Below are 56,912 nucleotides of genomic sequence, written 5' to 3'. Positions count from 1 at the left end.
TTGATGAAGCCGACGATCTCGGACATGTCGCCGGTCATCGCCTGGGTGAAGCCGCCGACGGTCTGGGTGATCGCGTCGGCGCCGCCATCGACGCCGATATACTTGACCTTGGTGATGTCGGTGAAGCCGCCGGCCTTCAGCACCTGCAGGGGCTTCATGTGGTCGAAGCCGCCCGCCGCCGAACCGCCCGCGAAGGCGACCGAGCCCGGATCGGCCTTGACCGCCTCGACGAGATCGCCGAGCGTCTGGAACGGGCTGTCGGCCGCGACCACGATCACGCCGGGATCGGCGCCGATCGCGCCGACGAAGCGCACCTGATCGGCGGTCGCCCCGCCATAGGCGTTCTGCGCGAGCCGCGTCGTCGTTGCAGAAGATGCGGCGATGATGAGGTCCTCGTCGGTGTTGCGCTCGTTGACCACGGTCGAGAAGGCGAGCCCGCCGCCCGCACCGGCCATGTTGGTAACCTGCACCGGCTGGTCGACTTGACCGATGTCGAACAGGATCTTGCCGACCTGGCGGCAGGTGAAGTCCCAGCCGCCGCCCGGATTGGCCGGCGCGATGCATTCGGTCGCCCAGACCGACGAGGCCGCCATGAGACCGATCGCGGCGCTCGTGCCGAACACCTTCATTGCCCTGAATGTCATGTATTCCTCCCGTGTGTGTTTTCTTTCCGGACACGCACGCCAAAGCGGCGCGGTGCCGATCCCCTTGCAAGACCCACGATTCGCTGAAAAGCTGACAGCAACCTGTCACCAGGGGGTGGGTGCCTTGCGCTTCCTTCTCGTCGAGGACAATCCCGATCTGGCACAGTCGGTTGCCGAGCGGCTCCGGCTTGACGGCCATGCGGTCGATCCCGCCGCCTCGCTCGCCGAGGCGGGCGACTGCCTCGCGGCGGCATCCTACGACCTCATCCTGCTCGACATCTCGCTGCCCGACGGCGACGGCCGCGACTTCCTGCGCCGCGAGCGCCGCTCGGGGCGCGATACGCCGATCATCGTGATGACCGCGCGCGCGGAGGTGTCGGACCGGGTCGACGTGCTCGACCTCGGGGCGGACGACTACGTCACCAAGCCCTTCGATTTCGCCGAGCTTGAGGCCCGCTGCCGAGCCGTGCTGCGGCGGCGCGGCAATGCGCTGCAAACCGTGCAGCACTATGCCGGGCTCACCTTCAACCCGCTCAACGCAAGCCTCGTCGTCAGCGGCGAGATGCGGGAACTTAGGAACCGCGAGCTCCGGCTTCTCGAAATCCTTCTCGCCGCGCCAGAGCGCATATTCTCGAAATCGCAGATCTGCGACCGGCTGTTTTCCTACGCCGAAAGCGTCACCGACAACGCGATCGAGGTCTATGTCGCGCGGTTGAGAAAGAAGCTCGAAGGCTCCGGCGCGCGGATCGAGACGGTGCGCGGCCTCGGCTACCGGTTGACCGCGGAATGAGGCGCGCACCGCTTTCCCTACGCCTCAGGCTTGTCCTGCAGCTTCTGGGCATCGCCGCCGTGCTTGCCATCGTTCTCTATTTCACCGTCCGCACGGTCGCCGACCAGGCAGCCGAGGCGAGCCAGGACGGCGTGCTCGGCGCGGCGACACTGGCCATCGCCGAGAGCCTGCAAGGCGGGGATGACGGGGTCAGCGTCGATCTGCCCTACGAGGCCTTCTCGATCCTCGGCTCGATCTCGGCCGACCGGGTGTTCTACCGGATCGACGCACGCGGGCTCACACTGACCGGGTATGACGACCTGCCGCTACCGCCCGAGGCTGGCGCGGCGGTGGCGCCGGTCTTCTACACCTCGCCCTATCGCGACACCGAGGTCCGCGTCGCCGCGGTCGCCCGCATGGTGCTGGTGGCGCGCAAGCCGGTGCCGGTGCTCGTCATGGTCGCCCAGACCCGGCAGGGGCAGGAGGCGATCGCCCAGCGCGTCGCCCAGCGCGCCGCCGCGATCGGGCTCGGATCCTTCGTACTGGCGGCAGCTCTGTCGCTGCTCACAGCGGGCAGCGTGCTCGGCCCGATCAACCGGCTTGCCGCCGCAGTGGCGCGGCGGGGCCCGCAGGACCTGCGCGCCGTCGATCATCCGACACCGGTGGAGCTCAGGCCGCTCATCACCGCGCTGAACGGCTTCATCGCCCGGCTGCGCGGCGCGCTTGCCCGGACCGAGACCTTCATCGCCGAGGCGGCCCACCATATCCGCACGCCCTTGGCCACGGTCCGCGCCCGGGCCGAGATCGCCCTGCGCCAGAGCCAGTCGGAGGAGATGCGCGAGTCGCTCCGCGCGGTGATCCGCGCGGTCGAGGAAAGCAGCCGTTCAGCGGGCCAACTTCTCGACCATGCCACCGTCGTCGCCCGCTCCGACCGGCTCGCGGACGAAAGCGTGGATCTCGCGAAGCTCCTCGCCGCCCAGGCCGATGCGTTCCTGCCCACGGCCGACCTCAAAGACCTGACTCTGCGCGTCACCGCCGAACCGGCGCGTGTGCAGGGCGACCGCGCCCTGATCGAGGCGGCGCTTCGCAATCTCATCGACAACGCGATCAAGTATTCGCCCCCGGAAACCATGATCGATCTGGCGCTCCGCCCGGGCGATCCGGTGCTGATCGAGGTCGCCGACCGGGGCCGCGGACTGTCGGGCCAGAAACCGGGGCGGCTCACCAAGCGCTTCGCGCGAGGAGAGAACGCGCGCGACGTGATCGGATCTGGCCTCGGCCTGACCATCGTCGCCGAGGTCGCCGCAGCCCATGGCGGGCGTTTTGACCTCACCGAACGCGAAGGAGGCGGCACATGCGCGCGGCTCTACTTGCCCTCGGCCTGATCCTCGGCATCGCCGGCTCGGCCGCCGGATTCACCGTCGAGGAAGAGGTACGCTTTCCCGCGCCCGGCACCGAACGACGCGAGCTGGCAATCCTGTCGACCACCGACACGGGCGTTCTGAAACCGGTGATCGCGGCGTTCCAGAAGCGTTTTCCGGATGTCGAAGTCCACTACACGGTCGCCAATTCGCAGGAGGTCTTCGCCGCGATCCATGACGAGAGCGCGGCCTTCGACCTCGTCATCTCCTCGGCAATGGATCTGCAGATGAAACTTGCCAATGACGGCTTCGCTGCTCCCTACCGCTCTGCCGCCACCGATGCGTTGCCGGGCTGGGCGCACTGGCAGGACCGGCTCTTTGCCTTCGCACAGGAAAACGTCGTGCTGATCGCCTCGCGCCGGGCGATCGGCGGCCTTTCCCTGCCGCAGACTCGGCGCGACCTGATCGACATGCTGCGCGACGATCCCGAGCGGTTCCGCGGCCGGATCGGAACCTACGATCCCGAACTCTCCGGTGCGGGCTACCTTTTCGCCACGCAGGACGCGCGGCAGTCCGACAGTTTCTGGCGCCTCGCCGAGGTGATGGGCGGCCTCGCGCCACGGCTTTACACCTCGTCGAACGCGATGATCACGGACCTGGAACAGGGCCGGCTCGCGCTCGCCTACAATGTGCTCGGCAGTTATGCCGGGCCGCGGCTCGCCAGCGACGACGACGCGGCGGTGGTCGAGCTGGAGGACTACACGCTGACGCTCCTGCGCACCGGGCTCATCCCGGTCGGCGCGCCCGATCCCGCGCTGGGCGGCGGGTTTCTCGATTTCCTTCTCGGCGCCGAGGGCCGGCGGCTCGTCGGCGAGGAGGCCGGCCTGCCGCCGATCGACGAGGTCGCGCTGTCGCGTGGCCCGCATCTCCGGCCGATGCGCCTCGACCCCGGCCTTCTGGTCTTCCTCGACGCGATCAAGCGGCAGGCGTTCCTGGACGAATGGGCTGCGGCGCTTCAGCAGAACTGACCGCGCACAGTGGCAGCGGATGCGCCAAAAGACGCGCGCGTTGTCGGACTGCGCTGGAAATCGCCGATGATTGCTGCAAGGAATGTGCAGGTAAGGCTTTCGGGTGTGGGGAAACGGGTGAGGCGACAGGCAGGGCGGCTCTTGCGGAATGGCCGATGGGCGATCGGCGGGCTGGCACTTCTGACTGCCTCCCTTCCGGCGCACGCGCTTGACCGCGTGGTATTTGCCGCGCCGGGCGCCGACGAGAGCCTGACCGACGCGCTCCGCGCGGCATCGCTTGTCTTGCAGGCCGAGCGCGAAAAGCAGGGCGACGCCCAGGCGCTCTTCGCCGCCGCGCGCGCCGATTACGGTCGGCTGCTCGGCACGCTCTACGCCGAGGGACGCTATTCCGGCGTGATCCGGATCGCCGTCGACGGCCAGGAGGCCGCCAGGATCGCGCCGCTCGACGCGCCCGAGACGATCCGCGAGATCCGCATCACCGTGGAACCCGGCCCGCAGTTCCGCTTTGCCAAGGCGCGGATGCGCCCCTATGCGCCGGGCACCAAGCTTCCGCCCGATTATCGTGACGGAGAGCCCGCCCGCTCCACCGCCATCGTCGCCGCCGCAGAGGCCGGCGTCGAAGGCTGGCGCAACGTCGGCCACGCCAAGGCCGGGGTCGCGGACCAGACCGTCATCGCCGACCACCGCGAAGCGTCGGTCGACTCCGAGATCCTGCTTGCCCCCGGACCGCGCGTCCGTTTCGGCAAGATGACGATATCGGGCTACGAGCGGATGAATCCCCGCCGGATCGAAAGGATCGCCGGCTTCCCGACCGGCGAGGTCTACGACCCCGCAGAGATGAACACCGTCGCGACGCGGCTGCGCCGGACTGGTGTCTTCCGCACCGTCGCCCTGACCGAAGCCGAAACGCTTGGCCCCGGAGACACGCTCGACGCGGCGCTGGTCGTCGCCGAGGCGCCGTTGCGCCGTTTCGGCTTCGGTGCCGAAGCCTCCACGAGCGACGGCCTCAATCTCTCTGGCTACTGGCTGCACCGCAACCTTTTCGGCGGCGGCGAGCGGCTGCGCCTCGAAGGCGCAGTCGATCAGATCGGCGGCCAGGACGTCAGCCCCGGCTACAATCTCGGCGTCCGCATCGACCGGCCCGCGACCCCGGTGACAGATGCCACCGCGTTCTTCGAAGCACGCGCGGAACGCACCGAGCTTCTCGACCTCGACGTCGATACTCTTGAAGTGACCTTCGGCCTGACGCGCGTGCTGAGCGACAGGCTGAGCGCCGAGGCCGGGCTGTCCTATATCGCCTCGCGCGTGACCGATCCCTTCGGCAACAAGTTGGATTTCAGCGCGTTCGCTCTGCCGCTCTCACTCACCTGGGACAATCGCGACGAACCGCTCGACCCGCGCAAGGGCTACTTTTTCGATGCGGATCTCGCCCCGTTCTACGGCATGGGCAGCACCGGCTCGGGCGCCTATTTCCTGGGTGACGCGCGCACCTATCGCGGTTTCGGCGCCAAGGACCGGGTCGTGCTTGCCGGCCGGGTTCAGCTCGGCACCGTGGTTGGTTCAGCGCTCGCCGAGACGCCTCCTGGCTACCTGTTCTTCTCTGGCGGCGGCGGCACCGTACGCGGCCAGCCCTACCAGTCGCTCGGCGTGTCGGTACCGACCTCGCCCACCACGACGATCGAGACCGGCGGCTTGAGCTTCGCCGGCCTCTCGGGAGAGGTGCGCGCCGGCATCACCGAGAAGATCGGCGGCGTGGCCTTCTACGATGCCGGCTACATCAGCGACGACGGGCTTTTTGGCGGCACCGGCAACTGGCATGCCGGCGCCGGTCTCGGCGTGCGCTACGACACCGGCATCGGGCCGATCCGGTTCGATGTCGGCCTGCCGGTCTCGGGCGGCACGGGTGGCGGTGTTCAGCTTTACGTCGGCATCGGGCAGGCCTTCTGATGCGGCGGCTTCTTCTTTCCCTTCTGGTCGCGCTCCTGCCTCTGGTCGCCCCGGCACAGGAGGAAGAGAGCCCCGAGCGCGACCGCGACTTCCTGACCGGCTTTCTTGAGGACAACCTCTCCGGCCTCGGCCGCACCGTGCGGATCGACGGTTTCGCCGGCGCGCTGTCCTCGCGCGCGACGTTCGAGCAGATGACGATCGCCGATGCCGATGGCGTGTGGCTGACGATCCGTGGCGGCGCGATCGGCTGGAAACGGTCCGCCCTCCTGCGGGGCCGGGTCGAGATCAGCGAGATGACCGCCGAGGTGATCGAGCTGCCGCGTCGGCCCTCGTCGGGCAAGAGCCGGACCGAGGCCTCGGGCTTCGCGCTGCCGGAACTGCCGGTCAGCGTGTCGATCGGCAAGCTCCACGCCGACCGCGTGGTGCTCGGCGAGGCGCTGTTCGGCGCCGCCGCCGAAGTCTCGCTCGACGGGACGATGCAGCTTGCTGGCGGCGAAGGCTCGGCTGATCTGAACGTCACCCGGATCGACGGGCGCGAGGGCAGGGTCTCGCTGACCGGCAGCTATGCCAACGAGACCCGCAAGGCGACGCTCGACCTGCTCGTCGCCGAGGCCGCGGACGGGATCGCCGCCAACCTGATCGGGCTCCCGGGCAAGCCCTCGATCGAGCTTGCGATCGCCGGCGATGGCATCATCGACGATTTCCGCACCGACATCACGCTCTCGACCGACGGTGCGCCGCGCCTCAAGGGCCAGGTGGAGCTGCTTGCCGTGGCCACGGAAGACGGCGTTGCCGAGCGGCGGTTCCGGGCCGCACTCGGCGGCGACATCGCGCCGCTGCTCCTGCCGGAATACCAGGACTTCTTCGGCCCCGATGTCACACTCGAAGCCGAGGGAAGGCGCGCACCCTCCGGCCAGCTTGACCTGACGCGGCTGGTGATCGGTTCACGCGGTGTCGATGTCAGCGGCCGGCTCTCGCTCGCCCCCTCGGGTCTGCCGTTGCAGATGGCGCTGACCACCCGGATCGGCCTTACCGACGGCAGCGAGGTGCTGCTGCCGCTGCCGGGCCAGAAGACATATCTGCGCGCCGCCGAACTCAGCCTGCGCTACAGCGCGGAAAGGGGCGACGGCTGGAAACTCACTGGCGACCTTCATGGTCTTCGCCGCGCCGACCTGACCATTGCCGCGGTCTCGCTCGACGGATCGGGGCGGATCGGCCGGCCCGGTTCGGACGGTGTCGGCGTGACCCGCGTCGGCGGTCATGTCGGGTTCGCGGCCAACGGGATCGAACCCACCGATCCGGCACTCGCCAGTGCCGTCGGACCGGATCTTGCCGGCAAGATCATGTTTCACTGGCAGGGGGGTGAGCCTCTCTCCATCCCGTCCTTCGACGTGGAGGGGCAGGGCTACGGCGCCAGCGGCGGCTTCAACATCGAGACCACCGACAAGGGCCTCACGCTCGGCGGTCGGGTCACCGCCGAGGTCGCCGACATGGGCCGGTTCTCCGGCCTCGCGGGGCGTCAGCTCGGCGGGGCGGCGAACCTCGAGGTCTCGGGTTCCACCGGTCTTCTTTCCGGGGTCTTCGACCTCGAAGGCCGGATCGAGGGGCGCGATCTCAGCGCCGGCCAGGCCGAGCTCGACCGGCTGCTCGAAGGCCTCGCCACGGTCACCGCCTCGGTCAGCCGCGGCACCGAGGGGATCGAGATACGCAGCCTCGACCTGTCCGCCACCACGCTGATCGCCTCGGCCTCGGGCCATCTGGGCAGCGAGGCGAGCGACGTGACCGCGACACTCGATTTCGCCGATCTTGGCGCACTCGGGGCGAAGTATCGCGGCGCGATGAAAGCGGACGCCCGGCTCATCGGGACCGGCAAGCGCCGCCAGATCACGCTCGACGCCTCGGCCAGCGGCCTCGGTATCGGCGAGCCCACTGCCGACCGCCTTCTTGCGGGCGCCTCGACACTCAGCCTGTCGATCGCCGAGGAGGAGGGCCGGGTCGAAATCGATACGTTCGAACTCGACAACCCGCAGCTCCGGCTGGAGGCGACGGGCAGCATCGAGGATGACGTTCGGCGAGTCGACATCGCGGCGCGGCTCAACGACATGGCGCTTCTGGCGCCCGGCTTCCCCGGCCCCCTGACCCTCGAGGGCCGCGTCACCGAATCCGCCGACGGATACGATGTCGACCTTTCCGGCAACGGTCCTGGCGCCACGTCGGCCGATATCGCCGGGCGCATCGCGCGGGACCTCAGCACCGCCGACGTCGGCATTCGGGGCGGTACGCAATCGGCGATCCTCAACCCGCTTCTCGCGCCGCGCAACATCGACGGGCCAGTCAGCTTCGACCTGCGCCTGAGCGGCCCGGTCCGCCTTGAATCCCTCCAGGGCCGGATCGCCCTGTCCGGCGCCCGGCTCGTGGCCCCGACCTTCGGGTTCGAGATGGAAGGGCTCGACGTCGCCGCCGATCTTGCCGGAGGCCGCGCCAACCTTTCGGGCGGCGCCAATGTCCGCGGCGGCGGGCGGATCGAAGTCTCGGGCCCGGTGGCGCTGACGCCGCCCTTCCAGGGCGATCTCACGCTCCGGCTCGCCGGCGTCCGGCTTCGCGATCCCGATCTCTACGAGACCTTCATCGACGGCACTGTCTCGATCGCCGGCCCGTTCCTCGGCGGCGCCACGATCGCCGGGGCGATCAACCTGGACCGCACCGAGGTCCGCATCCCTTCGACCGGTTTCGGCAGCCGACCCACCCTTACCGGGCTGCGCCATGTCAACGATCCCGCCGCGGTGCGCGACACCCGGAAAATGGCTGGTCCGTCCAGCGAGCGCCGCGAAGGCGGGCCGGTCTACAATGTCGATCTCACGGTTTCGGCCCCGGGCCGGATCTTCGTGCGCGGCCGCGGACTCGATGCCGAGTTGGGCGGCACGCTGCGGCTGACCGGAACCACCGCCAATATCGTGCCGTCGGGGCGATTCGATCTCATCCGCGGCCGGCTCGACATTCTCGGCAAGCGGTTCAGCATCGACGAGGGACTGGTGGAGCTGCAGGGCGCGCTGACCCCCTATGTCCGCTTCGCGGCGTCGAGCGAAAGCGACGGCATCACCGCGACGATCGTGATCGAAGGAGAGGCCTCCGAACCAGAGATCCACTTCCTCTCCTCGCCCGAGCTGCCCGAGGAAGAGGTCGTGGCGCAGCTTCTGTTCGGGCGCGGCCTCGACAATCTCTCGCCCTTCCAGGCGGCGCAGCTCGCTTCGGCGATCGCCACGCTGGCGGGGGGTGGCGGCGAAGGCCTGGTGTCTCGGCTGCGCGGCGGCATCGGGCTCGACGATCTCGACGTGACGGCGGCGGAAGACGGCACCGGTGCGCTTCGCGCTGGGAAATACGTCTCCGAGCGGCTCTACACCGATGTCGAGATCGGCTCGGGTGGCAAGAGCGAGATCAACCTCAACTTCGAGATCCGGAAAGGCCTGAAGGCGCGCGGTTCTGTCGATTCCAAGGGCGGAACCGGCATCGGCGTCTTCTGGGAGCGCGATTACTGAAGGCGTCTCAGCCGGTCGTGTTCCTCGTTCACCGCCGCGCCGAGAAGCACGATGAAGGCCGAGATATAGAGCCACATCAGAAGCGCGATCGCCGCTCCGATCGAACCGTAGATCCGGTTATAGGCGCCGAAATTCTCCAGGTAGACCGAGAAGGCCATCGACGCCGCGGCCCAGAGGATCGCGGCGAGCAACCCGCCAGGCGTGATCCACGAATGCGGTGCCGTGTCCATCGTCGGCCCCCAGCGGTAGAAGAGGCCGAGCACGATGAGGACGACGAGGAACATCGCCGTCCAGGGCAGGTAGCGCAGGATGAACCCCTCGACCGGACCGAGTTCGAGGAAATTGAGGATCACCGGCACCATCACGACGGTCGCGAGCGCGGTGAGAAAGACCGCGATCAGGGCGAACGTCATACCGATGGAGACCAGCCAGCGCATGAGGCCTGGCCGGTGCCGGCGGACATGGATCGCGTTGAGCCCGGAGATGAGCGCCGCCACGCCGTTGTGGATCGAATAAAAGGCGATGGCGAGCGAGATGGCCGTGGTCCAGCCAAGCGTCTTCGGCGTGGCGAGAAGCAAGGAATTGAGCTGCGCCTCGATCAGCCCATAGGCGGCGGCCGGGATCAGGTGGCTCACCGAACCGAGGTATTCGCGCATCACCGCCGGGTCGGAAAAGAAGCCCCAGATCGCGATCGTGGCAGCCATGCCGGGGAAGAGCGCGAACATCATGTAGAAGGCGACGCCGGCCGCGATCAGCCCAAGATGGCGATCATCCATCGCGTTCCAGACCGCGAGGATCAGCTGCATGATGTAGACCGTGGTGGTGGCCATCGTCGTCCCCGTTCCGCCGCACCGGTATGTTCGCCCGTCCCGAGCCCGTCGGCAACCCGCAGGCCGGATCGCCGCTGGCGGCCGTATCGCCAGCGCGCGCCCTCCGGTATCACTGGCAACGGGAGGATTCGCCATGCGCCTTGCCGCTGTACTCGCCCTCGCCGCGACGGCCGTGCGTGCCGAGATGCCGGCGCCGGTGTCAGATGCCGATTTCCTGTTGGTGCCGGAGGCGGAATCCCGGCTCGGCCAGTTGCTCTTCTATGATCCGATCCTGTCGGGCAACCGCAACATCTCCTGCGCGACCTGCCACCATCCGCGGTTCGCGACCTCCGACGGGCTCTCGCTCGGACTTGGCGAGGGCGGGATCGGCCTCGGCCCCGATCGCCGCGCCGATCCTGAGAATCCGCCGGAACAACGGATTCCCCGGAATGCGCCGGCGCTCTTCAATCTTGGCGCGCGCGAGTTCACCGTGCTCTTTCACGACGGCCGGATCGAGGCCGATCCGTCGCGACCCTCCGGGTTCAGGACCCCGCTGGAGGAGGAGATGGTCGCGGGCTTCGCCTCGGTTCTGTCGGCACAGACGATGTTCCCGGTGTTGTCCGCCGACGAGATGGCGGGGCATTATCAAGAGAACGACGTCTCGACCGCGGTGCGCGAGGGCCTGATCACCGGGGAAGGCGGTGCCTGGGACATCCTGTCGAAGCGCGTCGCGGCAATTCCCGCCTATCGCGAGATGTTCGCCGCTGCCTATCCGGAGATCGCGGCGGGTCGAGAGATCGCCTTCACCGATATCTCCAATGCCATCGCAGGCTTCATCGCCGTCGAATGGCGGGCCGACGATTCCGCCTTTGACAGGATGCTGCGCGGAGGGGTGCCGCTTGCCGAACGCGCGGCCGAGGGCATGGCGCTGTTTTACGGAGACGCGGGGTGTTCCGAGTGCCATTCCGGACCGTTCCAGACCGACCACGGCTTTCACGCGATGGGAGAGCCGCAACTCGGTCCCGGCAAGGCCGAACGGTTCGAGCGCCATTCCCGCGATACCGGCCGGATGCGGGTGACGAACCGTTCCGAAGACGCCTATGCGTTCCGCACGCCGTCCCTGCGCAATGTCACCGCGACCGGGCCCTGGGGCCATGCCGGGGCGTGGTCAGACCTTGCGGCCTTCCTTGCGCATCATGCCGATCCCGCCGTGGGGCTCGGTGACTACGATCGCAGTCAGGCGGTTCTGCCCGGTCTCGACGCGACGAAGCCCGACTGGGCCGTGCTCGGCTCGGCCGACGAGGTGGCTGAGATCGAAGCCGCGGTGCAGCCGGGCCGGACGCTTTCGTCCGAGGAGATTGCTGCGATTCTCACCTTTCTCGACACCCTCAGTGATCCCGCCGCGATCAAGGGCCGGCTCGGCGTACCGGGGACGGTTCCAAGCGGTTTGCCGGTGGAGCGCTAGAGCCCGAGCTTAAGACCGCGTCCGTCGGGCGCGACCCGGGTGACCCGGTCGAGAGGGATCGAAGCCCACTCCGACTGGGTCCCGTTCGGCCAGATGATGCGAAGCTCTGCAGTGGTCGCGTCGCCGAGCCCGAAATGCACCGGCCCGGCCTGTCCACCGGCGTGACCGCCGCCGACCGTCACCTCGCGCGCCTGTTCCCCGTCACCGGTCCGGACCTCCAGCCACGCCCCGACCGCTCGGGTGTTCTGGGCAAAAACAGGCTCTACTCCGGCCCAATGCCCGGTGATTTCGGTGGCGTTTTGCCAGATCTCCATCGGCGCGCGGCGGTTGACGACGACGATGTCGAGCCGCCCGTCGCCATTGAGATCGGCGAGCGCCGCGCCGCGCGAGCGCTCGGTCGTGGCGATCCCCGCCGCCTCCGCGGCTTCGGTGAAATGTCCGTCCGGCCCCTGCATCAGGAGGTTGTTCGGATCGTTGATCGCATTCGACGGCATCTGGTCGACATTGCCCTTCGCGATGAAGAGATCCGCGCGCCCGTCGTTGTCGATATCGCCGAACTCGGCATGCCAGCCGGTCGAGGGCCTGCCGTCGTCGCCGAGAAACGGGACATGGGCATAGGTGCCGATCTCATAGGGCGCGTCGGTGAACCCCGTGCCGGTGTTGATCTGCAGGAGCTGGTCGCCCATCGAGGTCAACATCACTTCCGGCAGCCCGTCGCCGGTCACGTCGCCGCTGGCGATTCCCATGCCCCAGAGCGAGACCTTCGGCCAATCCTCCTGCCGCTCGACGAGCGGGTTGAGCCGGAACATCTGCTCGTAGCCGCCGCGTACATAATAGTGGCGGTCGTTGGAGATCCTCAGTTCGGGCACACCGATCCGCCGCCAGTCGCTGATCAGCATCGACAGCGCGCAGAAACCGGGCGCGATCACCTCGGGCAGGCCGTAGTGGTGGCCGTTGGGCCGGTAGAGGTCGGATGTATTGCAGGCTCCGAACGGCCCCTCGGGATTGGCCCGGTCCACATAATGGCCGAAGGCGAGGGTCGGCAAATCCTGCCCCGGCTCCCAGGTCGCAGAGAACGCGGTGGTCCAGGCGTCACGCGGCGCAAGGCCCCAGTCGGCGGTCGCATCGGTAAAGCGGCAATCCGGCGCGCCGCGCAAAAGCTGGTCAGTCCCGACCCGCAGCACGGCGAGGTCGAGCCAGCCGTCGCCGTCGATATCTAGGGGATAGGCGCCTGTTACTCCGGTCATCTCAGCCAGCGCGCCCTTGGAAAAGGTGATCGGCTGCCCTGGACCGGGCGTACTGTTGACGAAGAGCCGCGCCGGGTTCGCCCCCCCGGCGGCGAAGAGATCGGGCCGTGCGTCGGCGTTGCAGTCGAGGACCGCGACCCCGCCGCCGACGAAATGCTCCCAGCCGCCGTCATAGACATGCGGCGCGGGCAAGCCCGGGGCGCGGTCGACGAAAACAGGCTCTGCACCGGCCGGAAAGGCGAAAACCAGCGCGGTCAGCAGCGCCCTCATTGCGCCGCGATCTCGCGGCCCGGCGCCAGCAATCCCTCGGTCACCGCCGAGAGCGCGAGCGCCGCCGCGCCATGTGCCCAGAGGAGATCGCCCCAGGCATGGATCTCGATCTTCGGGACGGGACGGCCGGTGTTGAGCGCCAGCGCCTGGATCTCGGCCAGAGTCTCGTTGGCGTAGAGGTAGTCGTAGCGCATCCGCTCACCCGACAGGATGATCAGCTCGGGATCGAAGAGGTTCACGACATTGGCGAGCCCGAGCGCGAGAAACCGGCCGGCACGGTGGAAGATCGAGCGCGCCGCAGCGTTGCCCGCCTTGGCATGGTCATAGAGGCTTTCGAGCAGCATGTTCGTCGACTGCGTCTCGCGGCTGGTCCAGTTCAGCGCGGTCGTCGCCTCGCGGGCGAGCGCGTAGTCGGCGACATAGGCCTCGAGGCACCCGCGCTGGCCGCAGCGGCAGAGCGCGCCGTCGAGCTGCACCTTGGTATGGCCAAGCTCCATCCCGAGCCCGCGGGCGCCGCGATAGATCCGGTGGTTGAGCACGAAGCCCATGCCGACGCCATGCTCGATCGTCACCACCGCGAAATCCGAGAGCCGCCGCCCGGCGCCGAACCAGAGCTCGGCGAGCGTCACGAGGTTGGCGTCGTTGTCGACCCGGACCGGCAGGCCGAGCCGCGCCTCGACCGCGCGGGCAAGCGGCACATGCCGCGCGACGAGGATCGGCGACCAATGCGCCACCCCGTCTGCGGCATCGACGAAACCCGGCACGCCGAGGCCGACGGCGCTCAATGCATCGCGGGTGATTCCGGCCTTGGCGCAGATCCGCGCGAGCAAATCGTCGATCGTTTCGACCAGCGCTGGCAATTCCATCACTTGCGACTGCCGCGGAGCCGCGAGGTCGGCAATGAGGTTGCCGGCGAAGTCGACGATCACGGCGGTGTTCTCGCGCTCCGCGAGCTTGATCCCCGCCACGAGATGCGCCGACGCGCGCACGCCCAGCGCCACGGCAGGCCGGCCGCGACCAGATTCGCCGTCGCGCGGGGCCTGGATCTCCTCGACGAGCCCCATCTCGATCAGCTCGGAGGTGAGCGTGGTGACCGTCGCGGGGCTGATCGCCAGCTCCTTGGCGACCTGAACCCGGGGGATCGAGCCCGCGGCGCGCACCCGTTCGAAGATCTGCTGGCGCAGCGGCCGCGAGGATTCCGACAGCGCCGGGATATGCGGGCCGCAGCCGAGCGAATCAGGCCCCATGCGCTGGCTGTTCCGGGTGTCGCCCTCGGTCATTAATTAGCACGCCTAACTAAAAATAGCCAAACCAGCGGCCCTTCAGCCAGATTCTTGGCGATTTCGGGATGGATTTGGCAGTTTTGTTTCACATATGTACTTTGTCGAACTTATTTTAATTTGACAAGCGAATTTATTCGCGGCAGCCTTGAGGAAGTTCGGCGCAACCGCCGATCCGGGCGTGAGGCCCGTCCAAGGGAGGAGACAATGACGAAAACCTTTCTCGCGGCCGTCGTCCTGACGGCCGGCTTTGCCACATCCGGCTGGGCGCAGACCGTCGGTGTGAGCTGGTCGAATTTCCAGGAGGAGCGCTGGAAGACCGACGAGGCGGCGATGAAGGCCGCGCTCGACGCGGCCGGAGCCACCTATGTCTCGGCCGATGCGCAATCGTCCTCGGCCAAGCAGCTTTCGGACATCGAGGCGCTGATCGCGCAGGGCGTCGACGCTCTGATCATCCTCGGCCAGGACACCCAGGCCGTGGTGCCCGCAGTGCAGGCCGCGGCCGACGAGGGCATCCCGGTCGTCGCCTATGACCGGCTGATCGAGGATCCGCGCGCCTTCTACCTGACCTTCGACAATATCGAGGTCGGGCGGATGCAGGCACGCGCGGTCTTCGAGAAGATGCCGAAGGGCCGCTATGTGATGATCAAGGGCTCGCCCACCGATCCCAATGCCGACTTCCTGAGGGGCGGCCAGCAGGAGGTGCTGCAGGCAGCGATCGACAGCGGCGACATCACCATCGTCGGCGAGGCCTATACCGACGGCTGGCTTCCGGCGAACGCCCAGAAGAACATGGAGCAGATCCTCACCGAGACCTCGAACGGCGTCGACGCAGTCGTCGCCTCGAACGACGGCACGGCGGGCGGCGTCGTGTCGGCGCTGACCGCGCAGGGCATGGCCGGAATCCCGGTCTCGGGCCAGGACGGCGATCATGCGGCGCTGAACCGGGTCGCGGCCGGGACCCAGACCGTGTCTGTCTGGAAAGACGCGCGCGAACTTGGCAAGGCGGCGGGCGAGATCGCCGTCGCGCTCGCCGGCGGCACCGCGATGGAGGCGATCCCGAATGCGGTCAAGTTCACCACGCCCGGCGGCAACGAGATGAATGCCGTCTTCCTCGCGCCGATCCCGGTGACGCAGGAGAATCTTTCGGTCGTGGTCGATGCCGGATGGATCAGCAAGGACGCGCTCTGTCAGGGCGTGAGCACTGGTCCGGCGCCCTGCAACTGATCCCCTGACGCGAAGGCGCGCTCCGGCCGATGGCCGGGGCCCGCCCCTCGGGTCCATCTTCAGAAGGAACGGACATGTCCGACGTGGCCAAGCACGCCCCCCATGAAATCCGCCAGCGCAGCCTTCTCGAGACGCTGGAGATCGACACCAGACTTCTCGGCATGATCGGCGCCTTCGTGGTGATCTGCCTCGGCTTCCAGGGCTGGACCGGGTTCCGGCTGCAGCCGGAGTTCACCGCGAACCCCTTCGCCTGGCTCTCGGACGGCGCGTTCCTGTCGGCGCGCAACATCTTCAACCTGACGATCCAGACGGTCTCGGTCGCGATCATGGCGACCGGTATGGTCTTCGTCATCGTCACACGCCACATCGACCTTTCCGTTGGTGCGCTTCTCGCGCTCTGTTCGGCGGTGATGGGGCTGATGCAGGTCTGGCTGGTGCCGACCGTGATGGGGCTCGGCTTCGGCCATCCGATGGTGGCGCCGATGGCAATGGTCGCCGGGCTCGCCACCGGCACGCTGGTCGGCGCCTTCAACGGCTGGCTCATCGGCTACCAGCGCATCCCGGCCTTCATCGTGACGCTCGGCGGCCTTCTGATCTGGCGCAATGTCGGCTGGTACATGACCTCCGGCCAGACGCTCGGGCCGCTCGACAAGAATTTCCTGCTGTTCGGCGGCTCCGAGGGCACGCTCGGCGCGACCGCCTCCTGGATCGTTGCCGCGATCGCCGCGGCGCTCGCGATCTGGGCGCAGTTCCAGGGCCGCAAGGCCAAGCTGGCGCATGACTTCCGCGTCAAGCCGATCTGGGCCGAGGTGATGATGTCGGCGATCTATGCCGGCGCGATCTTCGGCTTCGTCGCGATCCTGAACTCCTACGAGGTCCCGGCCGGCCGTCTGCGCCGCATCTTCGCGGCCCGCGGCGAAACCATGCCGGAAGGTTACAGCGAGGTCTTCGGCCTTCCGATCTCGGTCCTGATCCTGATCCTTCTCGCCATCGCGATGACCATGATCGCGCGGCGCACCCGGTTCGGGCGCTACATCTTCGCCACCGGCGGCAATCCCGACGCGGCGGAGCTTTCGGGCATCAACACCCGGCTCCTGACGGTCAAGGTCTTCGCGCTCATGGGCTTTCTCTGCGCGCTCTCGGCGATCGTCGCCCAAGCGCGTTTGCAGAACCACACCAACGACATCGGCACGCTCGACGAGCTCCGCGTCATCGCCGCTGCGGTGATCGGTGGCACAGCGCTTTCGGGTGGAATAGGCACGATCTACGGCGCCATTCTCGGTGCGCTGATCATGCAGTCGCTGCAATCGGGCATGGCGATGGTGGGCGTCGACTCGCCGTTCCAGAACATCGTCGTCGGCCTTGTCCTCGTAATCGCTGTCTGGATCGACATCCAGTACCGCAAGCGTACGGGAGCCCTGAAATGACCCAGGATCGCGGAACCCCCCTCGTCGAGCTGCGCGACATCTCGATCGCCTTTGGCGGCATCAAGGCCGTGGATCACGTCACAGTCGATCTCTATCCCGGCGAGGTCGTCGGCCTGCTCGGCCACAATGGCGCTGGCAAGTCGACGCTGATCAAATGCCTCTCCGGCGCCTACCAGGCGGATTCGGGCGAGATCTTCATCAATGGCCAGAAGGCCAGCATTCAGAACCCGCGCGACGCCCGCGCCTACAATATCGAGACTATCTACCAGACGCTCGCGCTCGCCGACAATCTCGACGCCGCCTCGAACCTCTTCCTCGGACGCGAGCTGGTGACGCCGATGGGCTTCGTGGACGAGGCGCGGATGGAGGCCGAGACGCGCAAGATCATGGCCCGGCTCAACCCGAACTTCCGCAAGTTCAACGTGCCGGTCTCCGCGCTCTCGGGCGGTCAGCGGCAGTCGGTCGCGATCGCCCGCGCGGTCTATTTCAACGCCCGGATCCTGATCATGGACGAGCCGACGGCTGCGCTCGGGCCGCACGAGACGCAGATGGTCGCCGAGCTGATCGAGGAGCTGAAGCGCCAGGGGCTCGGAATCTTCCTGATCGAGCACGACATCCACAATGTGATGAAGCTCTGCGACCGGGCGAGCGTGATGAAGAACGGTCAGCTCGTCGGCACGGTGAACGTGGACGAGGTCACCGACGACGACATCCTCGGCATGATCATCCTCGGCAAGAAGCCCGAAAAGGCGGCGTGATGTACCTCGGGCTCGATCTTGGCACGTCGGGCCTGAAGGGCGTTCTGATCGACGCCGACCAGCGCATCGTGGCCGAGGCGACGGCGCCGCTCACCGTGTCGCGACCGAGGGACGGCTGGTCCGAGCAATCGCCCGCCGATTGGATCGCCGCCGCCGAGGCGGTGCTGCGCGCGCTGCCCGAGGCGGCGCGCGCGGCGACCGAGGCGATCGGGCTTTCCGGGCAGATGCACGGCGCAGTCCTTCTCGACCGGTCCGACAATGTGCTGAGGCCCTGCATCCTCTGGAACGATACCCGCGCCCACCGGGAGGCCGCCGAGCTCGACGCCGACCCGGCGTTCCGGCGGATCAGCGGCAACATCGTCTTTCCCGGCTTCACGGCGCCCAAGCTTCTCTGGCTCCGCCGCCACGAACCGGCACTTTTTACGCAGGTGGCGCGGGTGCTCCTGCCCAAGGACTACCTCCGGCTCTGGCTGACCGGAGAGCATGTCGCGGAGATGTCGGACGCCTCGGGCACGAGCTGGCTCGACACCGGGGCGCGCGACTGGTCGGAGGCGCTTCTGGCCGCAACCGGGCTTGACCGCACCGCAATGCCGCGGCTCGTCGAGGGCGTCGCAGTGTCCGGCCGACTTCGGCCGGAACTGGCACGCCGGTTCGGGCTGAGGCCTGGCGCAGTCGTGGCCGGCGGGGCGGGTGACAACGCGGCGGCGGCAATCGGGCTTGGAGTGGTGAAGGCGGGGCAAGGGTTCGTCTCGCTCGGCACATCGGGCGTGCTTTTCGCCGCGAATGACCGCTATAGACCCGATCCCGCGACGGCGGTCCACAGCTTCTGCCACGCGCTCCCGGGCAAGTGGCACCAAATGGGGGTGATCCTTGCCGCCACCGATGCGCTGAACTGGTTTGCGCGGCTCGCCGGAAGCGAGCCTGCCGCTTTGGCCGAGGCGCTCGGCACGCTGAAGGCGCCCGGCAAGACCCGGTTCCTTCCCTTTCTCGGCGGCGAACGGACGCCCCTGAACGACGCCGCGATCCGCGGCGCCTTCATCGGCCTCGACCACGCCACCGATCGCGAGGCCGCGACGCGCGCGGTGCTCGAGGGCGTGACCTTCGCAATCCGGGACTGCCGCGATGCGCTCTACGCGACCGGCTCGAGGATCGACCGGCTGCTTGCGACTGGCGGCGGCGCGAAATCGGATTATTGGCTCGCGGCGCTGGCCACGGCGCTCGGCACACCTGTCGCCCGGCCCGCCGCGGGGGATTATGGCGCCGCCTTCGGGGCTGCCCGGCTCGCGTTCATGGCCGCGACCGGCGCCGGGGCGGAAATCGCGACGCCACCCACCATCGCCCGAACCTTCGAACCCGTCGCGGCGCTCACCGAGGCCTTCGACGCGGGCCATGCCCGCTATCGGGCCGCCGCAACCGCCATCAGGGGGCTGACATGACCCATTTCTTCGACCGAATCCCGAAGATCCGCTACGAGGGGCCCGACTGCACCAGCGATTACGCCTACCGCCATTACGATCCCGACGCGGTCGTGCTCGGCAAGCGGCTCGAGGACCAGCTGCGGTTCGCGGTGGCCTGGTGGCACAGTTTCGCCTGGCCCGGCGGCGACCCGTTCGGCGGCGCGACCTTCGAGCGGCCGTGGTTCGGCGACACGATGGCCCACGCCAAGCTGAAGGCAGATGCCGCGTTCGAGATGTTCGACCTGCTCGGCGTGCCGTTCTTCTGCTTCCACGATGCCGACGTGCGGCCCGAAGGCGCGAGCTTTGCCGAAAGCGTGCGCAATCTTGAGGAGATCGTCGATTACATCGGTCAGAAGATGGCGGGCCAGCGCACGCGGCTCCTCTGGGGCACCGCGAACCTCTTCTCGCACCGCCGCTTCATGGCCGGAGCCGCGACCAACCCGGATCCCAATGTCTTCGCCTATGCCGCGGCGACGGTGAAGTCCTGCATGGACGCGACTCACCGCCTCGGTGGCGAGAACTACGTCCTATGGGGCGGGCGCGAGGGTTACGAGACGCTGCTCAACACCGACCTGACGCGCGAGGCCGAACAGGCCGGGCGGTTCCTGCAGATGGTCGTCGATTACAAGCACAAGATCGGGTTCAAGGGCACGATCCTCGTCGAGCCGAAACCACAGGAGCCGTCGAAGCACCAGTACGACTATGACGTCGCGTCAGTCTACGGCTTCCTCAAGCGGTTCGGGCTCGAGGGCGAGGTCAAGGTCAACATCGAGCAGGGCCACGCGATCCTCGCCGGTCATTCCTTCGAGCACGAGATCGCGCTCGCCGCCTCGCTCGGCCTGTTCGGCTCGATCGACATGAACCGCAACGATTACCAATCGGGCTGGGACACCGACCAGTTCCCGGACTCCGTCCCCGAAATGGCCCGCGCCTATTACGAGATCCTGCGCGCGGACGGTTTCACCACCGGCGGCACCAATTTCGACGCAAAACTTCGGCGCCAGTCGCTCGACCCCGAGGACCTTATTCTCGCCCATGTCGGCGCGATGGATGTCTGCGCGCGGGCGTTCAAGGCGGCGGCGGCGCTGTACGAGGACGGCGCGCTCGAGGCGGCGCGAGCGGCGCGCTATGCGGGATGGAACGATCCTGCGAACCGGACAATGCTGCAAGGTGCGACACTTGAGGAGATTTCGGACCGGGTCCTTCGCGATGGGATCGACCCGAAACCGCGCTCGGGACGGCAGGAGCGGCTGGAAAACCTCTGGAACCGATTCGTGTGAGTCCGCGGCGCTGATCCGGTGCCTCGTTGGCCACAATGGAAGGGATGCGTTTCGGGCCCTGTCGACTCAAACGATTGTCCGCGACCATAACGTATTGATAAAGCGTAATTAAACGTCGAGACGCCATACTGCGTAAGCGACTTCAACCGCGGTCGGCGAAGCTTCGTTCACTCCCGATTAAGCTTAACTGATCCGTAACAACTCAGCCCTTAGCTTTGCGGCATGTCCGGATGCAGAGCCCGACCGGACCCATTGACGAGGGAGTTCTCCGGGATGGCCGCCCCGTATTTCGAGTTCCACAACGTAGCCCCCTTCGATACGCCGCGCTTCTATTCCGCGATTGGAAAGCGCGTGCTGGATGTCGCGCTGGTTGTCCTGGCGCTGCCGCTCGTGCTGCCGCTGGTGGCGTCGGTCCTCTGCCTCACCGCGCTGTCCGGCGGTCGTCCGCTCTACTCGCAAAAACGGATCGGTCGCGACGGATTGCCGTTTCGCTGCTGGAAGGTCCGGACCATGATCCCTGACGCCGAGAGCGTGTTGGCCCGGATACTTCAGGCCGACCCCACCCTTGCAGCGGAATGGGGCCGCACCCAGAAACTGTCCCGGGACCCAAGGATCACGCGGCTCGGCGCGGTGCTGCGCCGGACCAGCCTCGATGAGCTGCCGCAACTTTGGAACGTGCTCACCGGCTCCATGAGTCTTGTCGGTCCCCGTCCGTTCCTGCCGGAGCAGCGGGCGCTCTATCTCGACGGCCGCCAGGATGCGGCCTATTACCGGATGCGGCCGGGGATAACCGGCCTTTGGCAGATCGGGTGCCGAAATCGCGGCTCGTTCTCGGAGCGCGCAAACTACGACACCGCCTATGGGCATTCTGTCAGCCTCGGCACCGATCTTTCGGTACTCGCGCGGACCTTCGGTGCAGTGATGCGCGCGACGGGTGTCTAGCCGAACCGTGCCCAGATCGCGGTGGCGCCCAGCCCCTCGACAAAGACGCGATGCGCTTCGGCCTCTTCGGCGGTGAGCCGCGGGGCAAGCGGCGCGGGCCGCGCCGTCGGGCGCCAGGTCCCGGCGGTGGCGGCGTTGCCGGGTGTGGTGGTTGCAGCCGTCAGCCCAAAATCGGGCTGCCGCCCGCCGATGAGTTCCAGATAGACCTCGGCGAGAAGCTCGCTGTCGAGTAGCGCCCCGTGCTTCTCGCGCGCCGAGTTGTCGATGCCGAAGCGCCGGCAGAGCGCGTCGAGCGAGGCGGGTGAACCAGGGAACTTGCGCCGCGCCATCGCGACGGTGTCGAGCGCGCGGTCCATCGGCAGGAGCGGAAGGCTCGCCCAGCCAAGCTCGGCATTGAGGAACTTCATGTCGAAGGCGGCGTTGTGGATCACCAGCCGCGAATCCGTCCCGACGAAGTCGAGAAATGCTCCGGCGATCTCGGTGAACCGCGGCTTGTCGCGCAGGAAATCATCTCCGAGGCCGTGGACCTCGAAGGCTGCGGTCGGCATCGCGCGTTCGGGGTTGATGTACTGGTGATAGGTCCGCCCGGTCGGAACATGGTTGAATAGTTCGACCGCGCCAATCTCGACGATGCGGTCGCCTTCGGCGGGTTCGAAGCCGGTGGTTTCGGTGTCGAGGACGATTTCACGCATGGCTGTTCCGAAGCTCCGCGATCAGGTTTTGCACAGCCGCGCGGGTTTGATCAAGGCTGCGGGTCTCGATCACATGGGTGGCTCGGGCGCGTTTCTCGGCATCCGGCATCTGCCGCGCGAGGATTGCCGCAAGCTGCGCCTCGGTCATTCCAGGCCGGGCGAGGACGCGCGCGCGCTGGGTCTCGACCGGTGCGGTGACGACAAGCGTGGCGTCGAGCCAGGTCTCGGCGCCGGTCTCGAAGAGGAGCGGGATGTCCAGCACCACGAGGGTCGCGCCGTCGGCCTTGGCCCCGGCGATGAAGGCGGCACGGTCGGCGGCCACGAACGGGTGGACGGCGGCCTCGATCTGCGCGAGCGCGGCGGGGTCGCTGGCGATCCATGCCTTGAGCCCTGTGCGATCGACCGCACCATCGACCACCGCCTCGGGGCAAAGCGTGGCGATCGCCGGAACGGCGGCGCCACCCTTCGCATAGAGACGATGAACCGCGGCGTCGGCGTCCCAGACCGGAACGCCTTCAGCTGCAAACATGGCCGCCGTGGTGGACTTGCCCATGCCGATCGAGCCGGTGAGACCCAGAAGATAAGGCCGCGTCATGCGCCCAGAACCACGTCCCGCGTCGCCTGGTCAACCTCGGGGCGTGCACCGAACCAACGCTCGAACGCCGGCGCCGCCTGGTGAAGGAGCATGCCGAGCCCGTCCACGGTCACGCAGCCAAGCGCCTCGGCCTCTTCGAGCAGCCTCGTGCGCAAGGGCGTATAGACGAGATCCGTCACCACCGAGGATTTCGAAAGCGCGTCGAGCGGCACGCGGAAATCCGGCTTGCCGACCATGCCGAGCGAGGAGGTGTTCACGACGGTGACGGCATCTTCCAGCATCGAACCCGCGTGGACCCAGTCGTGCACGATGACCTTGGCGCCGAACTCCTGCCGGAGCGCCTCGGCACGGGCACGAGTGCGGTTTGAAAGACGGATCTCCGGCACGCCAACCTCGATCAGCGAGGCGATGACCGCGCGGGCGGCACCGCCCGCGCCGAAGACGGCGGCGGCTCCCGATTGCGGCGCCCAGGTCGGGGCGTTCTGCCTCAGATTGGCGATGAAGCCATAACCGTCGGTATTGTCCGCATGAATCCGTCCGTCCTTGCGGAAGATCAGCGTGTTCGCCGCGCCGATCAGGGCGGCGCGATCGGTCACGACATCGGCGAGCGCGAGCACCGTCTCCTTGTGCGGGATCGTGACGTTGACGCCGACGAACCCAGCTTTCGGAAGCGTGGCGATCACCTCGCGCAGATCCGACTGCGCCACATCCATCGGGATGTAATACCCGCGGATGCCATAGGTCTTCAGCCAGTGGCCATGAAGCTGCGGCGACTTCGAATGCGCGATCGGCGAACCGATGACGCCGGCGAGCGGAATGCGGGGATGGTCGGTCATGTGGCGATGTCGCCCCGAATGCCGAGCCAGGTCAAGAGTTCGATGAGCGGCAGGCCGAGAACGGTAAAATAGTCGCCTTCGATGCGGGAAAAAAGGCGCACTCCCTCTTCTTCGAGCTTGTAGCAGCCGACGCTGTGGCGAACGCTGTCCCAGTTTCGGTGGAGATAGGCGTCGAGATAGGCGTCAGAGATGTCGCGCATGGTCAAACGTACAGTGCCGACATGACGCCAGAGCGGAGTTCCGGCCTGACAGACGACCGCTGCGGAATAGAGACGGTGAGTCCGTCCCGCGAGCGCGCGCAGATGGTCGCGCGCCTCGTCGATGTCGGCGGGTTTGGCGAAGATCCGCCCCTCGCAGTCGAGGATCTGGTCGCAGCCGATCACCAATGCGGTGGGGTCCTTCTCGGAGATCTTCCTCGCCTTCATCTCGGCCAGCGCGTCGGCGAGATCGCGACCTCCGGCGCCGTCGGCCTCGAGCGCGGCGCGGATCGCGTCCTCGTCGACGCGGGCGGGGCGGATATCGGGGGCGAGGCCGGCTGCGGCGAGCAATCCGGCCCGGATCTCCGAGCCGGAGGCGAGGACGATTTTCGGGCGACCGGTTTCAGGCATTGGGGACCGTTCTGTGGACAAGGCCAAGGGGAGGGCAGGTATCAATCCGGGGATAAATCGGGTTCCGGACGTTGCTGGCGGAACCGGAGTGGTTATGTCAAGCGCGATGACGGATTATCCACCTGTGCGCCGCACTTACTCAGATCTGGGGAAAACTCTGCCGTGGCGGCACTTCGGGCAACAAAAGTTATCCCCAGGTCAACCGGAAAAGGGGTATAGTTAACGCTTAGAATACAAAGGAGAAAAATTCGAGAATTCGTGCTGATGCGAAAGTTATGCACGGAGCTTTCCTCAGGGTTGTCGGCTTGTGGGTGTCCACTGTATTCCGGGTGTAATCCCTGTCATCCACAGGCCCAAGATCTACTACATCTCTTTTCTTTCCATATTCATTGATTAGGAAGAAACGCGAACGGACGTGAGGGAGCGGGCAGGTGACGGACTTTCTGGTGGCGATCTATCCATGGACCAAGGTGTTCCATGTAATCTCTGTGATCGCCTGGATGGCGGGGCTGTTCTACCTGCCGCGGCTTTTCGTCTATCACGCCGAGTCCGTGGAATCCGGTGGCGAGACCGACCGCCTGTTTCAGGTGATGGAGCGCAAAGTTCTGCGGCTGATCATGAACCCCGCGATGACGGCGACCTGGGTGTTCGGGCTTTGCCTGGTGTTCACGCCGGGGATCGTCGACTGGAGTGCGATCTGGCCCTGGACCAAGGCTGGTGCGGTGATGGTGATGACATGGTTCCATCACTGGCTGGGGTATCGGCGCAAGGATTTCGTTGCCGGGCGGAACAGCCGGACGGGTCGCACCTACCGGCTGATGAATGAGATTCCGACGGTGCTGCTGGTCATCATCGTGGTCTCGGTCATCGTTCGGTTCTGAGCGGAGATTGACTCCGGGGCGTATGCGCGTGTAAGGATCGGCCAAGCCCCGCCGTCCGGCGTGCGGTATTTCCCCTGATGACCCTTCGCGCCGCCCCGAGGGCCGTGCCTGATACGATCGGTTCCCAATGACCCAAGAGCGACTGAACCTTGCCGAACTGAAGGCAAAGAGCCCGGCTGACCTGCTGGCCATGGCCGAGGACCTCGAGGTCGAGAACGCCTCGACGATGCGCAAGGGCGAGATGATGTTCTCGATCCTGAAGGAGCATGCCGAGGAAGGCTGGGAGATCGGCGGAGACGGCGTGCTGGAGGTGCTTCAGGACGGGTTCGGCTTCCTGCGTTCGCCCGAGGCTAACTACCTGCCGGGTCCGGATGACATCTATGTCAGCCCCGACATGCTGCGCCAGTACTCGCTGCGCACCGGCGACACCGTCGAAGGGGTGATCCGCGCGCCCGGCGAGAACGAGCGTTACTTCGCGCTGACCAAGGTGACGTCGATCAACTTCGAGAACCCGGAGAAGGCGCGGCACAAGGTCGCGTTCGACAACCTGACGCCGCTCTATCCCGACGAGCGGCTCAAGATGGAAATCGAGGATCCGACCATCAAGGATCGGTCGGCGCGGATCATCGACCTGGTCGCGCCGATCGGGAAGGGGCAACGCGCGCTGATCGTGGCGCCGCCGAGGACCGGCAAGACCGTGCTTCTGCAGAACATCGCGCATTCGATCGAGACCAACCACCCGGAATGCTATCTGATCGTGCTTCTGATCGACGAGCGTCCGGAAGAAGTGACGGACATGCAGCGCAGCGTGAAGGGCGAGGTTATCTCCTCGACCTTCGACGAACCGGCGACGCGCCACGTCGCGGTGAGCGACATGGTGATCGAGAAGGCGAAGCGGCTCGTGGAGCACAAGCGCGATGTGGTGATCCTGCTCGACTCGATCACCCGCCTCGGGCGGGCGTTCAACACCGTCGTGCCGTCCTCGGGCAAGGTGCTGACCGGCGGCGTCGACGCGAACGCGCTGCAGCGGCCGAAGCGGTTCTTCGGGGCGGCGCGCAACATCGAGGAGGGCGGTTCGCTGACGATCATTGCGACCGCGCTGATCGATACCGGAAGCCGGATGGACGAGGTGATCTTCGAAGAATTCAAGGGTACCGGCAACTCGGAGATCGTGCTCGACCGCAAGGTCGCGGACAAGCGGGTCTATCCGGCCATGGATATCCTCAAGTCCGGAACCCGGAAGGAAGATCTCTTGGTGGACAAGAACGATCTGCAGAAAACGTACGTCCTGCGCCGCATCCTCAACCCGATGGGAACGACGGACGCGATCGAGTTCCTGATCTCCAAGCTCAAGCAAACCAAGACGAACTCCGAGTTCTTCGACTCGATGAACGCCTAATTTATTTAGGTAAAACAATAGGTTATGACCATGGACACGATCTACGCCCTGGCTTCGGCGCGGGGCAAGGCGGGTATTGCGGTCATCCGGATTTCAGGTCCGGACGCCTGGCCCGCGGTCAGGTTTCTCGCCGGGAGTTTGCCGCCGCCGCGACGGGCCGGTCTTCGGAAGCTGAGGCTCGACGGAGAGGTGATCGACGAAGCAATGATCGTGACCTATGCGGCGGGGGCGAGTTTCACCGGGGAAGAGACGGCAGAGCTGCAGGTGCATGGCGCGACCGCAACCGTCGCGGCGGTGCTGAAGGCGTTATCGGAGCGGCCGGGTCTGCGCCCCGCGGACGCAGGAGAGTTCACGCGGCGGGCGCTGGAGAATGGTCGGCTCGACCTTGCGCAGGTCGAGGGACTTGCAGATCTCATCGAGGCGGAAACCGAGGCGCAACGCAAACAGGCGCTGCGGGTGCTGTCAGGGGCGGTCGGGGCGCGCGCCGAAGGGTGGCGCCGCGATCTGATTCGCGCGGCGGCGCTCTTGGAGGCGACGATCGATTTTGCGGACGAGGATGTGCCGGTGGATGTAACACCGGAGGTTCTGGCGCTTATCGACGCGGTCGCCGAGGAACTGCGGCGTGAGATGAGGGGTTTCGGGGCGGCGGAGCGGGTCCGGGAAGGTTTCGAGGTCGCCATCGTCGGCCGTCCGAATGCCGGGAAATCGACGCTGCTCAATGCACTGGCCGGGCGCGACGCAGCAATCACGTCCGAAGTTGCCGGTACGACGCGGGACGTGATTGAAGTGCGTATGGATCTCGACGGTCTGGCGGTGACGTTGCTCGATACTGCAGGGTTGCGAGAGACGGACGACCATGTGGAAAGCATCGGTGTAGAGCGCGCTCTGGCGCGGGCGCGGCTCGCCGATCTTCGGGTGTTTCTGGTCGAAGGTGAAGCTGTGCCGATGATCGAGCCGCTGCCCGAGGATATCGTTGTCAGCGCGAAGGCGGATCTCAGCGCGGGTGGCGGGTCAAGAATGGGTGTCTCGGGAATGACGGGGCAGGGCGTGTCGGAGCTGATTGCGGCGATTTCGGAGCGACTCGGGAAGCGCGCCGGTTCCGCGGGGCTTATCACGCGCGAGCGGCATCGATTGGCAATCGAGCGCGCCGTGGGGTCTATGGAATCGGCGCGTGATGAGGTAAGAAACGGACCGGATCGGGCGGAGCTGGCTGCCGAAAATCTCCGGCATGCCGTGAGGGCGCTCGATTCTCTGGTCGGGCGTGTTGATGTTGAGGATCTTCTCGATGAAATCTTCTCGAGTTTCTGCATCGGCAAGTGAGGAGTGTTTCACGTGAAACATTTTGACGTCGTGGTGGTCGGTGGCGGGCATGCAGGGGTCGAGGCGGCTCATGCAGCGGCGCGGCTCGGTGCTTCGACGGCACTTGTGACGCTGCGCCGAGATGGTATTGGCGTGATGTCTTGCAATCCGGCGATCGGAGGGCTTGGTAAGGGCCATCTCGTCCGCGAGGTCGATGCGCTCGATGGCGTGATGGGGCGGGTGGCGGATAAAGCCGGCATCCAGTTCCGGCTCCTTAATCGGCGCAAGGGGCCAGCGGTCCAGGGACCGCGTGCTCAAGCGGATCGAAAACTCTACCGGCAGGCTATGATTTCGGAGATGGAAGCGCGGCCCGACCTCGTCCTGATAGAGGGCGAAGTCATTGATTTCCGAATTCATGATCAGGGAGTTGCCGGTGTCGTTCTCGCTGATGGCGCGGTCATTGAAGCCCATGCCGTTGTCCTGACCTCTGGCACGTTCCTTCGCGGAGTGATCCATATCGGCGATCAGCGCCAGCCGGGAGGCCGAATCGGCGACAGGCCCTCAGTCCGGTTGGCCGAACGAATTGATGGATTTGGACTTCCGCTTGGCCGGCTCAAGACGGGAACGCCGCCGCGGCTTGATGGACGCACGATCAACTGGGATGGCTTGGAGCTTCAGGACGGCGACGCGGAGCCAGTGCTGTTTTCCTTCCTCAATCGGCGCCCGTTCGCGCGCCAGATCAGTTGTGCAATAACTCATACGAACGAGCGCACCCATGCGTTGATTCGGGACAACCTTTCGCGCTCTGCCATGTATGGCGGCCATATTGAGGGCGTGGGTCCGCGCTACTGCCCCTCGATCGAGGACAAAGTCGTTCGATTTGCCGACAAAACGTCGCACCAGGTATTTCTTGAGCCGGAAGGGTTGGACGATCCGACAGTCTATCCCAATGGTATTTCAACATCGTTGCCGCTGGATGTGCAGGAGTCCTACGTTCGCTCGATCGCCGGGCTTGAAGCCGTGGAGATACTGCAGCCCGGTTACGCGATCGAATATGACTACGTGGATCCCCGCGCGCTGGCGCCGACTCTGGCGGTGAAGCAGGTACCGGGTCTATATCTTGCGGGCCAAATAAACGGAACTACAGGATATGAGGAGGCCGCGGCGCAGGGCCTCGTCGCGGGGCTTAACGCTGGACTCGCTGCGCTGGGCCGGCCACCGGTGACCTTCAGCCGCACGAAGAGCTATATCGGCGTGATGATCGACGATCTGGTAACGCGTGGCGTGACAGAGCCGTACCGTATGTTCACGTCGCGCGCGGAATTCCGGTTGTCGCTGCGCGCCGATAATGCGGACCAGCGACTCACGGGATTCGGTATCGAACTCGGATGTGTCGAAGAAGATCGGCGACAGCGCTTCCTCGGAAAGATGGAACGACTCACCGCGGGCCGGTCGGCGCTGGAGGCGGTTCAAATCACGCCGCGCGAAGCGGCGGAGCGGGGTATCAGCATCAGCCAGGATGGACAGCGCCGTTCGGCTTTTGCACTGCTGTCCTTTCCGGATGTGGATTTTTCGACACTGGAGCGAATCGATCCGGCGCTTGCGGATATCGATCTCGAAATCCAGGAGCAACTCGCACGCGACGCGCTTTACGCCAATTATATCGACCGGCAAAGATCCGATGTTGCAGCGATGCAGCGAGATGAACATCATGAAATCCCAGCAGATTTCGATTATCCGGCGCTGCGCGGATTGTCCTACGAACTGCGCGAGAAGCTATTGCGCGCGCAGCCGAGAACTCTAGGACATGCGAGCCGTATCGATGGCATTACGCCGGCGGCGTTGACGGTCATCTTGGCGGCGCTGCGGCGCGCTGATAAGCAGCGCACGGCGGGGTAGGCGTGGGCGAGATCTTTGACTTCGGGCGGAATGTTTCACGTGAAACATCTAATCGGTTTGAAAACTACGTTTCCATACTCCGGAAATGGAATCCGGCGATCAATCTCGTCGCGCGCTCGACGATCGATGACGTAAGACGCCGGCATCTTGCCGACTCGGTGCAGATCTTCGACTTGGCTCCTCCAGTAGCCCGGACTTGGACCGACCTTGGGAGCGGTGGCGGCTTTCCGGGGCTCGTTGCCGCGATTCTGGCGGCGGACGAGCGCCCGGACCTGAGAGTAACGCTTGTGGAAAGCGATCAGCGGAAGGCCGCGTTCCTTGACACGGTAAGCCGCGAACTCGGCCTCACGACCGAGGTTCGGGCCGAGCGAATCGAAGCGCTCGAGCCGATCAAGGCCGAGGTCGTTTCGGCGCGAGCACTTGCGCCTCTTGCGACGCTTGTGCGCTTTGCTGATCGGCACCTCGCAACCGGCGGTGTCGCCTTGTTCCCTAAAGGCGCGAATCACCAGGTCGAGATCGATCAAGCGCTTGAAGATTGGAAGTTTTCCTATCAAAAGACACCGAGCAGGACGGATCCCGACGCCGTCATCCTGACCATCGGAGGTATCACGCGTGTCTGATCCGACTCGTCCGCCGGGCCCGCGAATCATCGCAGTCGCCAACCAGAAGGGCGGGGTGGGCAAAACCACGACCGCGATCAATCTTTCCGCGGCGCTCGCCGAAGAGGGTTTGAGCGTGCTCCTCGTCGACATCGATCCTCAGGGCAACGCGTCAACCGGCCTCGGCATTGAGCCCGCGCAGCGGGAAAGGACCACCTACGATCTCCTGATCGAAGACGCATCACTGATGGACGTGATTCGCCCGACGAAAGTCGAGGGGCTCTGGCTCTGTCCCGCAACGACCGATCTCTCGTCGGCCGACATTGAGCTTGTCGCGAACGAAAAGCGCAGTTTTCTTTTGCACGACGCGCTGCGACAGCCGGCGATCGACAGTTTTGACTTTGACTACATCCTGATCGATTGTCCGCCTTCGCTCAGCCTGCTCACCGTCAACGCGATGGTCGCCGCACATTCGGTCCTGGTGCCGCTGCAGGCCGAATTCTATGCGCTCGAGGGCCTTTCGCAGCTGATGCTGTCGATCCGGCAAGTCCGGCAAACCGCCAATGCGGATCTGCGGATCGAGGGCATCGTCCTCACGATGTATGATAGCCGGAACAATCTCTCACAACAGGTAGAGGCTGATGCCCGCGACAACCTCGGCGCGCTGGTGTATGAGACGGTCGTGCCACGCAATGTCCGGCTGAGCGAGGCACCGTCCTACGCGGTGCCGGTTCTCGTTTACGACACGATGTCGAAGGGAAGTCTTGCCTATCGCGCGCTTGCGCAGGAAATGCTGGCGCGGCACGGGAAGAGCTAGGAAAGGGCAACACATGTCAGACAGAAAGAGCGAACGGCGCGGTCTCGGCCGCGGTCTTTCGGCCCTTATGGCGGACGTCAATCTTGACCGGGCGGAGGACTCGCTTGGTGACCGCCCTCGGCGGTCAGACGCGCGCGTGCCGGTTGAGAAGCTCGAGCCCAATCCCGACCAGCCCCGCCGGGATTTTCCGCGCGAGCAGCTTGAGGAGCTTGCCGCATCGATCCGCGCGAAGGGCATTATTCAGCCACTAATTGTCAGGCAAAATCCAAGAAAATCAGATAGTTACGAGATTGTAGCCGGCGAGCGACGCTGGCGCGCCGCGCAGATGGCGCAACTTCACGACGTTCCGGTCGTCGTTCGGGAATTCACCGATACCGAGGTGCTTGAAGTCGCGATCATCGAAAACATCCAGCGCGCCGACCTGAACCCGGTCGAAGAGGCGATGGGTTACCGCCAGCTCATGGACCGGTTCGGTCACACCCAGGAGAAGCTCGCGGAAGGCCTCTCGAAGAGCCGCAGCCACATCGCCAATCTCCTGCGGCTGCTGACCCTGCCCGACGAGGTCCAGACCTGGCTGCGTGAAGGTCAGCTGACCGCCGGGCATGCCCGCGCGCTCGTCACCACGGACAATCCCGTCGCCCTGGCACGGCAGGTCATCGCAAAGGGTCTTTCGGTACGCGAAACCGAGCGGCTGGCCAAGGCTCCGGCCAAAACAACCGCACCGCGACAGGCGGCGCGCCCGGAGAAGGACGCCGATACCCGCGTTCTCGAACAGGATCTCTCGGCCAATCTGAAGATGAAGGTAGTGATCGACCACAAGGGCCATGACGGCGGCAATCTGATGATCACTTACCGAACGCTCGACGAGCTTGACGAGCTCTGCCAGATCCTGAGTTCGACTCGCTAGGCCTCAGGCCGCGTCCAAAGAAACAGCAGCACGCCACAGAGAACGACGGCCTGCACGGCCAGCAGCCCGAGGGGCAGGCGGAATGCCGCGGCGAGGCACAGCGCAGCTGCAATCGACGCGCTCGCTATCCACTTTACGCGCCGCGAGACCGCGCCACGCTCCTGCCAGTCCCGGATTGGCGGTCCGAACTGATGATGCGCCACAAGCCAGCCATGCATCCGCTCCGACCCCCTTGCGAAACAGAAAGCCGCGAGCAGCAGAAAAGGGACCGTCGGCACGAGCGGGAGCACGATTCCGGCCGCGGCCAATGCCAGGGCTGCGCCGCCCGCGAGCAGCCAGATCGGGCGGATCATGGCATCAACTCGCGAATTACGGCGTTTAATACGGCACGACCTGCTGCCGTCGCGGCAATTCGCGTGCTATCGCGGCGTAGCATCCCGAGCTCTTCAAGTCGGTCCACGGCGATCTCATCCAACCCGACTCCAGCAAGCTGCGCATACCGGTTCATATCCATGCCCTCGGCCAGCCTCAGCGCCATCATCAGGTATTCGCCGGCCTGATCGGCCTCCGAAATAGCTTCGCGCGGAGACTCTCCGTGGCCTGTCGCCTCGACCTGCTGTAGCCATCTGGAAGGAGCGAGCGGCGTTTCCGTCGCAAACCTCTGTCCTTTGAGCGTCAGCCGGCCGTGTGCTCCCGGCCCGATCCCGGCGTAATCGCCATAGCGCCAGTAGATCAGGTTGTGCCGGCTCTCCGCCCCATCTCGCGCGTGGTTCGACACCTCGTAGGCGGGCATACCGGAGGGTCCTAGAATATCTTGTGTTTTCAGATACATATCTGCCGACAGATCGTCCTCGGGCAATCCCTTCAAACCACCCGCCGTGTGGCGGGCGCCGAAGGCCGTCCCGTCCTCGATCGTCAGTTGATAGAGCGACAGGTGATCCACCGCCATCGCCATCGCTTCGCCAAGTTCCGTCTCCCAAGCGCGCAGATTTTGATCCTGACGCGCGTAGATGAGATCGAAGCTCACCCGCGCGAAAACATCGCGCGCCACATCGAACGCCGCACGCGCCTCCGTGACCGAATGCAGCCGCCCGAGTCGCTTCAGATCAACGTCGTTCAACGCCTGAATACCCATCGAGATCCGGTTGACCCCGGCCTCGGCATAGCCGCGGAACCGCCCGGCCTCGACGCTGCCGGGATTGGCCTCGAGCGTCACTTCGAGATCGTTCGCCATCCTCCAGGTCGCACGCACCTTGTCGAGGATCGCCGCCACCAGTTCGGGCGCCATCAGCGACGGCGTGCCGCCGCCGAAGAATACGGTGTTGAGGATACGACCCTCGGTTTCGCGTCCGACCCGCTCGATCTCCGAGAGATAGGCCCGCTTCCAGCGCTCCTGATCGATCTCGGCCGCGACGTGGGAGTTGAAATCGCAATAGGGGCATTTAGACGCGCAGAACGGCCAGTGCAAATAAAGCCCAAAACCACCGTGCTGCCAGTCTTCCATCAATGCCACTCCGGTCCGACCCGTCTTCACCCCTTGAAGGCGGTGACCTCGATCTCGACCTTCATTTCTGGCCGGATCAGCCCCGCGACCACCATGGTCGCCGCCGGCCGGATCTCGCCGAACGCCTCTCCGAGCGCCGGCACCAGGTCCTCGACCAGCGCGGCATCGGTCACCGTATACTGCACTCGCACCACATCCTCGAGGGTGAATCCAGCCTCACCCAGGACATCGCGGATCGTCGAGAAGCAGTTCCGTGCCTGATCTGCGATTTGCTCCGGCATCGTCATCGTGGCGTAATCATAGCCGGTCACGCCCGAGACAAAACACCAGCCACCCTTCACGACTGCCCGGCTATAACCCATCGTCGCTTCGAACGGCGATCCGGTCGATATCCGCTTCATGCGTCGCTTCCCTCGAAACAGGCAACCAGCTTTCCGAACGCATCAGCGCGGTGACTGATCCGGTTCTTCTTGGCCGGATCCATCTCCGCGAAAGTCATGTCGTAGCCATCCGGCTGGAACATCGGATCGTAGCCGTGTCCTTGGGCCCCGCGCATTGGCCAGACGACCTGGCCCTCTACCTTGCCTTCGAACACCTCGTCGTGACCGTCCGGCCAGGCCAAAACCATCGCCGCCCGGAACCGCGCACGGCGGGGGTAGGGGGCGCCCGCGCGCTCCAGCTCATCCCAGGTCCGGGTCATGGCCTGCACGAAATCCCGCCCCGAAGGCGTCATCGCCCAATCGGCGGTATAGACGCCCGGCGCGCCGCCAAGACCGTCGACCTCGATGCCGCTGTCATCGGCGAGCGCGGGGAGCCCTGTCGTCATTGCGGCGGCATGGGCCTTGATGCGGGCATTGCCGACAAAGGTCGTCTCGGTTTCCTCGGGCTCCGGCAGCCCCATCTCGCCGCCGCTGACGCAGGCGATGCCGTAGGGTTCCAGAAGTGCCGCGATCTCGGCCAGCTTGCCCTTGTTGTGGGTCGCCACCAGCAGCCGCTTGCCCGAGAACTTCCGCATCAGATCGCTGCCTTCTGCGCCTCGACCAGTCGTGCGATCCCGGCCTCGGCGAGATCGAGAAGCCGGCCCATCTCGTCGCGCGAGAAGGTCGCGCCCTCGGCCGACATCTGCACCTCGATCAGACGCCCGCGTCCGGTGAGGATGAAATTGCCGTCGGTTCCCGCCTCGCTGTCCTCGGCGTAATCGAGATCGGCGATCGGCTGGCCGGCATAGATACCGCAAGAAACCGCGGCCACATGATCGACGATCGGATCCGAGGTCACGACCCCGGCCTTGAGGAGCTTGTTGACCGCCAGCCTGAGCGCCACCCAACCGCCGGTGATCGCCGCGCAGCGGGTGCCTCCGTCGGCCTGGATCACGTCGCAATCCACGACGATCTGGCGCTCACCAAGCGCCACCCGGTCCACGCCGGCTCGCAGCGCACGACCGATAAGCCTTTGAATTTCTTGAGTTCTTCCCGATTGCTTGCCGGCGGCCGCCTCACGACGATTGCGGGTGTTGGTGGCGCGGGGCAGCATGCCGTATTCGGCCGTGACCCAGCCGAGCCCGGTGCCCTTCAGGAACGAGGGCGCCTTGTCCTCGATCGTCGCGGTGCAGAGCACATGGGTGTCGCCGCAACGGATCAGGCAGGATCCCTCGGCGTGTTTGGTGACACCCGTTTCGATCGAGATCGCCCGCATCTCGTCGAGTTTCCGGCCAGAGGGTCGCATGGATCGTCCTTTCCTCGCTCTTTCGGCCAGATACAGGCCGCTTGGCCGCGGATGCAACCCCGATTGACGGTTGGGGCCTTGGCTCTTTAACTGTCCCGCACCCATATGGGGAAGGCGATGAGTGACCGAGCAAAGATCCTGGCCGAGATGAACGACCGTTCGCGGGAGGTGTTCCGGCGCGTGGTCGAAGGGTATCTCGACAGCGGTGATCCGGTCGGCTCGCGCACATTGACCCGCGCGATGAGCGAGAAGGTCTCGGCCGCGACGATCCGCAACGTGATGCAGGATCTCGAATATCTCGGCCTTCTCGACAGCCCCCACACCTCGGCCGGCCGGATCCCGACCCAGCTCGGTCTCAGGATGTTCGTCGACGGGTTGATGGAGGTCTCGACGCTCTCGCTCCAGGACCGCGAAGCGATCGATGCGACGACGGGCGGCAAGGAGCCGGGGGTCGCTTCGCTTCTCGACCGCGTCGGCCAGGCTCTGTCCGGAATTACTCACGGCGCGAGCCTCGTGTTGACGCCGAAGCACGAAGCCCCGATCCGCCACATAGAATTCGTGAGCCTCGGTCCCGAACGCGCGCTCGTGGTGCTTGTCTTCGCCGACGGCCAGGTCGAGAACCGTGTCTTTACTCCGCCTCTCGGCCAGACGCCGTCCTCGATGCGCGAGGCAGCCAACTTCCTCAACGTGCTGGCCGAGGGCCGGACACTTTCCGAACTTCGCGTCCATATGCGGACCGAGATTGCCCGGCGCCGTCAGGAGCTCGACGCCGCCGCGCACGCACTCGTGGAAAGCGGGCTTGCGGTCTGGGAGAATCCGGGCGAGGCGACGGAGCGGCTCATCGTCCGGGGTCGGGCGAACCTGATCGACCAGGCCGACGAGGCCGATCTTGACCGGATCCGCACGCTCTTCGACGATCTGGAACGCAAGCGCGACATCGCGGAATTTCTCGAACTTGCCGAGGCCGGTGAAGGTGTGCGCATTTTTATCGGCTCCGAGAACAAGCTTTTCTCACTTTCGGGTTCCTCTCTGGTGGTCTCTCCCTATATGAACGCTGACCGTAAGATCATCGGTGCCGTGGGTGTGATCGGTCCGACGCGGCTGAACTATGGCCGCATCGTGCCGATCGTCGACTACACGGCGCAACTCGTCGGACGGCTCTTGTCCGGGGAGCGCAAGGGATAAGACCATGAGTGACATGAAGAAAGACGAGATTGCCGAGGATCAGGCGCTGATCGGCGACGAGGGACTCGAGATCGACGTGATGGCCGGAGAGCTTGAGGCGCTTCGGGCCGAACGTGACGAGATGCGCGACCGATTCATGCGTGCGCTCGCGGACGCCGAGAACATCCGCAAGCGCGGCGAGCGCGACCGTCGCGAAGCCGAGCAATATGGCGGCTCCAAGCTCGCCCGCGATCTCCTGCCGGTCTACGACAACCTCAAGCGCGCGCTCGATGCGGCCAGCGAGGAAAGCCGCGTTGCCGCCAAGGGCCTCATCGAGGGCGTCGAGCTGACCATGCGCGAGTTGATCAGCGTCCTCGGTAAGCATGGCGTCCAGCCGGTCGTGCCGGCGGTCGGCGAGAGCTTCGACCCGCAACTGCATCAGGCGATGTTCGAGGCGCCGGTGCCCGGCACCAAGGCGGGGGACATCATCCAGGTGATGACCGAGGGCTTCATGCTCCACGAACGGCTGCTGCGCCCGGCGCAGGTCGGCGTCAGCTCGATGCCGAAGTCCTGAGTTCCGGCGTCGAGGGCGGGGGTTTCACACCCCCGCACCCCCGTGGGGTATTTCCGCAATGAAGAAGGGATGAGGTCGCGTCTCAGTCGCCGGTCAGGGCCTTGAGCTCGTAGAGCGCGGCCAGGGCTTCGAGTGGGGTCATCTCGTCGGGATGAAGGGCGGACAGCCGGTCTTCCAGCTGCGACTCCTGTTTGACCGGCCGCGCCGTGGCGGCGGGCGCGGCACTGAAGAGCGGCAGGTCGTCGATCAGCGTGTGCTTGCGGGTTCCGCCCTCGCGTTCGCCTTTCTCCAGCGCGTCCAGCACGATCTTTGCCCGTTCGACAACGGCCGTCGGCAATCCCGCGAGGCGAGCGACCTGCACGCCGTAGCTGCGATCAGCCGCGCCCTTTCGGACCTCGTGCAGGAAGATCACCTCGCCTTCCCATTCCTTGACCGCGACAGTGGCGTTCTCGACCCCGTCGAGCTTGTGCGCGAGCGCGGTCATCTCGTGGTAATGGGTGGCGAAGAGCGCCCTTGTACGGTTCACGTCATGCAGGTGTTCGAGCGTCGCCCAGGCGATCGAAAGGCCGTCATAGGTCGCGGTGCCGCGGCCGATCTCGTCGAGGATGACGAGCGCCCGGTCGTCGGCCTGGTTGAGGATCGCCGCCGTCTCGACCATCTCGACCATGAAGGTGGAGCGACCGCGGGCGAGGTCGTCGGCCGCGCCGACCCGGCTGAAGAGCTGGCTGACGAGGCCGATGTGGGCGCGGCGCGCCGGGACGAAGCTGCCGGCCTGCGCGAGGAGCGCGAGGAGCGCGTTCTGGCGCAGGAAGGTCGACTTGCCGGCCATGTTCGGGCCGGTCAGGAGCCAGATCGCCGGAGTCTCGCCGCTGGTCAGCAGGCAGTCATTGGCGATGAAGGGCTCGCCTGTGCGTTTCAGCGCGCGTTCCACGACGGGATGCCGCCCGCCCTCGATCTCGAAGGCGCGGCTGTCGTCGACCGTGGGTTCGCACCAGTCCTCGCCGCGAGCGATATCGGCGAAGGCGGCGGTGAGGTCGATCTCCGAGAGCGCACGGGCCGCTTGCGAGATGAGGACGGAGGTGTCGAGAACCATCGCTTTCAGGCCGTCATAGAGCCTTTTTTCGATCTCGAGCGCGAGGTTTCCGGCGTTGAGGATCCGGGTCTCCATCTCCGACAGCGGGACCGTGGTGAAGCGCACCTGGTTGGCCGTGGTCTGGCGATGGATGAAGGTCTCGTTCAGCGGCGCCGAGAGCATCTTCTCGGCATGGGTCGCGGTCGTCTCGATGAAATAGCCAAGCACGTTGTTGTGCTTGATCTTGAGGCTCTGGATACCCGTCTCGGTGATATAGTCGGCCTGCATCCGAGCGATCACGCCGCGACCCTCGTCGCGCAGTTGCCGCGCCTCGTCGAGTTCCGGATTGTGGCCGGCCGCGATGAAGCCGCCGTCGCGGGCCAGAAGCGGCGGCTCCGCCACCAGGGCTGCATCGAGATAGGCAACGAGATCGCCGAAACCGACGAGATCCTTGGCGGCGCCGGCGAGCCGGGCCGGTATGTCTCCGTCAAGCCGCCGGGCGATGGAGCCGGCCTCGGCGAGCCCGGCGCGGATCGCGGCGAGATCGCGCGGTCCGCCCCGGTCGAGGGCGAGCCGCGACAGTGCCCGGTCGATGTCGGGCGCCTTCCTGAGATCGGCGCGCAGCGCCTCGGCGAGCCGGGCTTCGCCCGCGAGGAACCGCACCGCTTCGAGCCGCGCGCGGATCTCGGCGAGGTCGCGCGAGGGGGCGGAGAGCCGCCGTTCGAGAAGCCGCGCTCCGCCTGCGGTCACGGTGCGGTCGATCGCGGCGATCAGCGAGCCGTCGCGACCGCCCGAGAGCGACTGGGTGATCTCCAGATTGCGTCGCGTCGCGGCGTCGATCTGCACCGAGCCGCCCGGCATTTCCTTCACCGGCGGGCGCAGGAGCGGCAGCTTGCCGCGCTGGGTGAGGTCGAGATAGTCGACGATCGCGCCCATCGCCGAAGCCTCGGCCCGGTCGAAACTGCCGAAGGCGTCGAGCGTGGCGACGTCGAAAAGCTCGCAAAGGCGTTTCTCGGCCCCGGTACTGTCAAAGGACCCGCGCGAGAGCGGCGTCATCGCGGCCCCGGAATCAGACACTAATCCAGCCAGGTCGGCCTCTTTCGTCTCGCTGACGACGACCTCGCGCGGGCCAAGTCGCGCGAGTTCCGGCGAGAGCCGGGAGATCGGGCAGGGGATCACGCGGAACTCGCCGGTGGAGATATCGACCCAGGCGAGGGCGGCCGTGTCGCGCACCTCGGCCCAGGCGGCGAGGAAGTTGTGGCGCCGTGCCTCCAGAAGCGACTCCTCGGTCAGCGTTCCGGGCGTCACCAGTCGCACCACGTCGCGCGCCACGACCGATTTCGAGCCGCGTTTCTTCGCCTCGGCCGGGTCCTCCATCTGCTCGGCGATGGCGACGCGGAAGCCCTTGCGGATGAGCGTCAGAAGATAACCCTCGGCGGAATGCACCGGGACGCCGCACATCGGAATGTCCTGGCCGAGATGCTGGCCGCGCTTGGTCAGCGCGATGTCGAGCGCCGAAGCCGCCGCCTCGGCATCATCGAAGAACATCTCGTAGAAATCGCCCATCCGGTAGAAAAGGAGCGCGTCCGGATAACGCCCCTTGATCTCCAGAAACTGCGCCATCATCGGCGTCACGTTGCCGTCCTGAGCGTTCACGCGCACCCCCTCGATCCTCGCTGCGACCCTACAAAACCGCGCTCCCGGGGAAAAGCCGCTAATCGGTGCATTGTGACCCGAGGGAAGCGGCGCTATGACGGCGGAAACGATCAAGGAAACGTCGCTTATGGCCCCGAAGAACCGCGTCACGCCCGAAGAGGCGCTTGCCTACCACCTGAACCCCACGCCCGGGAAGTACGAGATCAACGCGTCGAAGCCGATGGCGACGCAGCGCGATCTTTCGCTCGCCTATTCGCCGGGTGTCGCGGTGCCGGTCGAGGCGATCGCGGCCGATCCGGGGACGGCCTATGACTACACGGTGAAGGGCAACATGGTCGCGGTCGTGTCTAACGGCACCGCGATCCTCGGGCTCGGCAATCTCGGAGCCCTGGCCTCGAAGCCGGTGATGGAAGGCAAGGCGGTCCTCTTCAAGCGCTTCGCCGACGTGAATGCGATCGACATCGAGCTCGATACCGAGGATGCCGACGAGATCATCAAGGCCGTCAGCCTGATGGGCCCGACCTTCGGCGGCATCAACCTTGAGGACATCAAGGCGCCGGAATGCTTCATCATCGAGAGCCGGCTGAAGGAGATCATGGACATTCCGGTGTTCCATGACGACCAGCACGGCACCGCCGTCATCTGTGCCGCCGGGCTCATCAACGCGCTGGAACTGTCGGGCAAGCGGCTCGAAGATTGCCGGATCGTGCTGAACGGCGCCGGGGCGGCGGGCATCGCGTGTCTTGAACTGATCAAGACGATGGGTGCGCGGCCGGAAAACTGCATCATGTGCGACACCAAGGGGGTCATCTACCAGGGCCGCCAGGAAGGCATGAACCAGTGGAAATCGGCCCATGCGATCAAGACCGACGCGCGGACGCTCGAGGACGCGATGCGCGGCGCCGACGTCTTCCTCGGCGTGTCGGCCAAGGGCGCGGTGACGCAGGAGATGGTCGCCTCGATGGCGCCGAACCCGGTCATCTTCGCGATGGCCAACCCCGATCCCGAGATCACGCCGGAAGAGGCGCATGAGGTGCGCGAGGACGCGATCGTCGCCACCGGCCGGTCGGACTACCCGAACCAGGTCAACAACGTCCTCGGCTTTCCCTATCTCTTCCGCGGTGCCCTCGACATCCACGCCCGCGCGATCAATGACGAGATGAAGATCGCCTGCGCCGAGGCGCTGGCGAAACTGGCCCGCCAGCCGGTGCCGGAAGAGGTGGCGATGGCCTATGGCCGCAAGCTCTCCTTCGGACGCGACTACATCATCCCGACGCCGTTCGATCCGCGCCTGATCCACGTCATCCCGCCGGCGGTCGCCAGGGCCGGGATGCATACCGGCGTCGCCCGCCGTCCGATCATCGACATGGAGGCCTACGAGCTCCACCTCAAGAGCCGCATGGACCCGACGGCGTCGATCCTGCAGGGCATCCACGCCCGCGCCCGCGCCGCCCAGGCGCGGATGATCTTCGCCGAGGGCGACGACCCACGCGTGCTGCGCGCGGCGGTGGCCTATCAGCGCGCCGGGCTCGGCAAGGCGCTGGTGGTCGGTCGCGAGCACGATGTGGCCGAGAAGCTGACCATCGAAGGCCTTGTCGACGCGGTCGGCGAGATCGAGGTGGTGAACGCCGCCAACACCAAGCATCTCGATACTTACAAGGAGTTCCTCTACGAGCGCCTGCAACGCAAGGGCTTTGACTGGCACGACGTCCATCGTCTAGCCGCCCGCGACCGGCACGTCTTCTCGGCACTGATGCTGGCGCATGGTCACGGCGATGGACTCGTTTCCGGGGCCACGCGCAAATCGGCCCATGTGCTCGGCCTCATCAACCACGTCTTCGACGTGAAGGCCGAGGATGGCGCCGTCGGCATCACCGCGATCGTCCATCGTGGCCGGATCATCTTTCTCGGCGACACGCTGGTGCATGAATGGCCCGACGAGAACGACCTCGCCGACATCGCCGAGCGCGGCGCGCTCGTCGCGCGTGGCCTCGGGATCGAGCCGCGCGTCGCGTTCCTGTCGTTCTCGACCTTCGGCTACCCGGTCTCGGAGCGCGCAACCAAGATGCACCAAGCGCCGCGCGTGCTCGACAAGCGCGGAGTCGACTTCGAATACGAGGGCGAGATGACGGTGGATGTCGCTCTCAACCCCGAACAGATGGCACATTACCCGTTCTGCCGGCTCTCGGGCCCAGCCAACGTGCTCGTCGTACCGGCGCGGCATTCGGCCTCGATCTCGGTGAAGCTGTTGCAGGAGATGGCGGGCGCGACCGTGATCGGCCCGATCCTCACAGGTGTCGACAAGCCGATCCAGATCTGTTCGATGGGCTCCACGGTCAACGATATCCTCAACATGGCGGTGATCGCCGCCTGCCGGCTGGGACAGGGATGACGATCTACAATCTCGGCTCGATCAATATCGACCACTTCTACCGGGTGCCGCATCTGCCGGCGCCCGGAGAGACGCTGGCGGCCGAGAGCTACACGGTGGGACTTGGCGGCAAGGGCGCGAACCAGTCCGCCGCCGCCGCCAAGGCCGGGGCGAGGGTCGTCCATATCGGCGCGGTAGGATCCGATGGTACCTGGGCGGTCGACCGGCTCGCCGGATGGGGGGTCGATACCCGGCACATCGCCCGGCTCGACACGCCTTCGGGCCATGCGATCATCAATGTCGATGCGGGCGGCGAGAACGCTATCGTGCTCTTTCCCGGTGCCAACTGGGCGCTGCCGTTCTCCTTGATCGACGCCGCGCTTGCCGGTGCCGGGCCAAGCGACACGCTGCTCTTGCAAAACGAGACGGCGCATCAGGCCGAAGCGGCCGCACTGGCGCGCGAGCTTGGCATGCGGGTGATCTATTCCGCCGCCCCCTTCGACATCGGCGCGGTGCAGGCCGTGCTGGAAAACGTCACCGTTCTGGCCCTGAATGCCGTCGAGGCGGACCAGCTCGCTGCCGCGATGGGGATCGGGCTCGACCTGATCGACGTGCCGGAACTTCTGGTAACGCGCGGCGCCGAAGGCGCCGAATGGCGCTCGCGGGAGGGCGACCGCGCCGTTGCCGCGCCCGTGAAGGTCCACGCGGTCGACACGACCGGCGCAGGCGACACGTTCGCGGGCTATTTCGCGGCCGCCCGCGATGCCGGCCGCCCGCCGGCCGCGGCGCTGTCGCTTGCCGGCGCGGCGGCGAGCCTCAAGGTCACGCGCCACGGCACCGCCGACGCGATCCCGACGCTCGACGAGGTTGAGGCCTTCCGGGCCTAGTGGGCGAAGGGCGCCGCGCTGCCCCAAAGCGCCTGTATCCGCGCGTCACGGCCGCAGGCCTTGCGGTAGAACTTGTAGGCCTCCGCCTGCCGCTTCGGGCCGCGCCGGGTGAGGACCAGGTCGGTGCCCTTGTAGTAATTCTGGTGGTAGGCCTCGGCCTTGTAGAACGGCTTCGCCTTCAGGATCGGCGTCACGATCTTCTGGCCAAGCGCCAGTTCCGCCGCGGCCTTCGCGGCTTCGGCAGCGTTGCGCTGACCCTGGTCTTTCACGAAGACCGCAGTGCGATAGCTTTCGCCCCGGTCGCAGAACTGGCCACCGGCATCGGTCGGGTCGACCGAGCGGAAGAACATCTCGAGGATCTTCGGATAGCCGATCTTATCCGGGTCGTAGCGGATCTCGACCGCCTCGTAATGGCCGGTGCCGCCGCGGCTGACCTGCTTGTAGGTAGGATTGGCAGTCTTGCCGCCGGTATAGCCCGAGACGACCTCCTTCACCCCTGGCACACTTTCGAAATCCGCCTCCACGCACCAGAAGCAACCGCCCGCGACGATCGCGGTTTCGGTCGCGGCCAGGGCCGGGCTGGCGAGAAAAGTCAGGGCAAGGGCAAGTCTCAGCATGGCGTCCTCCGGTTTGCCGAAGCATGGCGGAACTCGGACCCACGGCAAGTCATCTTCCCGTGAAGCGTCGTGAGCAACCGCCGGTCAGGCGCGATTTCAGCCGGAATAGAGACTGTTTAACCCAGAAGCTTCGCAAGCCCCATCGCCACGCCGAGGTCGCCCGAGACCTTCAGCTTGCCGAGCACCACCCCGGTCATCGGGTTGAGCTTGCCGGTCAGGAGCTTCACGAGATTGTCCTCGGAGATCGTCAGCGTGCAGTCGGTCTCGCGGTCCGACGTCGAGGCGGTGCCGTCGGCCAGCACGATCACCCCGGCCTCGCCGCAGTCGAACTTGAGCGACCCGGAGAAGTTCCGGGTCTCGAGCGTCCTGGCAATGTCGGCGGCGATGGCGTCTAGCGGCATGAGATCCTCCCGGTTGTCCGGAAGGATCTAGGATCGGCGGCCTTCGAGGCGCAACCGGAGCGTTACGTCACGAAGGCCTCAGCCCTTCACCCGCTCATTGCGCGTGGCGATCAGCTTCAGGCGCAGCGCGTTGAGGCGGATGAAGCCCTCGGCATCCTTCTGGTCGTAGGCGCCGGCATCTTCCTCAAAGGTGACGTGCTTCTCGCTGTAAAGCGAGTGATCCGACCAGCGCGCGACGGTCCGGGCCGAGCCCTTGTAGAGCTTCACGCGGACGGTGCCGGAGACATGCTCCTGGCTTTTGTCGATCAGCGCCTGCAGCATCTCGCGCTCGGGCGAGAACCAGAAGCCGTTGTAAATGAGCTCGGCATAGCGCGGCATGATCGAGTCCTTGAGATGCCCGGCGCCCGCATCCAGCGTGATCTGCTCGATGCCGCGGTGGGCTTCCAGAAGCACCGTGCCGCCCGGCGTCTCGTAGACTCCGCGCGACTTCATGCCAACGAAGCGGTTCTCCACGAGGTCGAGCCGGCCGACGCCATGCTTGCCCCCAAGCTCATTGAGCTTCGTCAGGATCGAAGCCGGGCTCATCGCCTCGCCGTTGATCGCGACGGCGTCGCCCTTCTCGAAGGTGATCTCCACCATTTCGGGCGTGTCGGGCGCTTCCTCGGGGTGCACGGTGCGCTGGTAGACGTAGTCCGGCGCCTCGTCGCCGGGGTTCTCCAGCACCTTGCCCTCGGAGGAGGTGTGAAGGAGGTTCGCATCGACCGAGAACGGCGCCTCGCCGCGCTTGTCCTTGGCGATCGGGATCTGGTTCGCCTCGGCGAACTCCAGAAGCCGGGTGCGCGAGGTCAGGTCCCATTCGCGCCACGGCGCGATGACCTTGATGTGGGGATTGAGCGCGTAGGCCGAAAGCTCGAACCGCACCTGGTCGTTGCCCTTGCCGGTCGCGCCATGCGCCACCGCGTCGGCGCCGGTCTCGGCGGCGATCTCCACCAGCCGCTTGGAGATCAGCGGCCGGGCGATCGAGGTGCCGAGGAGGTAAAGCCCCTCGTAAAGCGCGTTCGCGCGGAACATCGGGAAGACGAAGTCGCGCACGAACTCCTCGCGCACATCCTCGATGTAGATGTTCTCCGGCTTGATCCCCAGAAGCTCGGCCTTCCGGCGCGCCGGGTCCAGCTCCTCGCCCTGGCCGAGATCGGCGGTGAAGGTCACGACCTCGCAGCCATATTCGGTCTGCAGCCATTTCAGGATGATCGAGGTGTCGAGACCGCCGGAATAGGCAAGGACGACTTTCTTGGGCGCGGACATGGGGCACTCCGTCGGCGAGGGGGCAATCGCGCCCGCGATTAGCGGAGTTTCGACGCAAGGGCAAGCAACGGGTGCCCAAGCGGGCATCGCTTCCTTGACAGTCGCGCCCGTTCGTGGCCGAAGAGCCGGATCACGAGCGGAGGCACGGTCATGGACGGTTTTGCAAAGGCGGCACGGCAGGCGACCGAGGCGCTGCGGAGCCTGTTCCCGCCAACGCCGCTGCAGCGCAACGACCACCTCTCGGCCCGGTACGGTGCCGAGATCTGGCTCAAGCGCGAGGATCTGACTCCGGTGCGCAGCTACAAGCTGCGCGGCGCCTTCACCGCGATGCGCAAGACGCTGGCCGCCGACCCCGCGCACGGCCATTTCGTCTGTGCCAGTGCTGGCAACCACGCCCAAGGCGTCGCCTATGCCTGCCGCCATTTCGGGGTCCGCGGCACGATCTTCATGCCGGTCACGACGCCGCAGCAGAAAATCGACAAGACCAAGGTTTTCGGGCAGGATAGTGTCGAAATCAAACTGGTCGGCGACTATTTTGACCAGACGCTCGCGGCTGCGCAGCGTTACTGCGTCGAGGCCGAAGCACACTTCCTCTCGCCGTTCGACGACCCCGACGTGATCGAGGGACAGGCCAGCGTGGCGGTCGAGATCCTTGATCAGTTGGGCGAGGCGCCCGATCTGGTGATCCTGCCGGTCGGCGGCGGTGGCCTCGCCTCGGGCGTGACCGGATATCTTGCCGAAGTCGCTCCGCAGACCGACTATCGCTTCGTCGAACCCGCCGGCGGCGCGAGCCTTGCCGCCGCCGTTGCGGCCGGGGAGCCGGTGACGCTGAAGCGACTCAACAGTTTCGTCGACGGCGCCGCGGTGGCCCGGATCGGCGCCGAGCCGTTCGAGCGCCTGAGCTGGGCGCGGGCCGAGCAGATCCTCGCCGCGCCGGAGGACCGGATCTGCGTGACGATGCTGGAGATGCTGAACGCCGAGGGCATCGTGCTGGAGCCCGCGGGCGCGCTGTCGGTCGACGTGCTTCCGGTTCTGGCCGAGACGATCCGCGGCAAGCGGGTGGTCTGCGTCACCTCCGGCGGCAATTTCGATTTCGAACGCCTGCCGGAGGTCAAGGAACGCGCCCAGCGGTATTCCGGGCTGAAGAAGTACTTCATCCTGCGCATGCCGCAGCGTCCCGGCGCGCTGCGCGAGTTTCTCAGCATGCTCGGCCCGGATGACGACATTGCCCGGTTCGAGTACTTGAAGAAGTCTGCCCGCAACTTCGGTTCGGTCCTGATCGGTATCGAAACCAAGAGCGCCGACAATTTCGTCGCGCTGCGCGCGAAGTTCGACGACGCGGCCTTTACTTACCGGGATATCACCGAGGACGAGGCGCTGGCCGAGTTCCTGATCTGAGCATTGCGTTCAAGCTGCGGACGCGCCGGTGCCTGCGCCGGCGGCGAGTCCGGCCATGAACTCGGTCTTGGACGCAAAATAACTTGCGACGATGCGGCCGATGTCGATCTCGCCCGCACGGCCGGTCGCGGCGCGGCGCTCGCCGTCCTGGCACAGCGCGCCGAACTCGGCAAAGCCGAGGTTCCAGGCGCCGCCTTTCATGAAATGCAGATCGGCCTCGAAGCGCGCCGGCTCCGGGGTAGAGCCGAGCCGCCTCACGATCCCCTCGACCTCGTCCAGAAACAGTTCCACGATCTCGTCAAGGCCGTCGGCGCCGACCTCGGCCCGTAAATCGTCCACCCGCGTCCAATTTATCATCGAGCCCATCCCGGCGAAAAATACCTTGTGCCGGAACTCTATGCGCGGAGTCTTGCGGGCAGGTTAACCGGTGGCAGACCCCGACCGCGGGACCCTGTTCAGGCGATCTTAACCTGGCCGGCGCTAGCGTTCCGCGACGACCGGAACGTCCGGGCGAAGGATCATGTGAGTGCAAGCAAGTCCGACCATAGAAACCGGCTCGGCGGGTGCCGCGGCCGCGGTGCGCCGCGTGATGGTGGTCGACGACAGCCGAATGCAGCGGCGGATCCTCAGTTCCCAGCTGGCGCGCTCGGGATACGAAGTGCTCGAGGCCGGAAGTGCTGAGGAGGCGCTGGATATCTCGGCGGCCACCGCACCCGACCTCGTGATCTCGGACTGGATGATGCCGGGCATGACCGGGATCGAGTTCTGCCAGGCCCTCCGCGACCGTCTGCAGAGTGGCTACACCTACTTCATCCTCCTGACCTCCAAGACGGAATCGGCCGAGATTGCCCGCGGTCTGGAAAGCGGTGCCGATGATTTCCTCACCAAGCCGGTCAGCGGGGATGAGCTGCGGGCCCGAATCGCTGCGGGGGAACGCATTCTCAGGATGGAGCGCGAGCTCACCGAGAAGAACCGCCTGCTGTCCTCCACCCTGGATGAGCTTCAGGCGATCTACGATTCAGTTGACCGCGACCTCGTGGAGGCGAGAAAGCTGCAGCAAAGCCTGGTCCGCGAGCGGCACCGCAGTTTCGGCAATGCCGAGGTCAGCCTGCTTCTTCGTCCCTCCGGCCATGTCGGCGGCGACCTCGTCGGGTTCTTCCCGATCAACGCCCGCCGGGTCGGATTGTTCTCGATTGACGTTTCCGGTCACGGCATCACCTCCGCGCTGATGACCGCGCGCTTGGCGGGCTACCTGTCGGGCAATTCTCCCGAGCAGAACGTGGCGCTGGTCTTGACCGAGTTCGGGATCTACGACGCGCGCGATCCGGCGGACCTCGCCGAGCAGCTGAATCGTCTCGTGTTCCGCGAGTTGCAGACCGAGAACTACTTCACCTTGGCCTATGCCGATGTCGATCTCGTGACCGGCCGGGTGGTCATGGTGCAGGCCGGCCATCCCTATCCGGCGATCCTGCGTGCCGACGGGCGGGTGGAATACCTCGGGCAGGGTGGGCTGCCGATCGGCCTTATCGAGGAGGCCGGGTACGAGCCGTTCGAGGCGCAGCTTTTGGCTGGCGACCGGCTGTTCCTGATGTCCGACGGGATCACTGAGGCCGAGAATCAGGCGGGTGTGCAGCTTGGCGAAGATGAGCTCGCCCAGCTGATGACCCTGCGGTCAGGAGTGTCGGGTGCCGCATTCCTCGACGCCCTGATGCAGGATCTGGCCAGTTTCGCGGGCGCGGAATTCGGAGACGATATCTCGGGCGTCTTCTTCGAGTTCCACGGTGCGAAGGCGAACCGGGACTAGAGCGTGCGCAACACCCGCGCGAGGAAATGCCGGTCGCCGCTGTTGCCGAGGATCGGCACCGCTGCTTCGGCGGGCATCCAGATCGCGCTGTGGCCGGGCTCGGTCGGCGGTCCGTGGCGGCGCGCGGGGCGGGCGAGGTAGATCGTGCAGAGCTTCTCGGCCCATTTGTCGTATTCGGGCATGTAGACGAAGCGCCGGAACGCGCCGATGCGGCGCGGCGCGGTGATCGACCAGCCGGTTTCTTCGCGCACCTCGCGGTGCAGCGCCCAGAGCGGCGACTCGCCCGGGTCGATGCCGCCTCCCGGGAGCTGGAACTCCGGATCGGGTTCAGCCTGGTGGGTGAGCAGGACATCCCGGCCGCGCAGGAGGACGGCATAGACGCCGTGCCGCAGCCCGTAACGCTGGCCGCGCACCAGCGGCTCCCCGAATCGCCTTATCATGCTCCGCCCTTGGCCCCGAGGTTGTCGTCCCCATATAGTCGCGGTATGGCAGGGCGCAGGCCACAAGGAAACCCCATGACCAACCTGACCAAGATCGCCTGGGACGATACCGTTCTGCCGTTCCAGCTCGACCGGTCCGATATTCGCGGGCGTGTGGCGCGTCTCGACGGCGTACTCGACCGGATCCTCACCCAGCACCGTTATCCGCCGGCGGTGGAAGCCTTGGTGGCGGAGGCGGCGCTGCTGACCGCGCTGATCGGCCAGACGATCAAGCTGCGCTGGAAGCTCTCGCTGCAGATCCGCGGCGACGGGCCGGTGCGGATCATCGCCACCGATTACTACGCGCCTTCGGCCGACGGCGCCTCCGCGCGGATCCGCGCCTGGGCGTCCTATGACGCGGAGCGGGTGCATCCCGCGGCACCTGGCTTTGCCCAGATCGGCGAGGGCTATTTCGCGATTCTGCTCGACCAGGGTGCCGGCAACGTCCCCTATCAGGGCATCACACCCCTGTCGGGCGGCTCGCTTTCGGCCTGCGCAGAGACGTATTTCGCCCAGTCGGAGCAGCTTCCGACACGCTTTGCGCTGTCCTTCGGACGTTCGACCCTGCCGGGCGAGTCCGAACACTGGCGCGCCGGCGGGGTGATGCTGCAGCACATGCCGAAGGCCTCGGCGCCAATCACCAGCGACGGCGGTAGCGGCGAGGGCGGACTGCTCGCGGCCGAGGACATTCTCGACGGCGAGGAGGGCGAGAACTGGTCCCGCGCCAACCTCCTGCTCGACACCGTCGAGGAGCTGGAACTGATCGGTCCGCAACTCGCGCCGACCGATCTCCTGGTGCGGCTCTTCCACGAGGAAGTGCCGCGGGTCTTCGATGCGCAGTCGGTACAGTTCGGCTGTTCCTGCTCTTCGGACAAGGTACGCGACAGCCTGTCGATCTATTCGGCCAAGGATATCGGTCACATGACCACCGACGACGGCATCGTCACCGCCGATTGCCAGTTCTGCGGCGCGCATTACGAGTTCGATCCCGCGACGCTCGGTTTCGAGGCGACCAGGGCGCCCGATGACGGTGAGTGACCCGCTGTCCGCGGTGCTGCGGGCGCTGGAACGGCCGGGCCGCGACACGTCGGATTACGATCTCAACCCCGGCACGGTGCTGCCCGAAGGCCGCGTGCTCCGGCCGGCGGCGGTGCTGGTGCCGTTCCTCTGCGGCCCGGCGGGGATCGAGGTGGTGCTGACCAAACGCTCGTCGCGGCTGAAACATCATCCTGGCCAGATCGCCTTTCCCGGCGGCAAGGTCGATGCGACCGATGCCGGCCCGGTCGAGGCAGCCCTGCGCGAGGCGCGCGAGGAGATCGGCCTTCCGCAGGGCGCGGTCGAGATCCTGGGCACCTGGGCGGCGCATGAGACCGTGACCGGTTTCTCCGTGACCCCGGTTTTCGGCCGGATCAGACACGCTTTCGAACCCGTGCCGGAGGCCGGAGAAGTCGACGAGGTGTTCTCGGTGCCGCTCGCCCATGCCGCGGACCCGGCGCGGTTCCGGATCGAGGGCCGGCGCTGGCGCGGCGAAATGCGGCGCTACTACGTCGCGCCCTACGGCCCCTATTACATCTGGGGCGCGACCGCGCGGATCCTCCGGGCGCTGGCGGACCGGATGGCGGCATGAGGATCAGCGGCGAATGGCTTGCGGAGGAGGGGGTGCAGCGGGTGCTGCATCTTCTGACCGATGCCGGCCATCAGGCCTATCTCGTCGGCGGCTGCGTCCGCAACGCGCTCTTTGGCCGCCCTGTTGCCGATATCGATATTGCGACCGATGCAGAGCCGTCCCGCGTGGTGGAGCTTGGCCGCAAGGCGCGGCTCAAGGTGGTGCCGACCGGGATCGAGCACGGCACGGTGACGGTCATCGTTGCGGGCGAGCCGCACGAGGTCACCACTTTCCGCCGCGATGTCGAGACCGATGGCCGGCGCGCCAAGGTGGCCTATTCGCGCCGTATCGAGGAGGACGCGGCGCGGCGCGACTTCACCATGAACGCGCTCTATGCCGATGCCGAGGGCCGGATCATCGATCCGATCGGCGGGCTTCCCGACCTTCAGGCCCGCCGGGTGCGCTTCGTCGGCGATGCCGATGCGCGGATCCGCGAGGACTATCTCAGGATCCTCCGCTTCTTCCGCTTCCATGCGCTCTACGGCGACGCCGAGGCCGGGATGGATGCCGAGGCGATCGCCGCCTGCGCTGCCAATTCGGCTGGAATAGACACGCTTTCGCGCGAACGGATCGGCCACGAGATGCGCCGGCTGCTCGCCGCACCCGATCCCGCCCCGGCGGTCGCGGCGATGCGGGCGACGAGCGTTCTCGCCCGCATCCTGCCGGGCGCCGATCCGCGCCCGCTCGGCCCGCTCGTGCATGTCGAGCCGCCCTATGCGCCCGACTGGCTGCGGCGTCTCGCTGCCCTCGGCGGCCAGGACCGCGTGGAGGCGCTGCGCCTGTCGCGTGACGAGGCGCGTCGGCTGGAGATCCTGACCGACGGGATCGGCGGCACGGTGGCACCGGCGGAGCTGGCCTACCGTCACGATGCGGGCATGGCGCGCGACATTGTCCTGCTGCGCGCGGCCCTGCTTGCGGCTTCGCTGCCCGAGGGCTGGGAAGCCGAGGTCGCGAAAGGTGCGGCGGCCGTTTTCCCGATCCGCGCCGCCGATCTGATGCCGGGGCTCTCCGGGCTGGCGCTCGGCGCGCGGCTGAAGGAGCTCGAGACGCGCTGGATCGCGTCGGATTTCAAATTGTCACGGGAACAATTGCTGGGTTGAAATCCGCCGGCCGCTTCGGTCAGGATGCGCGGCATTCCACATTCGAGGGTCCGCAATGCCGCCCGAAGCCTTCCCGGCGCTTGTCGCGCTGGCCATCGCCACGCTGTTCACGCCGGGCCCCAACAACGCGATGCTCGCGGCGTCGGGCGCGAATTTCGGCTTCCGCCGGACCATTCCGCACTGGCTGGGCGTGGCAACCGGCTTCCCGCTGATGTTGCTGGTGGTCGGCCTCGCGCTCGGCGGCCTCTTTCAGGCGAGCGCGATCCTCCGCGAGGCCCTGCGCTGGGGCGGCGCGGCACTGCTCCTGTGGATCGCCTGGAAAGTCGCGACTTCGGGCGGGATAGGGTCGAAAACCGCCGATGCGCGGCCGATGACCTATATCGAGGCGCTGGGTTTTCAGTGGGTCAATCCCAAGGCCTGGTCGATGGCTGTCGCGGCGACCTCGCAGTTCATCCTGCCAGCGGCGCCGATCACCACGGCGGCGATCGTCACCGCGGTGTTCCTGACGCTCGGCCTCGGCTCGGGCGCGACCTGGTGCTACGCCGGGCAGGCGATCGCGCGATGGCTGACCACGGCGAAGCGGCTCAAGATCTTCAACCTCGTCATGGCGGGTCTGATCGTGCTGTCGATCGTGGAACTCGTCCGGCACTGAGACTGTACCACGCACCGTGGTACAATCCCGCGCGTGACAAAGTCGCGCGATTGCGCTATCGGAGGAACGTCAAACGGAGGGTTGCAATATGATGTACGGGATCTTTCGACCGAGCACCTGAGCCGGATCGATCCCGTAGGGGCGGTCCCGCGACGCACCGCCTGTTCCCATATTGCCTCTGACGGATTCACTCCATGTTCCGCTTCTTCGAAAACCTCGTTGACCCCTATGTCAGCTATGAAGAGACCGATACGCCGCCCCGGCACGTGCTCCCGTTCCTGATGGAGTACGCACGGCCGTTCCGCGCGGTTTTCGTCGTCACGGCGATCTTCACGACGCTCGTCGCGATGATCGAGATCGCGCTGATCTGGTATGTCGGTCGGCTCGTCGATCTCCTGAGCAGCGGCGCGCCGGCCGAGATCTGGGCCGCGAACGGCACCGAGTTCATCCTTGCCGCTCTGGCGGTCTTGCTGCTGCGCCCGATCCTCAGCGGCATCGACGTGGCGCTTCTCCACAACACGATCATGCCGAACTTCGGGGCGCTCATCCGCTGGCGGTCGCATCGCCACGTCCTGCGCCAGCCTGTCGGCTGGTTCGAGAACGACTTCGCCGGGCGGATCGCCAACCGGATCATGCAAACGCCGCCCGCCGCAAACGATGCGGTCTTTCAGACCTTCGACGCGGTTGCGTTCGCCGTCACAACCCTGATCGGATCGGTCGCGCTTTTGTCTCTGGCCGATGTCCGGCTCGTCGTGCCGCTCATCGTCTGGATCGCGCTTTACATTGTGCTTCTGCGCTGGACCGTGAAGCGGGTGGGCCCCGCGTCGACCGCCGCCTCGGATGCGCGGTCGGTCGTGACGGGTCGGGTCGTCGACAGCTACACCAACATCCATTCCGTCAAGATGTTCGCCCACGATGACCGCGAGGTCAGCTATGCGGGTGAAGCGATCGAGAATGCGCGAAAGACGGCTCAGACGGAAATGCGACTCATCACCAAGATGGACGTCACACTGACCATTCTGAACGGGTGTCTCATCGTCGCGGTTACCGGGCTGGCCCTGTTGCTCTGGTATCATGGCCAGGCGACGATCGGCCTCGTTGCGGCGGCAACCGCACTTGTCCTCAGGCTCAACAACATGACCTACTGGATCATGTGGGCGACGTCGAACCTCGTTCAGGCGCTGGGCGTTGTGCGCGAGGGGATGGAAACCATCGCGCAGCCCGTCGCGCTGCTCGACCGCACGGGCGCGAAGCCGCTGGACTACCGCGCGGGCCGGATCGAGATGCAGTCCCTTTCGCACCACTACGGGCGCGGATCGGGTGGCCTTGCCGGAGTCGACCTGGCCATCCAGCCGGGCGAGAAGATCGGCCTTGTCGGCCGCTCGGGTTCGGGTAAGACGACGCTCGTGAAGCTCATGCTGCGCTTCTACGACGCCGAGGGCGGGCGCATCCTGATCGACGGTCAGGACATCGCCCATGTCACGCAGGACAGCTTGCGGCGGAAGATCGGTATGGTGCAGCAGGATTCGTCCCTGCTCCATCGTTCGGTCCGGGACAATATCCTCTATGGCCGGCCTGACGCAGGAGACGAGGAGATGATCGACGCCGCGACGCGAGCCGAGGCTCATGACTTCATCCGCGACTTGACCGATCCCGAGGGTCGTACCGGCTATGACGCGCAGGTCGGCGAGCGCGGGGTGAAGCTGTCGGGCGGCCAGCGCCAGCGGGTGGCGCTCGCGCGCGTGATCCTGAAGAACGCGCCGATCCTTGTCCTGGACGAGGCAACCTCGGCGCTCGACAGCGAGGTCGAGGCGGCGATCCAGGAGACGCTCTACGGCGTCATGGAGGGCAAGACCGTGATCGCCATCGCGCACCGGCTTTCGACCATCGCGCGGATGGACCGGATCGTTGTGCTCGACGACGGCCGCATCGCCGAAGAGGGAACCCACGCCGAGCTGCTGGCGAAAGGCGGCCTTTACGCCCGTTTCTGGGAGAGGCAGTCTGGCGGCTTCATTGGCACGGACGAGGAGCAGGAGGCCGCGGAATGAAGATGGGCGACATGATCGACGCCTTTCGCCCCGCCGAAGGCCCTCCGCCGAGAACGCTCGGCGCGTTCCTCCTGTGGTGCCTTTCCGGCGCCTGGGGGCCGCTCGTGCTGGCCGCGATCCTCTCGGCCGCGGCCGGCACGATGGAGGTCTTGACCGCCTGGTATCTCGGACGCGTCGTCGATCTCGCCGGGACCGGCGATGCCGCGACGGTCTTCGCCGATCACTGGCCGATGCTTCTGGGCTTCGTGATCTTCCTCGTCGTGCTGCGCCCCGTCGCCTTCGGGCTTTCGGCCGCGTCGAACTCGATCGTGGTGCAGCCGAACGTGCTGCCGCTGGTGCTCTCCCGGCTGCATCGCTGGACGATGGGGCAGGCGGTCACCTTCTTCGACAACGACTTCGCCGGGCGGATCGCGCAGAAGCAGATGCAGGCCGCGCGGGCGGTGACCGATGTCGCGAGCGAGTCGATCAACACCATCGCCTTCGCGCTCGCGTCGATGATCGGCTCGGTGCTGTTCCTCCTGACGATCGACCCCTGGATGGCGGCGGCGCTGGGCGTCTGGATCATTGCCTATCTCGCCCTGATCCGCGCCTTCCTGCCCCGCGTGCGCGGCAAATCGGCGGCGCGGGCCGGAGCGCGGGCGATGGTGACCGGGCAGGTGGTCGACACGATCACCAACATCAAGACCGTAAAGCTCTTCGCCCATGCCGATCACGAGGACAAGGCGGCCTTGCGCGCAATGTCGGGCTTCCGCGAGACCGCGCTCGATTTCGGGGTGCTCTCGGCCTGGTTCCGGTTGGCGCTGATGACCATTGCCGGGGTGCTTCCGGTGATCTTGATCGGCGGCACGCTCTGGCTCTGGTCGCTCGGCCACGCCACGGCGGGCGACATTGCCGCCGCCGGGGCGGTCTCCATCCGCATCGCGCAGATGACCGGCTGGGTCAGCTTTACCCTCATGTCGATCTATGCGTCGATCGGTGAGGTGGAGGACGGCATCCGCACCCTGACCCCGCCCCATACCCTGACCGATGCGCCCGATGCCGGCCGGCTTCACCAGATCGCGGGCGAGGTTCGCTTCGACGCTGTGAGTTTCGCCTATGGCCGCAAGAAGGGCGGGCTCGACGGGGTCAAGCTGACCGTGCGGCCGGGCGAGAAGATCGGCATCGTCGGTGCCTCCGGCGCCGGGAAATCGACGCTGGTGGCGCTGCTTCTCAGGCTCTATGACGCCGAAAAGGGGCGGATTCTGGTGGACGGTCGCGACGTGAGAGAGGTCACTCAGGAGAGCCTGCGCCACCAGATCGCGATGGTCACGCAGGAGACCGCGATGTTCAACCGGTCAGCACGCGACAATATCCTCTACGGCCGCCCCGACGCGACCGAGGAGGAGATGATCGCCGCCGCCAAGGCCGCCGAAGCGGACGAGTTCATCCGGACGCTGCAGGACCACAAGGGCCGCATGGGATATGACGCGCATCTCGGCGAACGCGGGGTGAAGCTCTCGGGCGGCCAGCGTCAGCGCATTGCACTGGCCCGCGCCTTCCTGAAGGACGCGCCGATCCTGGTGCTGGACGAGGCGACCTCGGCGCTCGACAGCGAGGTCGAGGCGCAGGTTCAGGGCGCGTTGCACCGGGTGATGGAGGGCAAGACCGTGCTCGCGATCGCCCACCGGCTCTCGACCATCGCCGAGATGGACCGGATCGTGGTGCTCGATCAGGGCCGGATCGTCGAGCAAGGCAGCCATGCCGAGCTGCTGGCGCTTGGCGGGCTTTACGCGCGCTACTGGGACCGGCAGTCGGGCGGCTTCATCTGCGTCGAGGAGGCGGCGGAGTGAGGCTGACCATCGAGCGTCTCGGCCATCTCGGCGACGGGATCGCCGAAGGTCCGGTCTTCGTGCCGATGGCCCTGCCCGGCGAGGTCGTCGAGGGCGAGGTCGAGGCCGGCCGCATGGCGAGCCCGAAGATCGTCACGCCGTCGCCCGGCCGGGTCAAGCCTGCCTGTCCGCATTACCGCGCCTGCGGCGGCTGCGCGCTGATGCATGCCTCGGATGCGTTCGTCGCCGACTGGAAGGCGGACGTGGTGCGCACCGCGCTTGCCGCGCAGCGGCTGGAGGCGGAGTTCCGCCCGGTCGTCACCTCCGCCGCGCACTCCCGACGCCGGGCGACGCTGGCCGGGCGGCGGACGAAGAAGGGCGCGCTCGTCGGCTTTCATGGTCGCGCTTCGGATACGTTCGTGGAGGTGCCGGGGTGCCTGCTCCTGCATCCCGATCTGATCGCCGTGATGCCGGTCCTGAGCGAAATCACCATGCTCGGCGCCTCGCGGAAGGGCGAGCTCGCGCTCACTGTCACGCGCAGCGACGGCGGCGTCGATCTGGCGGTTTCGGGTGGAAAACCGCTGGAACAGAGCCTGTTTTCGGCGCTCGCGGATCTTGCGCGCCGCGCTGGGTTCGCACGGATGAGCTGGGACGGGGAGCCTGTAGCCAATCGCCGCCCGCCGGTACAACGCTTTGGCGCGG

General features: G+C 66.3%; 51 protein-coding genes (2 of these 51 running past the window's edge). 32 read left to right on the top strand and 19 right to left on the bottom strand.

Annotation, left to right across the window (positions count from 1 at the left end; all coding sequences use genetic code 11):
• On the bottom strand, nt 1–644 hold the 5' portion of the coding sequence (locus OM960_RS07810) for a Bug family tripartite tricarboxylate transporter substrate binding protein (protein ID WP_263335135.1). Its footprint begins 325 nt before the window's first position; only the first 644 of its 969 coding nucleotides appear in the window; it begins with the start codon at nt 642–644; its stop codon lies beyond the left edge, outside the window.
• 124 nt (nt 645–768) lie between these two features.
• On the opposite strand from OM960_RS07810, the gene OM960_RS07805 reads away from it, so the two are divergent.
• From OM960_RS07805 to OM960_RS07785, 5 genes are all read left to right on the top strand, one after another.
• Entirely contained in the window at nt 769–1,434 is a 666-nt protein-coding gene (locus OM960_RS07805; protein ID WP_263335137.1) for a response regulator transcription factor, read from the top strand.
• Nucleotides 1,431–2,798, top strand: coding sequence for a sensor histidine kinase (locus OM960_RS07800; protein ID WP_263335139.1), 1,368 nt, complete (start codon nt 1,431–1,433; stop codon nt 2,796–2,798). Before OM960_RS07805 ends, OM960_RS07800 begins: the two co-directional genes overlap by 4 nt.
• Nucleotides 2,768–3,802: an ABC transporter substrate-binding protein gene (locus tag OM960_RS07795; protein WP_263335140.1), complete on the top strand. Its 1,035-nt coding sequence runs from the start codon at nt 2,768–2,770 to the stop codon at nt 3,800–3,802. The genes OM960_RS07800 and OM960_RS07795 overlap by 31 nt, the downstream gene beginning before the upstream one ends.
• A gap of 117 nt (nt 3,803–3,919) precedes the next feature.
• Nucleotides 3,920–5,749, top strand: a complete 1,830-nt coding sequence (locus OM960_RS07790; RefSeq protein WP_264771573.1) for an autotransporter assembly complex protein TamA — start codon at nt 3,920–3,922, stop codon at nt 5,747–5,749.
• Complete coding sequence (locus OM960_RS07785) at nt 5,749–9,285, top strand: translocation/assembly module TamB domain-containing protein (RefSeq protein ID WP_264771572.1); 3,537 nt, start codon at nt 5,749–5,751, stop codon at nt 9,283–9,285. Before OM960_RS07790 ends, OM960_RS07785 begins: the two co-directional genes overlap by 1 nt.
• On the opposite strand, the gene OM960_RS07780 is transcribed toward OM960_RS07785, so the two are convergent.
• On the bottom strand, nt 9,279–10,115 hold the full coding sequence (locus tag OM960_RS07780) for a YihY/virulence factor BrkB family protein (RefSeq protein ID WP_263335145.1): 837 nt from the start codon (nt 10,113–10,115) through the stop codon (nt 9,279–9,281). The genes OM960_RS07785 and OM960_RS07780 overlap by 7 nt on opposite strands.
• A 133-nt stretch (nt 10,116–10,248) precedes the next feature.
• Between OM960_RS07780 and OM960_RS07775 the strand changes: the two genes are divergently transcribed.
• Nucleotides 10,249–11,559: a cytochrome-c peroxidase gene (locus OM960_RS07775; RefSeq protein ID WP_264771571.1), complete on the top strand. Its 1,311-nt coding sequence runs from the start codon at nt 10,249–10,251 to the stop codon at nt 11,557–11,559.
• On the opposite strand, the gene OM960_RS07770 is transcribed toward OM960_RS07775, so the two are convergent.
• Together OM960_RS07770 and OM960_RS07765 are read right to left on the bottom strand one after the other, a co-directional pair.
• On the bottom strand, nt 11,556–13,076 hold the full coding sequence (locus OM960_RS07770; RefSeq protein WP_264771570.1) for a CRTAC1 family protein: 1,521 nt from the start codon (nt 13,074–13,076) through the stop codon (nt 11,556–11,558). The genes OM960_RS07775 and OM960_RS07770 overlap by 4 nt on opposite strands.
• Complete coding sequence (locus OM960_RS07765; RefSeq protein ID WP_264771569.1) at nt 13,073–14,356, bottom strand: ROK family transcriptional regulator; 1,284 nt, start codon at nt 14,354–14,356, stop codon at nt 13,073–13,075. The genes OM960_RS07770 and OM960_RS07765 overlap by 4 nt, the downstream gene beginning before the upstream one ends.
• A gap of 207 nt (nt 14,357–14,563) precedes the next feature.
• Here OM960_RS07765 and xylF point away from each other — a divergent pair, with 207 nt between their 5' ends.
• From xylF to OM960_RS07735, 6 genes are all read left to right on the top strand, one after another.
• Nucleotides 14,564–15,583, top strand: coding sequence for a D-xylose ABC transporter substrate-binding protein (gene xylF / locus OM960_RS07760; protein WP_264771568.1), 1,020 nt, complete (start codon nt 14,564–14,566; stop codon nt 15,581–15,583).
• 74 nt (nt 15,584–15,657) lie between these two features.
• Nucleotides 15,658–17,010 carry a sugar ABC transporter permease gene (locus OM960_RS07755; protein WP_264771567.1) on the top strand — a complete coding sequence of 451 codons (1,353 nt, stop codon included), beginning with the start codon at nt 15,658–15,660 and terminating at the stop codon, nt 17,008–17,010.
• Nucleotides 17,007–17,768 (top strand): ATP-binding cassette domain-containing protein, encoded by a 762-nt coding sequence (locus OM960_RS07750; RefSeq protein ID WP_263335153.1) that lies wholly within the window; start codon nt 17,007–17,009, stop codon nt 17,766–17,768. Before OM960_RS07755 ends, OM960_RS07750 begins: the two co-directional genes overlap by 4 nt.
• A complete protein-coding gene (gene xylB / locus OM960_RS07745) occupies nt 17,768–19,204 on the top strand; it encodes a xylulokinase (protein WP_264771566.1) in 1,437 nt (478 codons plus the stop codon). Before OM960_RS07750 ends, xylB begins: the two co-directional genes overlap by 1 nt.
• Entirely contained in the window at nt 19,201–20,505 is a 1,305-nt protein-coding gene (xylA, locus tag OM960_RS07740; RefSeq protein ID WP_264771565.1) for a xylose isomerase, read from the top strand. The genes xylB and xylA overlap by 4 nt, the downstream gene beginning before the upstream one ends.
• 273 nt (nt 20,506–20,778) lie before the next feature.
• The gene (locus OM960_RS07735) at nt 20,779–21,447 is read left to right on the top strand and encodes a sugar transferase (RefSeq protein WP_263335158.1); all 669 of its coding nucleotides are present in this window, start codon (nt 20,779–20,781) and stop codon (nt 21,445–21,447) included.
• Here the strand turns inward: OM960_RS07735 and dnaQ are convergent.
• From dnaQ to OM960_RS07715, 4 genes are read right to left on the bottom strand one after another with little or no spacing between them, the layout of a single operon-like run.
• The gene (gene dnaQ / locus OM960_RS07730) at nt 21,444–22,139 is read right to left on the bottom strand and encodes a DNA polymerase III subunit epsilon (RefSeq protein WP_263335159.1); all 696 of its coding nucleotides are present in this window, start codon (nt 22,137–22,139) and stop codon (nt 21,444–21,446) included. The genes OM960_RS07735 and dnaQ overlap by 4 nt on opposite strands.
• Nucleotides 22,132–22,734: a dephospho-CoA kinase gene (coaE, locus tag OM960_RS07725; protein WP_264771564.1), complete on the bottom strand. Its 603-nt coding sequence runs from the start codon at nt 22,732–22,734 to the stop codon at nt 22,132–22,134. The genes dnaQ and coaE overlap by 8 nt, the downstream gene beginning before the upstream one ends.
• Nucleotides 22,731–23,570, bottom strand: a complete 840-nt coding sequence (locus OM960_RS07720) for a shikimate dehydrogenase (protein WP_264771563.1) — start codon at nt 23,568–23,570, stop codon at nt 22,731–22,733. Before OM960_RS07720 ends, coaE begins: the two co-directional genes overlap by 4 nt.
• Complete coding sequence (locus OM960_RS07715) at nt 23,567–24,178, bottom strand: Maf family protein (RefSeq protein ID WP_264771562.1); 612 nt, start codon at nt 24,176–24,178, stop codon at nt 23,567–23,569. Before OM960_RS07715 ends, OM960_RS07720 begins: the two co-directional genes overlap by 4 nt.
• Before the next feature lie 500 nt (nt 24,179–24,678).
• On the opposite strand from OM960_RS07715, the gene OM960_RS07710 reads away from it, so the two are divergent.
• The 7 genes from OM960_RS07710 (at nt 24,679) to OM960_RS07680 (ending at nt 31,979) form a co-directional block, all read left to right on the top strand.
• Nucleotides 24,679–25,059: a CopD family protein gene (locus tag OM960_RS07710; RefSeq protein WP_432759514.1), complete on the top strand. Its 381-nt coding sequence runs from the start codon at nt 24,679–24,681 to the stop codon at nt 25,057–25,059.
• Between the two features lie 127 nt (nt 25,060–25,186).
• Complete coding sequence (gene rho, locus OM960_RS07705; RefSeq protein WP_263335168.1) at nt 25,187–26,458, top strand: transcription termination factor Rho; 1,272 nt, start codon at nt 25,187–25,189, stop codon at nt 26,456–26,458.
• Between the two features lie 30 nt (nt 26,459–26,488).
• Complete coding sequence (mnmE, locus tag OM960_RS07700; RefSeq protein ID WP_264771560.1) at nt 26,489–27,778, top strand: tRNA uridine-5-carboxymethylaminomethyl(34) synthesis GTPase MnmE; 1,290 nt, start codon at nt 26,489–26,491, stop codon at nt 27,776–27,778.
• A gap of 12 nt (nt 27,779–27,790) precedes the next feature.
• Nucleotides 27,791–29,656 carry a tRNA uridine-5-carboxymethylaminomethyl(34) synthesis enzyme MnmG gene (mnmG, locus tag OM960_RS07695; protein WP_264771559.1) on the top strand — a complete coding sequence of 622 codons (1,866 nt, stop codon included), beginning with the start codon at nt 27,791–27,793 and terminating at the stop codon, nt 29,654–29,656.
• A 2-nt stretch (nt 29,657–29,658) separates the two neighbouring features.
• Nucleotides 29,659–30,276, top strand: a complete 618-nt coding sequence (gene rsmG / locus OM960_RS07690) for a 16S rRNA (guanine(527)-N(7))-methyltransferase RsmG (protein WP_264771558.1) — start codon at nt 29,659–29,661, stop codon at nt 30,274–30,276.
• Nucleotides 30,269–31,072, top strand: a complete 804-nt coding sequence (locus OM960_RS07685) for a ParA family protein (protein ID WP_263335174.1) — start codon at nt 30,269–30,271, stop codon at nt 31,070–31,072. The genes rsmG and OM960_RS07685 overlap by 8 nt, the downstream gene beginning before the upstream one ends.
• 13 nt (nt 31,073–31,085) lie before the next feature.
• Nucleotides 31,086–31,979, top strand: coding sequence for a ParB/RepB/Spo0J family partition protein (locus tag OM960_RS07680; protein WP_263335402.1), 894 nt, complete (start codon nt 31,086–31,088; stop codon nt 31,977–31,979).
• Here the strand turns inward: OM960_RS07680 and OM960_RS07675 are convergent.
• Genes OM960_RS07675 through rph form a run of 5 tightly spaced genes read right to left on the bottom strand, consistent with a single transcriptional unit; the run spans nt 31,976 to nt 35,208 of the window.
• Entirely contained in the window at nt 31,976–32,329 is a 354-nt protein-coding gene (locus OM960_RS07675; protein WP_264771630.1) for a YbaN family protein, read from the bottom strand. The two genes, OM960_RS07680 and OM960_RS07675, sit on opposite strands and share 4 nt — an antisense overlap.
• Nucleotides 32,329–33,483, bottom strand: coding sequence for a radical SAM family heme chaperone HemW (gene hemW, locus OM960_RS07670; RefSeq protein WP_264771557.1), 1,155 nt, complete (start codon nt 33,481–33,483; stop codon nt 32,329–32,331). Before hemW ends, OM960_RS07675 begins: the two co-directional genes overlap by 1 nt.
• 26 nt (nt 33,484–33,509) lie before the next feature.
• Nucleotides 33,510–33,884 carry a RidA family protein gene (locus OM960_RS07665; RefSeq protein WP_264771556.1) on the bottom strand — a complete coding sequence of 125 codons (375 nt, stop codon included), beginning with the start codon at nt 33,882–33,884 and terminating at the stop codon, nt 33,510–33,512.
• Nucleotides 33,881–34,498: an RdgB/HAM1 family non-canonical purine NTP pyrophosphatase gene (gene rdgB, locus OM960_RS07660; protein ID WP_264771555.1), complete on the bottom strand. Its 618-nt coding sequence runs from the start codon at nt 34,496–34,498 to the stop codon at nt 33,881–33,883. The genes OM960_RS07665 and rdgB overlap by 4 nt, the downstream gene beginning before the upstream one ends.
• Nucleotides 34,498–35,208, bottom strand: coding sequence for a ribonuclease PH (gene rph / locus OM960_RS07655; protein WP_263335181.1), 711 nt, complete (start codon nt 35,206–35,208; stop codon nt 34,498–34,500). Before rph ends, rdgB begins: the two co-directional genes overlap by 1 nt.
• A gap of 117 nt (nt 35,209–35,325) precedes the next feature.
• Here rph and hrcA point away from each other — a divergent pair, with 117 nt between their 5' ends.
• Both hrcA and OM960_RS07645 read left to right on the top strand, forming a co-directional pair.
• Complete coding sequence (gene hrcA / locus OM960_RS07650) at nt 35,326–36,393, top strand: heat-inducible transcriptional repressor HrcA (protein WP_264771554.1); 1,068 nt, start codon at nt 35,326–35,328, stop codon at nt 36,391–36,393.
• 4 nt (nt 36,394–36,397) lie between these two features.
• Nucleotides 36,398–36,946 carry a nucleotide exchange factor GrpE gene (locus OM960_RS07645; protein WP_263335185.1) on the top strand — a complete coding sequence of 183 codons (549 nt, stop codon included), beginning with the start codon at nt 36,398–36,400 and terminating at the stop codon, nt 36,944–36,946.
• Between the two features lie 82 nt (nt 36,947–37,028).
• Here the strand turns inward: OM960_RS07645 and mutS are convergent, their stop codons facing one another.
• Entirely contained in the window at nt 37,029–39,644 is a 2,616-nt protein-coding gene (mutS, locus tag OM960_RS07640; protein WP_264771629.1) for a DNA mismatch repair protein MutS, read from the bottom strand.
• A 157-nt stretch (nt 39,645–39,801) separates the two neighbouring features.
• On the opposite strand from mutS, the gene OM960_RS07635 reads away from it, so the two are divergent.
• Both OM960_RS07635 and OM960_RS07630 read left to right on the top strand, forming a co-directional pair.
• Nucleotides 39,802–42,066: an NADP-dependent malic enzyme gene (locus tag OM960_RS07635; RefSeq protein WP_263335407.1), complete on the top strand. Its 2,265-nt coding sequence runs from the start codon at nt 39,802–39,804 to the stop codon at nt 42,064–42,066.
• The gene (locus OM960_RS07630; RefSeq protein WP_263335187.1) at nt 42,063–42,932 is read left to right on the top strand and encodes a PfkB family carbohydrate kinase; all 870 of its coding nucleotides are present in this window, start codon (nt 42,063–42,065) and stop codon (nt 42,930–42,932) included. The genes OM960_RS07635 and OM960_RS07630 overlap by 4 nt, the downstream gene beginning before the upstream one ends.
• Here the strand turns inward: OM960_RS07630 and msrA are convergent.
• From msrA to OM960_RS07615, 3 genes are all read right to left on the bottom strand, one after another.
• Nucleotides 42,929–43,549 (bottom strand): peptide-methionine (S)-S-oxide reductase MsrA, encoded by a 621-nt coding sequence (gene msrA / locus OM960_RS07625; RefSeq protein WP_263335188.1) that lies wholly within the window; start codon nt 43,547–43,549, stop codon nt 42,929–42,931. The two genes, OM960_RS07630 and msrA, sit on opposite strands and share 4 nt — an antisense overlap.
• 116 nt (nt 43,550–43,665) lie before the next feature.
• The gene (locus OM960_RS07620; protein ID WP_264771553.1) at nt 43,666–43,950 is read right to left on the bottom strand and encodes an SCP2 sterol-binding domain-containing protein; all 285 of its coding nucleotides are present in this window, start codon (nt 43,948–43,950) and stop codon (nt 43,666–43,668) included.
• Between the two features lie 78 nt (nt 43,951–44,028).
• The gene (locus OM960_RS07615) at nt 44,029–45,255 is read right to left on the bottom strand and encodes an argininosuccinate synthase (protein ID WP_263335191.1); all 1,227 of its coding nucleotides are present in this window, start codon (nt 45,253–45,255) and stop codon (nt 44,029–44,031) included.
• Nucleotides 45,256–45,405: 150 nt separating this feature from the next.
• On the opposite strand from OM960_RS07615, the gene ilvA reads away from it, so the two are divergent.
• On the top strand, nt 45,406–46,653 hold the full coding sequence (ilvA, locus tag OM960_RS07610) for a threonine ammonia-lyase IlvA (RefSeq protein WP_263335193.1): 1,248 nt from the start codon (nt 45,406–45,408) through the stop codon (nt 46,651–46,653).
• Between the two features lie 9 nt (nt 46,654–46,662).
• Here the strand turns inward: ilvA and OM960_RS07605 are convergent, their stop codons facing one another.
• Nucleotides 46,663–47,010, bottom strand: coding sequence for an Hpt domain-containing protein (locus tag OM960_RS07605; protein WP_263335194.1), 348 nt, complete (start codon nt 47,008–47,010; stop codon nt 46,663–46,665).
• Between the two features lie 232 nt (nt 47,011–47,242).
• Between OM960_RS07605 and OM960_RS07600 the strand changes: the two genes are divergently transcribed.
• Nucleotides 47,243–48,457 carry a PP2C family protein-serine/threonine phosphatase gene (locus tag OM960_RS07600; RefSeq protein WP_264771628.1) on the top strand — a complete coding sequence of 405 codons (1,215 nt, stop codon included), beginning with the start codon at nt 47,243–47,245 and terminating at the stop codon, nt 48,455–48,457.
• Here OM960_RS07600 and OM960_RS07595 read toward each other — a convergent pair.
• Nucleotides 48,454–48,897 (bottom strand): NUDIX hydrolase, encoded by a 444-nt coding sequence (locus OM960_RS07595; protein WP_263335196.1) that lies wholly within the window; start codon nt 48,895–48,897, stop codon nt 48,454–48,456. The two genes, OM960_RS07600 and OM960_RS07595, sit on opposite strands and share 4 nt — an antisense overlap.
• Before the next feature lie 75 nt (nt 48,898–48,972).
• Here OM960_RS07595 and hslO point away from each other — a divergent pair, with 75 nt between their 5' ends.
• The 7 genes from hslO to OM960_RS07560 all read left to right on the top strand — a co-directional run.
• Complete coding sequence (gene hslO / locus OM960_RS07590) at nt 48,973–49,974, top strand: Hsp33 family molecular chaperone HslO (RefSeq protein ID WP_264771552.1); 1,002 nt, start codon at nt 48,973–48,975, stop codon at nt 49,972–49,974.
• On the top strand, nt 49,961–50,563 hold the full coding sequence (locus OM960_RS07585) for a CoA pyrophosphatase (RefSeq protein ID WP_264771551.1): 603 nt from the start codon (nt 49,961–49,963) through the stop codon (nt 50,561–50,563). Before hslO ends, OM960_RS07585 begins: the two co-directional genes overlap by 14 nt.
• Nucleotides 50,560–51,702 carry a CCA tRNA nucleotidyltransferase gene (locus tag OM960_RS07580; protein WP_264771550.1) on the top strand — a complete coding sequence of 381 codons (1,143 nt, stop codon included), beginning with the start codon at nt 50,560–50,562 and terminating at the stop codon, nt 51,700–51,702. The genes OM960_RS07585 and OM960_RS07580 overlap by 4 nt, the downstream gene beginning before the upstream one ends.
• A 55-nt stretch (nt 51,703–51,757) precedes the next feature.
• Nucleotides 51,758–52,354 carry a LysE family translocator gene (locus OM960_RS07575; RefSeq protein ID WP_264771549.1) on the top strand — a complete coding sequence of 199 codons (597 nt, stop codon included), beginning with the start codon at nt 51,758–51,760 and terminating at the stop codon, nt 52,352–52,354.
• Between the two features lie 194 nt (nt 52,355–52,548).
• The gene (locus OM960_RS07570; protein ID WP_264771548.1) at nt 52,549–54,402 is read left to right on the top strand and encodes an ABC transporter ATP-binding protein; all 1,854 of its coding nucleotides are present in this window, start codon (nt 52,549–52,551) and stop codon (nt 54,400–54,402) included.
• A complete protein-coding gene (locus OM960_RS07565) occupies nt 54,399–56,231 on the top strand; it encodes an ABC transporter ATP-binding protein (RefSeq protein ID WP_264771547.1) in 1,833 nt (610 codons plus the stop codon). The genes OM960_RS07570 and OM960_RS07565 overlap by 4 nt, the downstream gene beginning before the upstream one ends.
• Nucleotides 56,228–56,912: the 5' portion of a class I SAM-dependent RNA methyltransferase gene (locus OM960_RS07560; protein ID WP_264771546.1), read on the top strand. Its footprint extends 527 nt past the window's final position; only the first 685 of its 1,212 coding nucleotides appear in the window; it begins with the start codon at nt 56,228–56,230; its stop codon lies beyond the right edge, outside the window. The genes OM960_RS07565 and OM960_RS07560 overlap by 4 nt, the downstream gene beginning before the upstream one ends.

It is taken from the genome of Defluviimonas salinarum, from assembly GCF_026013545.1.
GTDB classification, from domain to species: domain Bacteria; phylum Pseudomonadota; class Alphaproteobacteria; order Rhodobacterales; family Rhodobacteraceae; genus Albidovulum; species Albidovulum salinarum.
This window is presented reverse-complemented; position numbering and strand designations above follow the sequence as displayed.

Coding starts and splice junctions, on each gene's coding strand:
- OM960_RS07800 (WP_263335139.1), top strand. CDS start 1,431: ATGAGGCGCGCACCGCTTTCCCTACGCCTCAGGCTTGTCCTGCAGCTT.
- OM960_RS07795 (WP_263335140.1), top strand. CDS start 2,768: ATGCGCGCGGCTCTACTTGCCCTCGGCCTGATCCTCGGCATCGCCGGC.
- OM960_RS07785 (WP_264771572.1), top strand. CDS start 5,749: ATGCGGCGGCTTCTTCTTTCCCTTCTGGTCGCGCTCCTGCCTCTGGTC.
- OM960_RS07780 (WP_263335145.1), bottom strand. CDS start 10,115: ATGGCCACCACCACGGTCTACATCATGCAGCTGATCCTCGCGGTCTGG.
- OM960_RS07775 (WP_264771571.1), top strand. CDS start 10,249: ATGCGCCTTGCCGCTGTACTCGCCCTCGCCGCGACGGCCGTGCGTGCC.
- OM960_RS07770 (WP_264771570.1), bottom strand. CDS start 13,076: ATGAGGGCGCTGCTGACCGCGCTGGTTTTCGCCTTTCCGGCCGGTGCA.
- OM960_RS07765 (WP_264771569.1), bottom strand. CDS start 14,356: ATGACCGAGGGCGACACCCGGAACAGCCAGCGCATGGGGCCTGATTCG.
- xylF (WP_264771568.1), top strand. CDS start 14,564: ATGACGAAAACCTTTCTCGCGGCCGTCGTCCTGACGGCCGGCTTTGCC.
- OM960_RS07755 (WP_264771567.1), top strand. CDS start 15,658: ATGTCCGACGTGGCCAAGCACGCCCCCCATGAAATCCGCCAGCGCAGC.
- OM960_RS07750 (WP_263335153.1), top strand. CDS start 17,007: ATGACCCAGGATCGCGGAACCCCCCTCGTCGAGCTGCGCGACATCTCG.
- xylB (WP_264771566.1), top strand. CDS start 17,768: ATGTACCTCGGGCTCGATCTTGGCACGTCGGGCCTGAAGGGCGTTCTG.
- xylA (WP_264771565.1), top strand. CDS start 19,201: ATGACCCATTTCTTCGACCGAATCCCGAAGATCCGCTACGAGGGGCCC.
- OM960_RS07735 (WP_263335158.1), top strand. CDS start 20,779: ATGGCCGCCCCGTATTTCGAGTTCCACAACGTAGCCCCCTTCGATACG.
- dnaQ (WP_263335159.1), bottom strand. CDS start 22,139: ATGCGTGAAATCGTCCTCGACACCGAAACCACCGGCTTCGAACCCGCC.
- coaE (WP_264771564.1), bottom strand. CDS start 22,734: ATGACGCGGCCTTATCTTCTGGGTCTCACCGGCTCGATCGGCATGGGC.
- OM960_RS07720 (WP_264771563.1), bottom strand. CDS start 23,570: ATGACCGACCATCCCCGCATTCCGCTCGCCGGCGTCATCGGTTCGCCG.
- OM960_RS07715 (WP_264771562.1), bottom strand. CDS start 24,178: ATGCCTGAAACCGGTCGCCCGAAAATCGTCCTCGCCTCCGGCTCGGAG.
- OM960_RS07710 (WP_432759514.1), top strand. CDS start 24,679: ATGGCGGGGCTGTTCTACCTGCCGCGGCTTTTCGTCTATCACGCCGAG.
- rho (WP_263335168.1), top strand. CDS start 25,187: ATGACCCAAGAGCGACTGAACCTTGCCGAACTGAAGGCAAAGAGCCCG.
- mnmE (WP_264771560.1), top strand. CDS start 26,489: ATGGACACGATCTACGCCCTGGCTTCGGCGCGGGGCAAGGCGGGTATT.
- OM960_RS07680 (WP_263335402.1), top strand. CDS start 31,086: ATGTCAGACAGAAAGAGCGAACGGCGCGGTCTCGGCCGCGGTCTTTCG.
- hemW (WP_264771557.1), bottom strand. CDS start 33,483: ATGGAAGACTGGCAGCACGGTGGTTTTGGGCTTTATTTGCACTGGCCG.
- OM960_RS07665 (WP_264771556.1), bottom strand. CDS start 33,884: ATGAAGCGGATATCGACCGGATCGCCGTTCGAAGCGACGATGGGTTAT.
- rdgB (WP_264771555.1), bottom strand. CDS start 34,498: ATGCGGAAGTTCTCGGGCAAGCGGCTGCTGGTGGCGACCCACAACAAG.
- rph (WP_263335181.1), bottom strand. CDS start 35,208: ATGCGACCCTCTGGCCGGAAACTCGACGAGATGCGGGCGATCTCGATC.
- hrcA (WP_264771554.1), top strand. CDS start 35,326: ATGAGTGACCGAGCAAAGATCCTGGCCGAGATGAACGACCGTTCGCGG.
- OM960_RS07645 (WP_263335185.1), top strand. CDS start 36,398: ATGAGTGACATGAAGAAAGACGAGATTGCCGAGGATCAGGCGCTGATC.
- mutS (WP_264771629.1), bottom strand. CDS start 39,644: ATGATGGCGCAGTTTCTGGAGATCAAGGGGCGTTATCCGGACGCGCTC.
- OM960_RS07635 (WP_263335407.1), top strand. CDS start 39,802: ATGGCCCCGAAGAACCGCGTCACGCCCGAAGAGGCGCTTGCCTACCAC.
- OM960_RS07630 (WP_263335187.1), top strand. CDS start 42,063: ATGACGATCTACAATCTCGGCTCGATCAATATCGACCACTTCTACCGG.
- msrA (WP_263335188.1), bottom strand. CDS start 43,549: ATGCTGAGACTTGCCCTTGCCCTGACTTTTCTCGCCAGCCCGGCCCTG.
- OM960_RS07620 (WP_264771553.1), bottom strand. CDS start 43,950: ATGCCGCTAGACGCCATCGCCGCCGACATTGCCAGGACGCTCGAGACC.
- OM960_RS07615 (WP_263335191.1), bottom strand. CDS start 45,255: ATGTCCGCGCCCAAGAAAGTCGTCCTTGCCTATTCCGGCGGTCTCGAC.
- ilvA (WP_263335193.1), top strand. CDS start 45,406: ATGGACGGTTTTGCAAAGGCGGCACGGCAGGCGACCGAGGCGCTGCGG.
- OM960_RS07605 (WP_263335194.1), bottom strand. CDS start 47,010: ATGATAAATTGGACGCGGGTGGACGATTTACGGGCCGAGGTCGGCGCC.
- OM960_RS07600 (WP_264771628.1), top strand. CDS start 47,243: ATGGTGGTCGACGACAGCCGAATGCAGCGGCGGATCCTCAGTTCCCAG.
- OM960_RS07595 (WP_263335196.1), bottom strand. CDS start 48,897: ATGATAAGGCGATTCGGGGAGCCGCTGGTGCGCGGCCAGCGTTACGGG.
- hslO (WP_264771552.1), top strand. CDS start 48,973: ATGACCAACCTGACCAAGATCGCCTGGGACGATACCGTTCTGCCGTTC.
- OM960_RS07585 (WP_264771551.1), top strand. CDS start 49,961: ATGACGGTGAGTGACCCGCTGTCCGCGGTGCTGCGGGCGCTGGAACGG.
- OM960_RS07580 (WP_264771550.1), top strand. CDS start 50,560: ATGAGGATCAGCGGCGAATGGCTTGCGGAGGAGGGGGTGCAGCGGGTG.
- OM960_RS07575 (WP_264771549.1), top strand. CDS start 51,758: ATGCCGCCCGAAGCCTTCCCGGCGCTTGTCGCGCTGGCCATCGCCACG.
- OM960_RS07570 (WP_264771548.1), top strand. CDS start 52,549: ATGTTCCGCTTCTTCGAAAACCTCGTTGACCCCTATGTCAGCTATGAA.
- OM960_RS07565 (WP_264771547.1), top strand. CDS start 54,399: ATGAAGATGGGCGACATGATCGACGCCTTTCGCCCCGCCGAAGGCCCT.